The organism is Xaviernesmea rhizosphaerae (assembly GCF_001938945.1).
In the GTDB taxonomy this organism is placed as follows: Bacteria; Pseudomonadota; Alphaproteobacteria; order Rhizobiales; family Rhizobiaceae; genus Xaviernesmea; species Xaviernesmea rhizosphaerae.
The window spans coordinates 345,735-402,108 of record NZ_MKIO01000041.1; the positions used below are offsets into that span (position 1 = coordinate 345,735).

The 56,374-nt window shown below is 66.2% G+C and carries 51 protein-coding genes, 1 pseudogene and 1 riboswitch (2 of these 53 only partly in view); of the genes and pseudogenes, 40 read left to right on the forward strand and 12 right to left on the reverse strand.

What is annotated here, in order from left to right; genetic code table 11:
• From betA to cysN, 5 genes are all read left to right on the forward strand, one after another.
• Positions 1-691, forward strand: partial view of a choline dehydrogenase gene (betA, locus tag BJF92_RS22455; RefSeq protein ID WP_075637043.1) — the 3' portion only. Its footprint begins 959 nt before the window's first position; 691 of the gene's 1,650 nt are visible here — the last part of the coding sequence; its start codon lies off the left edge, out of view; its stop codon occupies positions 689-691.
• Positions 692-940: 249 nt separating this feature from the next.
• Entirely contained in the window at positions 941-1,174 is a 234-nt protein-coding gene (locus BJF92_RS22460; RefSeq protein ID WP_075636956.1) for a hypothetical protein, read from the forward strand.
• A gap of 406 nt (positions 1,175-1,580) precedes the next feature.
• Positions 1,581-2,345 (forward strand): phosphoadenylyl-sulfate reductase, encoded by a 765-nt coding sequence (locus BJF92_RS22465; protein ID WP_075636957.1) that lies wholly within the window; start codon positions 1,581-1,583, stop codon positions 2,343-2,345.
• Positions 2,346-2,503: 158 nt separating this feature from the next.
• Positions 2,504-3,454: a sulfate adenylyltransferase subunit CysD gene (gene cysD, locus BJF92_RS22470; RefSeq protein WP_075636958.1), complete on the forward strand. Its 951-nt coding sequence runs from the start codon at positions 2,504-2,506 to the stop codon at positions 3,452-3,454.
• The gene (cysN, locus tag BJF92_RS22475) at positions 3,454-4,965 is read left to right on the forward strand and encodes a sulfate adenylyltransferase subunit CysN (protein ID WP_075636959.1); all 1,512 of its coding nucleotides are present in this window, start codon (positions 3,454-3,456) and stop codon (positions 4,963-4,965) included. The genes cysD and cysN overlap by 1 nt, the downstream gene beginning before the upstream one ends.
• A 454-nt stretch (positions 4,966-5,419) precedes the next feature.
• On the opposite strand, the gene uxuA is transcribed toward cysN, so the two are convergent.
• On the reverse strand, positions 5,420-6,613 hold the full coding sequence (gene uxuA / locus BJF92_RS22480) for a mannonate dehydratase (protein ID WP_075636960.1): 1,194 nt from the start codon (positions 6,611-6,613) through the stop codon (positions 5,420-5,422).
• A gap of 124 nt (positions 6,614-6,737) precedes the next feature.
• Here uxuA and BJF92_RS22485 point away from each other — a divergent pair, with 124 nt between their 5' ends.
• From BJF92_RS22485 to BJF92_RS22495, 3 genes are all read left to right on the forward strand, one after another.
• Complete coding sequence (locus tag BJF92_RS22485) at positions 6,738-7,448, forward strand: FadR/GntR family transcriptional regulator (protein ID WP_075636961.1); 711 nt, start codon at positions 6,738-6,740, stop codon at positions 7,446-7,448.
• A 22-nt stretch (positions 7,449-7,470) separates the two neighbouring features.
• Complete coding sequence (locus BJF92_RS22490; protein ID WP_075636962.1) at positions 7,471-8,259, forward strand: SDR family NAD(P)-dependent oxidoreductase; 789 nt, start codon at positions 7,471-7,473, stop codon at positions 8,257-8,259.
• Positions 8,260-8,398: 139 nt separating this feature from the next.
• Entirely contained in the window at positions 8,399-9,097 is a 699-nt protein-coding gene (locus BJF92_RS22495; RefSeq protein ID WP_245294864.1) for a D-lyxose/D-mannose family sugar isomerase, read from the forward strand.
• A gap of 191 nt (positions 9,098-9,288) precedes the next feature.
• Here the strand turns inward: BJF92_RS22495 and BJF92_RS22500 are convergent, their stop codons facing one another.
• A complete protein-coding gene (locus tag BJF92_RS22500) occupies positions 9,289-10,002 on the reverse strand; it encodes a transcriptional regulator NanR (RefSeq protein ID WP_075636963.1) in 714 nt (237 codons plus the stop codon).
• Between the two features lie 404 nt (positions 10,003-10,406).
• Between BJF92_RS22500 and oiaX the strand changes: the two genes are divergently transcribed.
• The 12 genes from oiaX (at position 10,407) to BJF92_RS22560 (ending at position 27,133) form a co-directional block, all read left to right on the forward strand.
• Entirely contained in the window at positions 10,407-11,660 is a 1,254-nt protein-coding gene (gene oiaX / locus BJF92_RS22505) for a 3-oxo-isoapionate-4-phosphate decarboxylase OiaX (protein ID WP_075636964.1), read from the forward strand.
• A 5-nt stretch (positions 11,661-11,665) separates the two neighbouring features.
• The gene (locus BJF92_RS22510) at positions 11,666-12,994 is read left to right on the forward strand and encodes a four-carbon acid sugar kinase family protein (RefSeq protein WP_075636965.1); all 1,329 of its coding nucleotides are present in this window, start codon (positions 11,666-11,668) and stop codon (positions 12,992-12,994) included.
• 36 nt (positions 12,995-13,030) lie between these two features.
• The gene (locus tag BJF92_RS22515; protein WP_075636966.1) at positions 13,031-13,858 is read left to right on the forward strand and encodes a phosphogluconate dehydrogenase C-terminal domain-containing protein; all 828 of its coding nucleotides are present in this window, start codon (positions 13,031-13,033) and stop codon (positions 13,856-13,858) included.
• 383 nt (positions 13,859-14,241) lie between these two features.
• Positions 14,242-15,276, forward strand: coding sequence for a Gfo/Idh/MocA family protein (locus BJF92_RS22520; RefSeq protein ID WP_075636967.1), 1,035 nt, complete (start codon positions 14,242-14,244; stop codon positions 15,274-15,276).
• Complete coding sequence (apnL, locus tag BJF92_RS22525) at positions 15,273-17,141, forward strand: D-apionate lactonase (protein ID WP_075636968.1); 1,869 nt, start codon at positions 15,273-15,275, stop codon at positions 17,139-17,141. Before BJF92_RS22520 ends, apnL begins: the two co-directional genes overlap by 4 nt.
• A gap of 134 nt (positions 17,142-17,275) precedes the next feature.
• Complete coding sequence (gene gnd / locus BJF92_RS22530; RefSeq protein ID WP_075636969.1) at positions 17,276-18,271, forward strand: phosphogluconate dehydrogenase (NAD(+)-dependent, decarboxylating); 996 nt, start codon at positions 17,276-17,278, stop codon at positions 18,269-18,271.
• A 289-nt stretch (positions 18,272-18,560) separates the two neighbouring features.
• Positions 18,561-19,865: a CitMHS family transporter gene (locus tag BJF92_RS22535; RefSeq protein WP_075636970.1), complete on the forward strand. Its 1,305-nt coding sequence runs from the start codon at positions 18,561-18,563 to the stop codon at positions 19,863-19,865.
• Between the two features lie 95 nt (positions 19,866-19,960).
• A riboswitch (FMN riboswitch) is annotated at positions 19,961-20,205 on the forward strand.
• 138 nt (positions 20,206-20,343) lie between these two features.
• A complete protein-coding gene (gene ribB, locus BJF92_RS22540) occupies positions 20,344-20,979 on the forward strand; it encodes a 3,4-dihydroxy-2-butanone-4-phosphate synthase (RefSeq protein ID WP_075636971.1) in 636 nt (211 codons plus the stop codon).
• Positions 20,980-21,652: 673 nt separating this feature from the next.
• The gene (locus tag BJF92_RS22545; RefSeq protein ID WP_075636972.1) at positions 21,653-22,681 is read left to right on the forward strand and encodes an NAD(P)H-quinone oxidoreductase; all 1,029 of its coding nucleotides are present in this window, start codon (positions 21,653-21,655) and stop codon (positions 22,679-22,681) included.
• An 835-nt stretch (positions 22,682-23,516) separates the two neighbouring features.
• A complete protein-coding gene (locus BJF92_RS22550; RefSeq protein ID WP_075636973.1) occupies positions 23,517-24,509 on the forward strand; it encodes an iron ABC transporter substrate-binding protein in 993 nt (330 codons plus the stop codon).
• 7 nt (positions 24,510-24,516) lie between these two features.
• The gene (locus BJF92_RS22555; protein ID WP_075636974.1) at positions 24,517-26,106 is read left to right on the forward strand and encodes an ABC transporter permease; all 1,590 of its coding nucleotides are present in this window, start codon (positions 24,517-24,519) and stop codon (positions 26,104-26,106) included.
• Between the two features lie 10 nt (positions 26,107-26,116).
• Complete coding sequence (locus BJF92_RS22560) at positions 26,117-27,133, forward strand: ABC transporter ATP-binding protein (RefSeq protein WP_075636975.1); 1,017 nt, start codon at positions 26,117-26,119, stop codon at positions 27,131-27,133.
• A 302-nt stretch (positions 27,134-27,435) separates the two neighbouring features.
• Here BJF92_RS22560 and BJF92_RS22565 read toward each other — a convergent pair whose 3' ends face one another.
• Positions 27,436-29,046: an ABC-F family ATP-binding cassette domain-containing protein gene (locus BJF92_RS22565; protein ID WP_075636976.1), complete on the reverse strand. Its 1,611-nt coding sequence runs from the start codon at positions 29,044-29,046 to the stop codon at positions 27,436-27,438.
• A gap of 328 nt (positions 29,047-29,374) precedes the next feature.
• On the opposite strand from BJF92_RS22565, the gene BJF92_RS22570 reads away from it, so the two are divergent.
• Both BJF92_RS22570 and BJF92_RS22575 read left to right on the forward strand, forming a co-directional pair.
• On the forward strand, positions 29,375-29,692 hold the full coding sequence (locus BJF92_RS22570) for a Dabb family protein (protein ID WP_075636977.1): 318 nt from the start codon (positions 29,375-29,377) through the stop codon (positions 29,690-29,692).
• Positions 29,689-30,951 carry a glycerate kinase type-2 family protein gene (locus BJF92_RS22575; protein WP_075636978.1) on the forward strand — a complete coding sequence of 421 codons (1,263 nt, stop codon included), beginning with the start codon at positions 29,689-29,691 and terminating at the stop codon, positions 30,949-30,951. Before BJF92_RS22570 ends, BJF92_RS22575 begins: the two co-directional genes overlap by 4 nt.
• Positions 30,952-31,001: 50 nt before the next feature.
• Here BJF92_RS22575 and BJF92_RS22580 read toward each other — a convergent pair whose 3' ends face one another.
• The gene (locus tag BJF92_RS22580; RefSeq protein ID WP_075636979.1) at positions 31,002-31,250 is read right to left on the reverse strand and encodes a hypothetical protein; all 249 of its coding nucleotides are present in this window, start codon (positions 31,248-31,250) and stop codon (positions 31,002-31,004) included.
• A gap of 367 nt (positions 31,251-31,617) precedes the next feature.
• Here BJF92_RS22580 and BJF92_RS22585 point away from each other — a divergent pair, with 367 nt between their 5' ends.
• Complete coding sequence (locus tag BJF92_RS22585; protein WP_075636980.1) at positions 31,618-33,018, forward strand: chloride channel protein; 1,401 nt, start codon at positions 31,618-31,620, stop codon at positions 33,016-33,018.
• A 154-nt stretch (positions 33,019-33,172) separates the two neighbouring features.
• Here the strand turns inward: BJF92_RS22585 and BJF92_RS22590 are convergent, their stop codons facing one another.
• Positions 33,173-33,487 carry an RcnB family protein gene (locus tag BJF92_RS22590; protein WP_075636981.1) on the reverse strand — a complete coding sequence of 105 codons (315 nt, stop codon included), beginning with the start codon at positions 33,485-33,487 and terminating at the stop codon, positions 33,173-33,175.
• Between the two features lie 299 nt (positions 33,488-33,786).
• Between BJF92_RS22590 and BJF92_RS22595 the strand changes: the two genes are divergently transcribed.
• The 7 genes from BJF92_RS22595 (at position 33,787) to BJF92_RS22625 (ending at position 40,171) form a co-directional block, all read left to right on the forward strand.
• Positions 33,787-36,102 carry a bifunctional salicylyl-CoA 5-hydroxylase/oxidoreductase gene (locus BJF92_RS22595; protein ID WP_075636982.1) on the forward strand — a complete coding sequence of 772 codons (2,316 nt, stop codon included), beginning with the start codon at positions 33,787-33,789 and terminating at the stop codon, positions 36,100-36,102.
• Between the two features lie 7 nt (positions 36,103-36,109).
• On the forward strand, positions 36,110-36,898 hold the full coding sequence (locus tag BJF92_RS22600; protein WP_075636983.1) for an SDR family NAD(P)-dependent oxidoreductase: 789 nt from the start codon (positions 36,110-36,112) through the stop codon (positions 36,896-36,898).
• Between the two features lie 334 nt (positions 36,899-37,232).
• Positions 37,233-37,652, forward strand: coding sequence for an acyl-CoA thioesterase (locus tag BJF92_RS22605; RefSeq protein WP_075636984.1), 420 nt, complete (start codon positions 37,233-37,235; stop codon positions 37,650-37,652).
• Positions 37,645-38,040, forward strand: a complete 396-nt coding sequence (locus BJF92_RS22610) for a RidA family protein (RefSeq protein WP_075637045.1) — start codon at positions 37,645-37,647, stop codon at positions 38,038-38,040. Before BJF92_RS22605 ends, BJF92_RS22610 begins: the two co-directional genes overlap by 8 nt.
• A 24-nt stretch (positions 38,041-38,064) precedes the next feature.
• Positions 38,065-38,490 carry a cupin domain-containing protein gene (locus BJF92_RS22615; RefSeq protein ID WP_075636985.1) on the forward strand — a complete coding sequence of 142 codons (426 nt, stop codon included), beginning with the start codon at positions 38,065-38,067 and terminating at the stop codon, positions 38,488-38,490.
• A 2-nt stretch (positions 38,491-38,492) separates the two neighbouring features.
• Positions 38,493-39,341 (forward strand): fumarylacetoacetate hydrolase family protein, encoded by an 849-nt coding sequence (locus BJF92_RS22620; protein WP_075636986.1) that lies wholly within the window; start codon positions 38,493-38,495, stop codon positions 39,339-39,341.
• 2 nt (positions 39,342-39,343) lie between these two features.
• Positions 39,344-40,171: an SDR family NAD(P)-dependent oxidoreductase gene (locus tag BJF92_RS22625; protein ID WP_075636987.1), complete on the forward strand. Its 828-nt coding sequence runs from the start codon at positions 39,344-39,346 to the stop codon at positions 40,169-40,171.
• A gap of 127 nt (positions 40,172-40,298) precedes the next feature.
• Here the strand turns inward: BJF92_RS22625 and BJF92_RS22630 are convergent, their stop codons facing one another.
• Positions 40,299-41,342 carry a class 1 fructose-bisphosphatase gene (locus tag BJF92_RS22630; protein ID WP_075637046.1) on the reverse strand — a complete coding sequence of 348 codons (1,044 nt, stop codon included), beginning with the start codon at positions 41,340-41,342 and terminating at the stop codon, positions 40,299-40,301.
• A 291-nt stretch (positions 41,343-41,633) separates the two neighbouring features.
• Between BJF92_RS22630 and BJF92_RS22635 the strand changes: the two genes are divergently transcribed.
• On the forward strand, positions 41,634-41,882 hold the full coding sequence (locus BJF92_RS22635) for a DUF4160 domain-containing protein (RefSeq protein WP_075636988.1): 249 nt from the start codon (positions 41,634-41,636) through the stop codon (positions 41,880-41,882).
• A complete protein-coding gene (locus tag BJF92_RS22640; protein WP_075636989.1) occupies positions 41,869-42,282 on the forward strand; it encodes a DUF2442 domain-containing protein in 414 nt (137 codons plus the stop codon). Before BJF92_RS22635 ends, BJF92_RS22640 begins: the two co-directional genes overlap by 14 nt.
• Before the next feature lie 57 nt (positions 42,283-42,339).
• Here BJF92_RS22640 and BJF92_RS22645 read toward each other — a convergent pair whose 3' ends face one another.
• The 4 genes and pseudogenes from BJF92_RS22645 to BJF92_RS22660 form a co-directional block, all read right to left on the reverse strand.
• Positions 42,340-43,278: a sugar-binding transcriptional regulator gene (locus BJF92_RS22645; RefSeq protein WP_075636990.1), complete on the reverse strand. Its 939-nt coding sequence runs from the start codon at positions 43,276-43,278 to the stop codon at positions 42,340-42,342.
• Positions 43,279-43,326: 48 nt separating this feature from the next.
• Positions 43,327-43,521, reverse strand: a pseudogene (locus BJF92_RS26180) (type II toxin-antitoxin system RelE/ParE family toxin); the annotation flags it as partial.
• Positions 43,522-43,649: 128 nt separating this feature from the next.
• Positions 43,650-43,910, reverse strand: a complete 261-nt coding sequence (locus tag BJF92_RS22655; protein WP_075636991.1) for a CopG family ribbon-helix-helix protein — start codon at positions 43,908-43,910, stop codon at positions 43,650-43,652.
• A gap of 104 nt (positions 43,911-44,014) precedes the next feature.
• Entirely contained in the window at positions 44,015-44,947 is a 933-nt protein-coding gene (locus BJF92_RS22660; RefSeq protein WP_075636992.1) for a sugar phosphate isomerase/epimerase family protein, read from the reverse strand.
• Positions 44,948-45,129: 182 nt separating this feature from the next.
• Between BJF92_RS22660 and BJF92_RS22665 the strand changes: the two genes are divergently transcribed.
• On the forward strand, positions 45,130-45,411 hold the full coding sequence (locus tag BJF92_RS22665; protein WP_198931578.1) for a type II toxin-antitoxin system RelB/DinJ family antitoxin: 282 nt from the start codon (positions 45,130-45,132) through the stop codon (positions 45,409-45,411).
• Positions 45,412-45,428: 17 nt separating this feature from the next.
• Complete coding sequence (locus BJF92_RS22670) at positions 45,429-45,743, forward strand: type II toxin-antitoxin system YafQ family toxin (RefSeq protein WP_075636993.1); 315 nt, start codon at positions 45,429-45,431, stop codon at positions 45,741-45,743.
• Positions 45,744-45,859: 116 nt separating this feature from the next.
• On the opposite strand, the gene BJF92_RS22675 is transcribed toward BJF92_RS22670, so the two are convergent.
• On the reverse strand, positions 45,860-47,371 hold the full coding sequence (locus BJF92_RS22675; RefSeq protein ID WP_075637048.1) for a glycerol-3-phosphate dehydrogenase: 1,512 nt from the start codon (positions 47,369-47,371) through the stop codon (positions 45,860-45,862).
• An 82-nt stretch (positions 47,372-47,453) separates the two neighbouring features.
• Positions 47,454-49,040, reverse strand: coding sequence for an FGGY-family carbohydrate kinase (locus BJF92_RS22680; RefSeq protein ID WP_075636994.1), 1,587 nt, complete (start codon positions 49,038-49,040; stop codon positions 47,454-47,456).
• 925 nt (positions 49,041-49,965) lie between these two features.
• Here BJF92_RS22680 and BJF92_RS22685 point away from each other — a divergent pair.
• The 6 genes from BJF92_RS22685 to BJF92_RS22710 all read left to right on the forward strand — a co-directional run.
• On the forward strand, positions 49,966-50,622 hold the full coding sequence (locus BJF92_RS22685) for a DUF2291 family protein (protein WP_075636995.1): 657 nt from the start codon (positions 49,966-49,968) through the stop codon (positions 50,620-50,622).
• Entirely contained in the window at positions 50,619-52,151 is a 1,533-nt protein-coding gene (locus BJF92_RS22690) for a sugar ABC transporter ATP-binding protein (protein ID WP_075636996.1), read from the forward strand. The genes BJF92_RS22685 and BJF92_RS22690 overlap by 4 nt, the downstream gene beginning before the upstream one ends.
• A gap of 123 nt (positions 52,152-52,274) precedes the next feature.
• A complete protein-coding gene (locus tag BJF92_RS22695) occupies positions 52,275-53,327 on the forward strand; it encodes an ABC transporter permease (RefSeq protein WP_075636997.1) in 1,053 nt (350 codons plus the stop codon).
• Between the two features lie 182 nt (positions 53,328-53,509).
• A complete protein-coding gene (locus BJF92_RS22700; RefSeq protein WP_075636998.1) occupies positions 53,510-54,457 on the forward strand; it encodes a D-ribose ABC transporter substrate-binding protein in 948 nt (315 codons plus the stop codon).
• Positions 54,458-54,874: 417 nt separating this feature from the next.
• Positions 54,875-55,672, forward strand: coding sequence for a DeoR/GlpR family DNA-binding transcription regulator (locus tag BJF92_RS22705; RefSeq protein ID WP_075637049.1), 798 nt, complete (start codon positions 54,875-54,877; stop codon positions 55,670-55,672).
• Positions 55,673-55,966: 294 nt separating this feature from the next.
• Positions 55,967-56,374 carry the 5' end (the start) of an FGGY-family carbohydrate kinase gene (locus BJF92_RS22710; RefSeq protein ID WP_075636999.1) on the forward strand. The gene runs 1,167 nt beyond the window's last position, so the window shows 408 of its 1,575 coding nt (coding positions 1-408); the start codon lies at positions 55,967-55,969; its stop codon lies beyond the right edge, outside the window.

A 56,374-nucleotide genomic window follows, 5' to 3' on the forward strand; every position in this document is an offset into this window, starting at 1 on the left:
GCAATGGCTCCTGTCGAAGGGCGGCCTTGGCGCCTCCAACCAGTTCGAGGCCTGCGCTTTCCTGCGCTCCGCCCCCGGGCTGAAGCAGCCGGACATTCAATATCACTTCCTTCCCGTCGCCATCTCCTATGACGGCAAGGCTGCCGCCAAGAGCCATGGCTTCCAGGTCCATGTCGGCTACAACCTGTCGAAATCGCGCGGGAATGTCACGCTGCGCTCGCCCGACCCTTCTGCCGATCCGGTGATCCGCTTCAACTATATGAGCCATCCGGAAGACTGGGAGAAGTTCCGCCATTGCGTGCGGCTGACGCGCGAGATCTTCGGCCAGAAGGCCTTCGACGCCTTTCGCGGGCCGGAGATCCAGCCGGGCGAGGCCGTGCAGAGCGACGATCAGATCGACGCCTTCCTGCGCGAGCATCTGGAAAGCGCCTATCACCCCTGCGGCACCTGCCGCATGGGCCGGGCGGACGACCCCATGGCCGTGGTCGATCCCGAATGCCGGGTGATCGGGGTGGAGGGCCTGCGCGTGGCCGACAGCTCCATCTTCCCCCATGTCACCTATGGCAATCTCAACAGCCCGTCGATCATGACCGGCGAGAAGGCGGCCGACCATATTCTCGGCAAGGCGCCGCTCGCCCGCTCCAACCAGGAACCCTGGACCAATCCAAGGGCGGCCGTCAGCGACCGCTGACCAAGCCTTGCCGGCGGCGGCAAGAGACCGCCCGCCGGCACCGCAAAGCTTGGTTTTCTCCACAGCAAGGTCGTAAAACCACGGTCAGGCCGGATCGAGACTGGACAAACTGTTAAATTTCCACCGATCCCACAAAAAAAACCCTATTGCAGGCTTGATTTCCGAAAGGAAACCCCCGCACTCTCTCTGCATTGGACCGGAATTGGATAATTTCGGGACTCGCATTGGGCCTGGCGGAGGAAAAAGGTCATGGCTGAACTTCGGCTGCAGATACCCGATGAGGTGGTTGCGAAGCTTCAGGCGCGTCTTGGCAGCAAGACCAAGGTTACGGATATCGCCCGCGACGCGATCACACTGTTCAACTGGGCGGTGGACGAGCGCGCCAAGGGCCGCATGGTGATGTCCTCGGAAGAGAACGGCAGCGATCCGGCGCGGCTGATCATGCCATCGCTGGACATGGCCGCCGCCCGCGCCGGAAAATAGCCGGCGCATAGACGTGTCAGCGCACAGGCAGCCGGGCACGCAAGCCGCAGCCATTGCAGGGGAACGGCGGCGTTGCTGTGGTTGCACCCCTTTTGACGTGCCCGAGCGTGCGGACCAAGCTCCTCCCTATCTGTTGATCCGGGAGATGAGCCGGCGCGTGATGCCCCCAACAGTAGAGCCGGTTTCCTGACAAAGCTTCAAACAGCGGCGACTCGAAAGAAGGCAGAGAAGCGTGTTTGAAAGCGCTTGTCGGGCCGGAAATACTCTATATAACTACTAGATTTTTCAGGATTTCCCGGCAAGTTGGAGATATTTGCCCCGCAGGCGCAGCAATGGAAATCGCTTTTCCTGTCTTTGGCAGGCAAAGGCTGCGATAGTCCTTCCCATCATAAACGGGACCATCTCCATGTCTGTGCATGACCTTGCGGCCGAGGCCGCACTCCTCGACCGCCAGCTCGCGCCGCTTTCGCTGGCCGAACGGCTGGCGCTGGTCGGCAGCCTGGATGGCCGCGCCGTGTTCACCACTTCGCTCGGCATCGAGGACCAGGTGATCACCGCGGCGATCGGCGGGCACTGTCGCAGCATCGCGGTCGTCACGCTGGAGACGGGCCGCCTGTTTGCCGCAACCCTGGCGCTGATCGACGAGACCGAGGCCGCTTACGACCTCGAGATCGTCCGCTTTCATCCCGAAAAGGCCGATGTGGACGCCTATGCCGCGCAATACGGGCTGAACGGCTTTTACGACAGCGTCGAGGCCCGCCATGCCTGCTGCGGCGTGCGTAAGGTCAAGCCGCTGGCCCGCGCGCTGGAAGGCGCCCGCTTCTGGATCACCGGCTTGCGGCGCGGCCAGTCCGGCAACCGGGCGGATACGCCCTTCGCAGAGGCGGATTTCGATCGCGGCCTGATCAAGATCAACCCGCTGGCCGACTGGGACATCGAGACGGTCAAGGCGTACGTCGCCGAGCATGACGTGCCGGTCAACCCGCTGCATGCACGCGGCTATCCGTCGATCGGCTGCGAGCCCTGCACCCGGGCGATCAAGCCCGGCGAGCCCGAGCGCGCCGGCCGCTGGTGGTGGGAGAACGACATGAAGCGCGAATGCGGACTGCACGTGGCCGAGGCCACGCCGATCACGGCCCGGCCGGCCGAGAAGGTTCCGACCCCGGCCTGAGCGATCACATCAAGACTTCGCCGGCCTTCTCCGTCAGGAGAGACGCACAAAAGCCGGCTTCCGCCCTGCCCCCGCCATTCTCTTCATTGATGAGAGGCAGCGTCAGGGGATAACCCATACGAGACGCCTGACGGGCGCAAGAGAGAAGCAGACAGACGATGCAAGGCACAGCTCACGACACAAGACAGGCCGAACGGCCGTCCAAGGCCCCGCTCGATCCGCATCTGAAGGCGCTGGAAAACGAAGCGATCCATATCTTCCGCGAAGTCGCTGCGGAATTCGAGCGTCCCGTCATGCTCTATTCGGTCGGCAAGGATTCGTCGGTGCTGCTGCACCTGGCGCGCAAGGCCTTCTATCCCGGCCGCGTGCCCTTCCCGCTCCTGCATGTGAACACCGGCTGGAAATTCGCGGAGATGATCACGTTCCGCGACGAGATGGTCCGCCAGTACGATCTCGACCTCGTCGAGCACATCAATCCGCGCGGCGCGGCTGAGAACATCACGCCCTTCACCCACGGTTCGGCCTTTTACACCGACGTGATGAAGACCGAGACGCTGCGCAATGCGCTGGACGCCGGCAAGTATGACGCGGCCTTCGGCGGCGCCCGCCGCGACGAGGAGGCAAGCCGCGCCAAGGAGCGGATCTACTCCTTCCGCACGCCGGACCACCGCTGGGACCCGCGCAACCAGCGCCCGGAACTGTGGAATATTTACAACGGCATGATCAGAAAGGGCGAGAGCGTGCGCGCTTTCCCGCTCTCGAACTGGACCGAGGTCGATATCTGGCGCTACATTCAGGCCGAAGAGATTCCGATCGTGCCGCTGTACTTCGCCAAGAAGCGGCCCTTCGTCGAGCGTGACGGCATGATGATCCTGGCCGAGGACAAGCGGCTGGAGCTGAAGCCCGGCGAGGTCCTGCAGGAAGACATGATCCGCTTCCGCACGCTGGGCTGTTTCCCGCTGACGGGCGCCATTCACTCGCATGCCACCACGCTCGACGACATTATCGCCGAGCTGGAAACTGCCACCGTCTCCGAACGCCAGGGCCGCGCCATTGACCGCGACCAGTCCGGCTCGATGGAAAAGAAGAAGCGCGAAGGATATTTCTGATGAGCTCTACCGGTTTCGCCCACCAGACGATCGCCGCCGACCACGGCGCGACCGCCGAGGTCACCGCTTTCCCCGCGACCGAGGCCCATCGCCAGATCCGCGACACGCGCCCGCTCCGGCTCATCACCTGCGGCAGCGTGGATGACGGCAAGTCGACCCTGATTGGCCGCCTGCTCTGGGACACCAAGGCGGTGAAGGAAGACCAGGCCGCCACGCTGCGCCGCGACTCCGGCCAGCAGAACGATCTTGGCCTGCCCGATTTCGCCCTGCTGCTGGACGGGCTGCAGGCCGAGCGCGAACAGGGCATCACCATCGATGTCGCCTATCGCTATTTCTCGACTGACAAGCGCTCCTTCATCGTCGCTGACACGCCCGGCCATGAGCAATATACCCGCAACATGGCCACCGGCGCTTCCACCGCCGATCTCGCCGTGCTGCTGGTCGATGCCCGCGCCGGTCTTCTGGAACAGACCCGCCGCCACGCGACCATCGCCACGCTGATGGGCATCCGCCAGTTCGTTCTGGCCGTCAACAAGATCGACCTCGTCGGCTACGATCAGGCCCGCTTCGATGCGATTGCCCGCGAGTTCCGCGAGCTGGCTCTGTCGCTCGGCGTACGCCAGATCACCGCCATTCCGATGTCGGCGCTGAAGGGCGAGAACGTCGTGCTGGACGGCGGGGCCGCCATGCGCTGGTATGACGGCCCGACGCTGGTCGAGGTGCTGGAACAGGCAACCGTGCGCTCGGGTCAGACGGTGGGCTTCCGCCTGCCGGTGCAGCGCGTCTCGCGCCCTGGCGAAAGCTTCCGCGGCTATCAGGGAACGGTGGCCGGAGGCTCGGTCAAGCCGGGCGATTCCGTCGTCATCCTGCCGTCCGGCATGGTGGCCAATGTCGCCAAGATCGTCACCTTCGATCTGGTGCGCAATGCGGCCGTGGCCGGCGACGCCATCACGCTGGTGCTCGACCGCCAGGTCGACATTTCGCGCGGCGACATGATCGTCTCGCTGGAAGGCCAGCCGCAGATCGGGCTGCATTTCGACGCGCAGCTTGTGGCGCTGCAGGCCGAAGGCATCCAGCCGAACAAGCGCTACTGGCTGAAGAGCGGCGCGCGCCGCCAGCGCGTCACCGTTCAGCCGGTGCAGAAGCTGGACCTGCAGAGCGGCAAGTGGGTAGGCGCCGAGGCGCTGGCCATGAACGCCATCGGCAAGGTGCACCTCTCCTTCGACGAGCAGGCGATCTTCGACCCCTATGAGGCCAACCGCGCCACCGGCGCCTTCATCTTGATCGACCCCGACACCAACAATACGGTGGCCGGCGGCATGATCACGGCCAAGCGCTCCTCCATGGGCGGCCTGCATCAGGACGATGCCCGGGTGATCCTGTCGCTCCCGGCCGATCTGGCCGAAGAGATCTTGGCCAGCGCCCTCTTCGCCGCCCGCCGCGACGAGGTGGACATCCGCCGCGTGACCGCTGCCAAGGCCAGCGCGCTTCTGGATGAGATCGACGGCTAAGCGCATCGAGCCACGAAGGCGCGCATGAGGTTGGGCAGGACGTGATGCAAAGGTTTTGCCATGTCCGCCCCCCTCATCCGCCTGCCGGCACCTTCTCCCCGATGGGGAGAAGAGACCCAGCCGATAGCGCAGAGCCACAACATGGCGCTACGCGTACCATGCACCAGCAGTTTCTGCGGCAACTGAGAGGACGCGGGACCGCGCCGCAAGTCTCTTCTCCCCATCGGGGAGAAGGTGCCGGCAGGCGGATGAGGGGGCTACACGACGAAGCCGTTGTGTGATGTATTGTAGTCAAGTTTACCGCAGCCCATTGCTTTTTTGGCGGCCGCGTGTCGGTGCCGGCTATAACCGAACCGCTGCCTAATTCGGTTACCCTTAATCAGGATGCAACACCCATCACCGCCCGAGGTCCTCTTCGGGCGGCGATGTCGTTTTCGGCACGTGGAAGCCGCCCTCAGGCGGCCGCCTGCCCTGCCGCCAGCCGGTCAACGGCGGTGATGACGCCGCGCAATTCCGCCAGGCCCTTCAGCCGGCCGATGCAGGAATAGCCGGGATTGACCAGCTTGGTCTGGTCATCGATCAGGAGATGCCCGTGATCGGGGCGGAAGGGGATGCTGCTGTCGGCACGGCCGGCGGCGGCGCGGCGATGTTCCTCCCGGCGCAGTGCCTGCACCAGCGCCACCATATCGACATCGCCATCGAGATGATCCGATTCGGTGAAGGACCCATCGGCGTCCTTCAGAACATTGCGCAGATGGACGAAGTGAATGCGCTCGGCAAAGCGCGCGGCCATGGCCGGCAGGTCATTGTCCGGCCGCGAGCCGTAGGAGCCGGCGCAGAGCGTCAGGCCATTGGCCTCGTGGTCGACCGCGCCGAGGATCGTCTCGATGTCCTGCGTGGTCGAGACGACGCGCGGCAGGCCGAAGAGCGAGAACGGCGGGTCGTCGGGGTGGATGGCGAGCTTCACCCCATGCTCCACCGCCACCGGCACCACCTCGCGCAGGAAATCCACCAGATGGCTGCGCATGTCCTCAGGCGTCAGCCCGTCATAGGCGGCGATCTCGCGGCGGATGCCCTCGCGGCTGTGGCTGTCTTCCTTGCCCGGCAGGCCGGCGATGATGTTGGTTTCCAGCGCCGCGATCTCGTCCTCGGACAGGCCGGCAAGGCGCGCACGCGCCGCATCGATCAGCGCCGGCGCATAGCTCTCCTCCGCACCCCGGCGTTTGAGCACCAGCACGTCATAGGCGACGAAATCGACCATGTCGAACCGCAGCGCCAGGCCACCCGACGGCATGGGATAGCGCAGCTGCGTGCGGGTCCAGTCGACCACGGGCATGAAATTGTAGCAGACCACGGGAATGCCGGCGCGGCCGATGCTGGCGAGGCTGTCCTTCCAGCGGTCGACGGCGGCGCGCCAGTCGGCATTGCGAAGCTTGATGGCCGAGGGCACGGGAATGGACTCGCAGACCGACCAGACGAGACCGGCGGCCTCCACCTCGGCCTTGTGCGCCTGCACATCCTCCAGGCTCCAGGCGCGGCCGTCATAGATGTGATGCAGCGCCGTGACGATGCCCTTCGCACCCGCCTGGCGCGCATGCGACAGCGTCACCGGATCATTGCGCCCGAACCAGCGCCAGCTCTCCAACATGGGCTTCTCCTCCACTAATTGTCGGGCAATATGGCCATCGAAATCTGTCGGAGGCAAGTTTGAAATGGATTTGCCAAAATAAGCCCAACATATTACCAAGGGAGCGCATGAGGAGTTGGGCGGAATGACGGAGCAGGAGGTCAAGGCCTCGGCCGTGGACGAGATGGTCGGGCAGATCCGGGCGCTGATCCGCGCGCGGGGCCTGGGCGTCGGCGATGTGCTGCCGAGCGAGGCGGAGCTGGCCGACATGTTCTCCGCCAGCCGCAACACGGTGCGCGAGGCTTTTCGCACGCTGAAGGCCTATGGCATCGCCCAGTCGCGCCAGAAGCTGGGCGCGGTTTTGACCGACCAGCACCAGAGCGCCATGCGCGACCTTCTCGCCTTCGCGCTGGATATTTCCGCCGATGCCTTTCACGACATTCAGGGTTACCGCCGGCTGACGGAGATGAACCTGTTCGATCTGCTGATGGACCATCTGACCGACGCCGATCTCGCCGCCATGTCGAATACCAATGCCGCGCTTCTGGCGGCAGGCGATGCGGAAGATGCCTCCGCGCGGGACTTCGACTTTCATCTGCTTCTGGTAACAGCGGCCGGCAACCGCACGCTGACGCAGACCTATGGCATGCTGAAGCCGGTGATCCAGCGGCTGATGCTCTCAGGCAAATCCGAGCGCGAGACGCTTGCCACCGTCTTTGCCGAGCACGAGGCCATTCTGGAGGCGCTGCGCCGCCGCGACCGGATCGCCTTCACCTATCATATGGACCGGCACCTGCGCGCGGGGCTGGTCTTCATCGAGGCAAAGGCTGCAGGCGGCAAGCCGCCGCGCCCATAAGGAAAGACGCGAGGGAGGACGCATGGCGCAGGATTTCACCGACAAGACGGCGGTGGTCACCGGCACGACCGGGATCGGCCGCGCAGTGGCGCTGCATCTGGCCCGGGCCGGAGCGCGGGTGGCGGCACTCGGCATCGATGCCGAGGCCAATGCGGCGCTGCAGGCGCTGGCAGAGGGCGAGGGTCTGGCGCTGAGCGTGCGTCGCACCGACGTGGCGGATCCCGAGGCGGTGGCGCTGGCCTTTGCCGAGATCGGCGCCGGCGGCCCCGGGATCGACATCATCGTCAATGCGGCGGCCGTCCATCCTTACGGCACGGCGGAGACCTCCGATTTCGCCAGCTTCCTGCGCTGCATGACCGTCAATGTCGGCTCCATCCACCTGACGGCGCAGTTCGGCGTGCCGGAGATGCGCCGGCGCGGCGGCGGCGTCATCGTCAATCTCTCCAGCGTACAGGGCCATGCCTGCCAGTCCGGCGTTTCGGCTTATGTCGCCTCGAAAGGCGCGATCCATGCCATGACCCGGGCCATGGCGCTCGACTTCGCCGCCGATCGCATCCGCGTCGTCTCCATCAGCCCCGGCTCGGTGCGCACGCCGATCCTGGCGCTGGCGGCGCGCACCTTCGAGGGGCCGGATGCCGATATCGAGGCCGTGTTCCAGCGCTTCGGCGCGGCCCATCCGCTCGGGCGGATCGGCGAGCCGGAAGAGGTGGCGGCGCTGGTGGCCTTCCTCGCCTCCGACGATGCCGGCTTCATCACCGGCTCCGACCACCGCATCGATGGCGGGCTGACGGCGGGGATCGGCGTGCGCTGAAAACGGCGCGGCATTTGACGATGAGACGCGGCCGCGCCCGACGGCAAGAGGGGCGCGGTCGGCAGCATGGAAACAGTGGCCTGCCACCGCGCCACCGTCAGGAGAGGCGGAGCGGAGCGCAGGCAAGGGAGGAACCAGCATGACCCACAAGATCCGCCGCAGCGAGATCAACCGCATCATCCGCGAGGCCGAGGCGTTTTTCGACCGCTTCCACTTTGTCCTGCCGCCCTTCGGCCGGTGGGAGCCAAAGGATTTCCAGGCGCGCAAGTCCGAGATCGGCGCCATCGTCGAGGCCGGCCTCGGCTGGGACATCACCGATTTCGGGCTCGGCGATTTCGCCGGCACCGGCCTTTTGCTCTTTACCACCCGCAATGGCCGGCTGGAGGAGCTGAAGCGCGGCGGCGGCATGGTCTATGCGGAAAAGGCGATGATCGCCGCCAAGGATCAGGTGACACCGAACCATGCGCATGTGATCAAGACCGAGGACATCATCAATCGCGGCGGCGGCACGCTGGTGATCGAGCTGCATGGCGCGACCGATGGCGCCTGCGACCGCACCAAGGGCACCACGGTGATGTGCGACGGGATCGCCCGCGCGCTGCCGCCGGGCGGCCGGCTGCATCTGGCGCCGGGTGAGAGCGTCACCTTGAAGCCGGGCGACTGGCATTCCTTCTGGGCGGAAGGCGGCGATGTCTTCGTTGCCGAGGTCTCGACCGTGAATGACGACGCCACCGACAATCTGTTCGAGGATCCCGCGGTCACCCGCTTTTCCGGCATCGAGGAGGACGAGGCGCCCTATCGCCTGCTCGTTTCCGACTACGCGACCTGGCTGCGGTGAGGCGGCCCTGACCACCGGACGGGGACACAGGGGCTCTGCCACGCGCATCCCCTTGTCTCTCTCAGCCGGCGTGATGGAGGCGGCTGTAAAGCCCGTCCATGATGGCCATGCCGTGCATTCGTCCGGCACTCGACCCCATGCTCCGGCGCGCCAGGTCAAGCCTTGTACACAAGGCCGGCGCTTGCGCGCCTTCAGCCGCGCTCGTGGGTGTAGAGCGCTCGGGCCCGCTCCAGATGGTCGCGCATGGCGGCCTCGGCGCCATCGGCGTCGCCTGCGGCCAGCCGGGCGAGAATGCCCGCATGCTCATCGAGCGTCACCGCCTCATTGCCGGCCCAGATCAGCAGATGGGTATGGTAGGTGCGCAGCCAGGCGAGCATCGCCTCGCTGATGGCGGCGAAGATGGGGTTGCCGGAGATGCGCGCGATGCGGGCGTGAAAGGCCATGTCGGCCTCGATGAAGGCTTCCGGCTGGCCGGTCATGGCGCGCTGGTGGGCGATGATCGCCGCCAGCGCATCGAGATCATCCGCCGTTGCTTTCAGCGCCGCCTCGCGCGCCATGCCGCGCTCGAAGAAGATGCGGGCGCTCTTGAGGTTTTCCAGCCCGTCCTGCGATTGCGACAGCATGATCTTGGCCGTGAGGTCCACCTGCCGCAGGATCGACTGGGCCGTGACCGCCAGCACGCGCGCCCGCTCGCCATGGGAGATGGCCACCAGCCCCTTGCCGGCCAGCGCCTGCATGGCCTCGCGGATGGCCGGGCGGCCGACGCCGAAGCGCTCCATCAGCGTCCGCTCCGATGGCATTTCGTCGCCGGGGCGCATCTCGCCCGAGGTGATCATCCGTTCGAGCCGCTCGAACACTTCGTCCGACAGCTTGCGGCGGATAATGGGCTCGGCCGGGCCGTTCATGCTCTCTCGCTCCTTCATGCACCCTTCCTATCATCGCCATCCCCTGCCGTCATCGGCCGCTGAGCGCCGCCCGGAATTTACCGCTTGCATCATTGGCATACTCATTATACCAGTTGGCGCAACAGCTTGTCGAGCACCAGTCGCGGCAGCAGCGCCGGCCGGGCAAAGAGACCCCCGCCGCGGTGTCAAAGCGGTCGGGGCAGCAGGCTTTGGCGGAAAATGCCGGCCGATGGGGTCGGCCGGCGGATATGGCGGTTTCGCTTGCTTGCGCATCATCCCGGCGCGCAAGCCACCGGCGAACCCTGCAACGGGTTGAAGATTTCGCGTCCTGTTGCACCGTTCGGGCGCCGCGGGACGTAAGGGCCGATGAGGAAAGCCGGCGAGGAGGCCGCGTGTCCGTGAGCATGATCACCCTGACCTATCGCATCGAGACGACCGGCAGCGTCGAGGCGCTGGCGGAAAAGATCGCGAGCGACCAGTCGACCGGCACCTTCGTTCCCGTGCCCGGCGAGACCGAGGCGCTGAAGGCGCGCGTGGCCGCCCGCGTGCTCTCCGTGCGCCGGCTGCCGGATGCCGCGCACGCCAGCTGGCCGGAAGCGGCCGAGGGTCTCCCCATTCATCGTGGCGAGGCGGAGATCGCCTTTCCGCTCGATGCCGTCGGCACCGATCTCGCCGCGCTGATGACCATTGCCATCGGTGGTGCCTTCTCGATCAAGGGGCTGACCGGCCTGAGGGTGGTGGACATGGCGCTTCCCGCCGCCTTTGCCGGCGCCCATCCCGGCCCGCAATTCGGCATCGACGGCAGCCGGCGGCTGACGGGCGTATATGACCGACCGATCATCGGCACCATCGTCAAGCCGGCGCTTGGCCTCAGGCCTGACGAGACGGCGGCGCTGGTGGGCGAGCTGATCGCCTCGGGCGTCGACTTCATCAAGGATGACGAGAAGCTGATGAGCCCGGCCTATTCGCCGCTCGCCGCCCGCGTGGCCGCCATCATGCCCAAAGTCAGGGACCACGAACAGAAGACCGGCAAGAAGGTGATGATCGCCTTCGGCATTACCCATGCCGACCCGGACGAGATGATGCGCAATCATGACCTCGTGCTTGAGGCCGGCGGCAATTGCGCGGTGGTCAACATCAATTCCATCGGCTTCGGCGGCATGAGCTTCCTGCGCAAGCGCTCCGGCCTGGTGCTGCATGCCCATCGCAACGGCTGGGACATGCTGACACGCCATCCCGGCATCGGCCTGGATTTCCGCGTCTACCAGCAGTTCTGGCGCCTGCTCGGCGTCGACCAGTTCCAGATCAACGGCATTGGCGTGAAATATTGGGAGCCGGACGACAGCTTCGTGCGCTCCTTCGAGGCGCTCTCGCAGCCGCTTTTCTCTGAAGCCGACCGGCCCCTGCCGGTGGCGGGCTCTGGCCAATGGGGCGGGCAGGCGCCCGAGACCTACCGGCGCACCGGCCGCACCACCGATCTTCTCTATCTCTGCGGCGGCGGCATCGTCAGCCACCCCCAGGGGCCGGCAGCCGGCGTGCGCGCCGTGCGCCAGGCCTGGGAAGCGGCAGTGGCCGATATCCCGCTGGAAGGCTACGCGCTCGACCATCCCGAGCTTGCGGCCTCGATCGCCAAGTTCGGCGGCGGAAAGGGAGACTGAGCGTCATGGCCGATCTGCTGCTCAGCTATTATGGCGATGATTTCACCGGCTCCACCGATGTGATGGAGGCGCTGGCCGCCCATGGCGTGCCCACCGTCTGCTTTCTCGGCATTCCCACTCCTGAACTGCGCGCCCGCTTTTCCGATTGCCGCGCCATCGGCATTGCCGGCACCAGCCGCAGCCAGACGCCGGACTGGATGGCGGCGGAGCTGCCGCCCGTCTTTTCCTGGCTGAAGGATCAGGGCGCAGCCCTCACCCATTACAAGCTCTGCTCCACCTTCGATTCCGCGCCCGCCACGGGCAATATCGGCCGGGCGATCGAGATCGGCCGGCAGGTCTTCGCCCAGGCGCTGGTGCCCGTGGTCGTCGGCGCGCCGGAGCTGAAGCGCTACACCGCCTTCGGCCATCTCTTCGCCGCCTATCAGGGCCGCACGTACCGCATCGACCGCCACCCGGTCATGGCGCGCCACCCCGTCACCCCGATGGACGAGTCGGACCTCACCCTTCATCTCGCCCGCCAGACCGCGCTGCCCATCGGCCTCGTGGATCTGCCCATGCTGGCGGGCGATGGGGCGGGCGCGATCGCGCAGGCGCGCGACGAGGGCAAGGCCATTCTCTTTCTCGATGTGGATGGTGCGGAAAGCCAGGCGGCGGCCGGCCGGGCGCTCTGGCAGGGGCGCGATGCCGCCCCTTTCCTCGCCGGGTCCTCGGGCGTGGAATATGCGCTGCTGCGCGCCTGGCGGGCGGAGGGCCTTGCCGGCGAGCGCATCGCCTTCGATCCGCCGGGCGCGGTGGAGCGGCTCGCCGTCGTCTCCGGCAGCGTCTCGCCCACCACCGAACGGCAGATCCGCGCGGCCCTCGACGATGGCTTCGAGGGCATCGCGATCGATCCCCTGGCGCTGACGGAGGGCGACGGGGCGTCCGCCATCGAGACGGCGGTGACGCAGGGCCTAGCCGGGCTGAAGGCCGGGCGCAGCGTCATTCTCTATACCGCGCTCGGCCCCTCGGCCGACCGCGGCGGCGAGATCGACCGCGTAGCGGACGCCCGCCACCGGCTGGGCGCGCGGCTCGGCACCATCCTGCGCCGGCTGGTGGAGGCGGAGGGGCTGACCCGCGCCGTCATCGCCGGCGGCGATACTTCGAGCCATGCGCTGAAGGAGCTGCGGATCGACGCTTTGACCACGCGCCTGCCGCTGCCGCAGACGCCCGGCTCGCCGCTCTGCACCGGCCACGGCGCGCACGCCCCGACCAACGGGCTGGAGATCGCGCTCAAGGGCGGGCAGGTCGGCGCCGATGATTATTTTTCCCAGATCCGCGCCGGACGCGCGGGCTGACATCCGTTTCGCAATTTTGATCCTGAGGAGGACACAATGACCAGCATCGCCCTGTTCGGCGCCGGCGGCAAGATGGGCTATCGCCTTGCCAAGAACCTGAAAGGCGCGCGCTTCGATGTGCGCCATGTCGAGGTCAGCGAGGCCGGCAAGACCCGGCTGAAGACCGATCTCGGTCTCGACTGCCTGGACCAGGCGCAGGCGCTCGACGGCGCCGAGGTGGTGATCCTCGCCGTGCCGGATACGGCGATCGGCAAGGTGGCCGCCGGCATCGTCGATCAGCTGAAGCCCGGCACTATGGTCATCGCGCTCGATGCCGCCGCCCCCTTTGCCGGCCACCTGCCCGCGCGCGCCGACCTCACCTATTTCGTCACCCATCCCTGCCACCCGCCGATCTTCAACGACGAAACGGAGATGCAGGCCAAGAAGGATCATTTCGGCGGCCTCTTCGCCAAGCAGCACATAGTCTCCGCGCTGATGCAGGGCCCGGAAGAAGCCTATGCGTTGGGCGAGGAGATCGCCCGCACGATCTGGGCGCCGGTCATGCGCTCGCACCGCGTGACGGTGGAGCAGATGGCGCTCCTGGAGCCCGGCCTGTCGGAAACCGTCTGCGCCTCGCTGCTCGTCGTCATGCGCCAGGCCATGGACGAATGCGTGGCCCGCGGCGTGCCGGCCGAGGCCGCGCGCGACTTCCTGCTCGGCCATATGAACGTGCTCGGCGCGGTCATCTTCAAGGAGGTGGACGGTGTCTTCTCCGATGCCTGCAACAAGGCCATCGAATTCGGCATTCCCGCGCTGATGCGCGACGACTGGAAAAAGGTGTTCGAGCCGCAGGAAATCGCCGAGAGCATCCGCCGGATTACGTGACGGATGGGGGGCTGAGGGTACGCCCGGACGTGACGGCCATGAAGGCTGCTGCAGGTAGGACCGGAGGTGGATGCTCGGGTCAAGCCCGAGCATGACGGGAGAGCGGGGCGGACGGGGGTGCCACAAGCGAGGTCGCCGGCTTCCGCAGTGCCTCGATGACGGATGTTGCGACGCGATAGCAGGTCTCCTGCCTCGCTCGCCATCTCCGCAACGGCACCCCCACCTGCGACGTCATGTCAGGGCTTGACCCGAGGATCCACAGGGGGTGCAGCGGTGGCGGGAGCGATCTCATCCCCCGCGAGCCAACCGGCACGCGCCACAAGCGCGTCCGCCCGACAAGAAACACGGCGGGCCCTTGCGCCCGAGGGAAGGAGGAGCCCATCATGACGACACTCAGAGGCGCGCTGATCGGCTGCGGTTTTTTCGCGGTCAACCAGATGCATGGCTGGGCCGGGATCGATGGGGTGGAGATCGTCGCGCTGTGCGACCGGGATCCGGGGCGGCTGGCCGAAATGGGAGAGCGCTTCGGCGTCGCCCGCCGTCATGCGGATGCGGAAAGCCTGTTTGCCGAAGGCGGTTTCGATTTCGTCGACATCGCCACCACCGTGGCCAGCCATCGGGCGCTGGTGGAGATGGCCGCCGCCCATGGCATCGCCGCCATCTGCCAGAAGCCCTTCGCCCGCACCCTCGCCGATGGCAAGGCCATGGTGGCGGCGATGGAGACGGCCGGCGTGCCCCTGATGGTGCATGAGAACTTCCGCTGGCAGACGCCGATCCGCGCGGTGAAGGCGGCGCTCGATGCCGGCGCCATCGGAACGCCCTTCTGGGGCCGCTTCTCGTTCCGCTCCGCCTTCGACGTGTTTTCCGGCCAGCCCTATCTGGCCGAGGGCGAGCGCTTCATTCTGGAGGATCTGGGCATCCATACGCTGGACATCGCCCGTTTCGTTCTGGGCGACGTCGAGAGCCTGACGGCGCGCACCAAGCGGGTCAACCCGGCGATCCGGGGAGAGGATGTCGCCACCGTGCTTCTGGATCACAAGAGCGGTGCGACCTCGGTGGTGGATGTCAGCTATGCCAGCCGACTCTCGCAGGAGCTCTTCCCGCAGACGCTGGTGGAGCTCGACGGGTCGGAAGGCACGCTGCGTCTCAAAGCCGATTACCGCATGGAGGTGACCGGCCGCGATGGCACCACGACGACCGAGGTCGCGCCCGCCCTCCTGCCCTGGGCCTCCCGCCCCTGGCACAATATTCAGGAAAGCGTGGCCGCGCTGCAGACCCACTGGCGCGACGTGCTGCGCAAAGGCCTGACGCCGGAAACCTCGGGGGCAGACAATATGAAAACGCTGGCGCTGGTGGAAGCGAGCTATCAGAGCGCCTTGAACCGCCAGACCCTGCGCCCGGACGCGCTCATCGCATGACCGGCGATCCCTTCCCGCTCTTCGGCACGCGTGAGACCGAGACCCCGCCGCTGCGCCTTGCCGCCGGACGGCTGACGGCGGACCTGTCCGACGGCAATCTTCGCGCCATCCGCTATGATGGCGTCGAGGTGCTGCGCGCCCTCGCCTATCTGGTGCGCGACCGCGACTGGGGCACCATTGCGCCGCACATCTCCGACCTCTCCATCGACCAGCAGGCCGACCGGTTTGCCGTAACCTACACCGCGCACTGCGACGGGCACGAGGGCGAGCGGCTGGCAGTGACGGTGTCGATCGAGGGGCGCGAGGACGAGCTGGTCTTCGCCGCCACGGCGCTCTCCCCCACAGGCTTCACCACCAATCGCTGCGGCTTCTGCGTGCTGCATCCGATCCTCGGGCTGGCCGGCGCGCCGGCGCGGGTCGAGCATGTCGACGGGCGGCTGGTAGAGACCCGCTTTCCCGAGCTGATCGACCCCTGGCAACCCTTCAAGGACATGCGCGCCATCGCCCATTGGCCCATGGCTGACGTGGAGGCCCTATGCCGCATGGAAGGCGACACGTTCGAGATGGAGGACCAGCGCAACTGGTCGGATGCCTCCTACAAGACCTATGTGCGTCCGCTCGCTTTGCCCTGGCCCTATCGCATCCCCGCCGATGAACCGCAGGCGCAGCGCGTGTCGCTTCGCATCACCGACCGGCGCGCGGCAAGGCCGGCGCTCAAGGGCGAAGCCGTCGCCGCCGATCCGGTCGCATTGTCCTTCGGCGATGAAAGCGGCCGGCTGCCCGCCATCGGCCTGTGGATCTCCGCCGAGGAGGCGAAGGCGAGCCTTTCCGAGGCCCGGCGGCTGGCGGCGCTCGCACCCCAAGAGCTGATCTTCTCCCTCGATCCCGGCGCCGGGCACGGACAGGATGCGCTTGCCGATTTCGCAGCGCTCGCCGCCCGGCACAAGGGCCGCAGCACGCTGGAGCTGGCCCTGCCCTGCCGGCGGCCGCCGGCAGAAGAGCTGACCGACATCGCCGGCTGGATGAAGGCGGCAGGCTTCGCGCCGCAAGCCATTTTGGTCTCGCCCGCCGTCGACCGGCAGTCCACCCCGCCCGGCAGCGCCTGGCCGGACTGCCCACCGCTGGAGACGGTCTATGCCGCGGCGCGCGCGGCCTTTCCGGGCATCCGGCTCGGCGGCGGCATGCTCTCTTATTTCACCGAGCTGAACCGCAAGCGCGTGCCGGCAGACGATCTCGACTTTATCAGCCATTGCACCTGCCCGATCGTCCACGCCGCCGACGATCTCAGCGTGATGCAGACGCTGGAGGCGCTGCCCTTCATCACCCGGTCCGTGCGGGCGATCTATGGCGAGAAGCCCTATCGCATCGGCCCCTCCATGCTCGCCATGCGGCAGAACCCCTATGGCAGCCGCACCATGCCCAATCCGCATTTCACGCGCCTGCCGATGGCCGCGCGCGATCCTCGGCATCATGGAGGCTTCGCCGCCGCCTTCGCGCTGGGCTATGCCGAAAGCGTGCTGCCGGCCGGGCTGGAATGCCTGACGCTGTCGGCCCTGACCGGTCCCTTCGGCCTGATCGCCGGCCCCGGCGAGCCGGTGCGCGAGGGCGATTTGCGGCCGCTGGCCGCACCGATTGCGCAGCTCGCCCGCCTTGCCGGCCGGCCTTGGCGTGCCTGCCACAGCGCGGACCCGGCAAGGCTGCGGGCCTTTACGGTGACGGGCGATGGCGGGGAGGCAGACCATCTGCTGCTCGCCAATCTCACAGCCCTGCCGCTCACCGTTTCGCTCGGCCAGCTTGGCATGCCGGCAGGCAAGGACACACACAGCCTATCGCCTTTCGAGGCGGCGGTCGTCACGCTGCGTTAATTTGCATCGTTCATGAAAGGTCGAGGTTAGAAAAGGTAGGCGGGCCAGAAAAGGCCGGTCCCATTTTTGCGGTGCACGCCCTAAATAGAGGCGTGAACCGTCGGGCCTCCGACGTCGTCAGAAGGAAAAATCTCATGCAGCTTGCTATGATGGGTCTCGGTCGGATGGGCGCGAACATGGTGCGCCGCCTCCTGCGGGCCGGCCATGAATGCGTTGTCTACGACATCAACCCCCAGGCCGTGGCGGCGCTGGTGGCGGAAGGCGCCGTGGGCGCGAGCTCGATCGAGGATCTCGTCGGCAAGCTCCAGAAACCGGCCTGCGTCTGGCTGATGCTGCCGGCCGCGCTGACCGATGAGAATGTCGACCACGTCGCCCGGCTGATGGCGCCGGGCGATATCATCATCGACGGCGGCAATTCGCACTACCACGAGGACGTGGACCGCGCCGCGCGGCTGAAGGACAGCGGCATCGCCTATGTCGACGCCGGCACCAGCGGCGGCGTCTGGGGCCTGGAGCGCGGCTACTGCCTGATGATCGGCGGGCCGGACGAGGCGGTGCGCCATCTCGACCCGATCTTCGCCTCGCTGGCGCCCGGCGCCGGCATGCCGGCCGAACTGCCCACCGCCCAGCGCGGCTATCTGCATTGCGGCCCCTCCGGCGCCGGCCATCTGGTCAAGATGGTGCATAACGGCATCGAATACGGCATGATGGCCGCCTATGCCGAGGGGATGAACATCCTCAAGGCCGCCAATTCCGGCCATGCCGCGCGCACGGCCGATGCCGAGACCAGCCCGCTGCCGACGCCGCAATATTACCAGTTCGACATCAATCTGGACGAAGTCGCCGAGGTCTGGCGTCATGGCAGCGTCATCAGCTCCTGGCTGCTCGACCTCACCGCCCAGGCGCTCGCCGCCGATCCCGATCTCTCGGGCTATGGCGGACGCGTGTCGGACTCGGGCGAAGGCCGGTGGACGGTCAAGGCCGCCATCGATACCGGCGTGCCGGCGCCCGTACTGACCTCCGCGCTCTATCAGCGCTTCACCTCCCAGGGCGAATCGCTGTTCGCCGACAAGCTGCTCTCGGCCATGCGCTTCGCCTTCGGCGGGCACCACGAGAAGCCCAAGGCCTGAGGGGCTGCGACGGCGGGCCTTGCCGAAGGCTTTCATCGGCAAGGCCGCAATGGCGCTGGAGCCTCTGCAGTCGGCGTGACCTGTTGCCGTTTGGCAAGCCTTGCTCATAAGTATGATGAAATAGGCAAGTAACCCTTGCCCGCATAGGATGCGCCTTCTAGAGGTCGTGCGCGCACAAGGTCCTGGCCGGGCTGACCCCTGGTCTGAACGTCCCGGTCTTGCGGCGCTTGGAGAAGACGCATCGCGGATCGGACCCATGGTCGTTCTGTCGATCATGGGGGGATAAATTTTGATTACAGCTCTCGCTTACGCGATGATCGTCGTCTTCATGACGGCGATCATGACAAACCGTCTGTCCGCGCTCCTGGCGCTGATCCTGGTGCCGATCGTCTTCGCCGTTCTCGGCGGCTTCGGCGCGGAGATCCCGACCATGGTGGTGGACGGGTTGAAGAAGATCGGCCCGACGGCCGCGCTCCTGCTCTTCGCCATTCTCTATTTCGGCCTGATGATCGATGTCGGCCTGTTCGATCCGCTGGTGCGCCTCGTCGTGCGCGTCTGTCATGGCGACCCCTTGCGGGTGATCGTCGGCTCGACGCTGCTGGCCATGGTCGTCTCGCTGGATGGCGACGGCAGCACCACCTATCTGATCTGCGTCACCGCGATGATGCCGCTGCACCGCCATCTCGGCATCAATCCGCTGATCCTGCCGGCCGTCACCGTCTTCCCCAACAGCATCATCAACGTGGCGCCCTGGGGCGGGCCGACGGCGCGGGTGATGGCGGCGCTGCACCTGGAGCCCTCGCAGGTCTTCGTGCCGCTTCTGCCGTCCATCCTGCTCGCCTGTCTCGGCGCCGTGGGCATCGCCGCTTATCTCGGCCTGTCGGAGCGCCGCCGTCTGGCAGCACTCGGCACCGGCATGCTCGCGCAGAGCGGCGCATCCCCGGCCGAGGCGGTCAACCGTGCGGTCGTGGCGCGCGGGCCGTTCCTGCAGGGCTTCAACCTGGTGCTGACGGCCGCCGTCATGGTGCTGCTGGTGGCCGACCTGCTGCCGCTGGCCGTTGTCTTCATGATCGGCTTCGCCATTGCCATGGCGGTCAACTTCCCGCATGTGCGCGACCAGCGCCCGCGAATCGAGGCCCATGCCGGCAGCGCGCTGTCGGTCGTCGCCGTCATCTTCGCCGCCGGCATCTTCACCGGCATTCTCTCCGGCACAGGCATGACCGATGCGCTGGCGAAGAGCGTGATCTATCTGATCCCGGCCTCTGCCGGCAATATGATCCCGCTGATCACGGCCGTGCTGAGCGGGCCCTTCACCTTCCTGCTGTCCAACGACGCCTTCTATTTCGGCGTTGTCCCGGTGCTGGCGGAAGCCGCCAAGGCCTATGGCATCGCGCCCGAAGTGATCGCCCGCGCCTCGCTGATCGGCCAGCCCATGCATATGCTGAGCCCGCTGGTCCCGGCGCTCTATGTGCTGACCAATCTCTCCGAGGTGGAGACCGGCGCGCTGCAGCGCTTCGCGCTGAAGTGGTCGGTTCTGCTGGCCTTTCTGATGCTGGTCGGCGCGGCTCTGAGCGGTGCGGTTCCGCTCTACTGAAGAGCCCATCAGAGCCAAGACGCGACCCAAAGAGCCGCCTGACACAAGCACATCCAGCGGCTCTTGCCTTTCCTGTCATCCTCGCGTTACAGTGACGCCGTTCTCAGGGCGGGGTGCAATTCCCCACCGGCGGTATCGGGCCTGCTTCACCCGTGTGGCGACTTCGGTCGGCGCGGATGCGGCAGAGCAGTCTGCGGCTCTCTCCACAAGCGGGATGCCAAGGATGCCCGGAGCCCGCGAGCGCTTCCCGTCTCCCGGTTCAACAGCCGGCGGCAGGAAGGTCAGCAGATCCGGTGCGAGGCCGGAGCCGACGGTATAGTCCGGATGGAAGAGAGCAATGCGGAAGACGCTCATGCCGGCTCCGAACGACCGGCCGAGTTCTATGCTTGTTCGCCCAAGGGAGACTCTTGCGCGCGCGAAGGATCGCGTGGCGCCGGACATGCCGCGAAAGCGGCCAACCCTTGAAAGGCCAGAAGACATGACCATTGCCAAAATCGAAGATGCCATCGCCGCGCTCGCCCGTGGCGAGATGATCGTCGTCGTCGACGATCAGGACCGGGAAAACGAGGGTGACATCGTCGCCGCCGCCGACAGCATAACCCCCCAGCAGATTGCCTTCATGATGAACAAGGCGCGCGGCCTCATCTGCGTGTCGATGGAGCGTCAGCGGCTGGAAGCGCTGGATCTGCCGCTGATGGTGCCCGTCAACACCGAATATCTGCAGACCGCCTTCACCGTTTCGGTCGACTATATTCCCGGCACCAGCACCGGCATTTCCGCGGCCGACCGGGCGCTGACCATCCGTGCGCTGGTGGATGAGACGACAAAGCCCGCCGACTTCGCCCGTCCGGGCCATGTCTTCCCGCTGCGCGCCCATCCGGAAGGCGTGCTCGGCCGCCGTGGCCATACGGAAGCCGCCGTCGATCTCTGCCGGCTGGCCGGCCGCGCGCCTTCCGGCGTCATCTGCGAAGTGGCCAAGGACGACGGCACCATGGCCCGCCTGCCCGACCTCGAAATCTTCGCACGGGAGAACGGTCTGGTGCTGGTGACGATCGAGGATCTGGTCGCCTATCGCCAGGGCGATGCCGCCCCCGCGCTGCGCTCGGTCGCCTGACCGCAGCGCCATAACCACCCAAACGCAATGACCAGAGGAACGACGGGCCGGCTCTCGGTCCGTCATTTCCGGATCTCTGTTCCTGTCCGGTGAAAATCGGCTTCCGCCTGAAGCATTGCAGCGAAGACGGCGTCCCTTTTCGGACCCTGTCTCAAGCCCTGCGGCCACCCGCTTGCGCACAAGCGGGCCGGAACGCGCCAAGCGCGCCCGACCCGCTGTCGCATGCGGCCGCAAACAGTCTCCGTGCGGGCGGAGAGACGTTTGCAGGAAGGCTTGCTGATGCTCCCGCCGCGCTGCCGGGGTCGTGTCGGCGGCGTCCGGCCGCGAGACGGGAACGAGGAAAGCCTAAGCCCGCCTGCGCTGCACTGCAAATGAAACATCGGTAATCTTCCAGATACCCTTGCGCCGCCAGCCCTGTCCGTCCCCGGCCGTGGCAAACCGACCTTGCCCGAACAGGCGCCGGTCTTCCGATTCCGTCCCCGTGCCTTATCTTGTCTTGCGAAGCCCGCGGCTGACCTGTGTGTTCCACGCGACGGGACAAGGCCGCGCGGCGGGAGCGCCGGACCGTCAAGCATAAGCGGGCCGATACTCCCCGTCTTTGTTGTCAGAATGGCGGTTTCCGAAACCGGCTCGCGCCTTTCGGTCCGATATGATCAAGCAGGAAGGAATACCCATGCCGACACCGCATGATTCCCCATCGAGCACGGCTCTGCCGCCCACCATGCGCCATGTCGGCCTGACCGCACCGGGCGGGCCGGAAAATCTGGTGATCGCCGAGGGGCCGCTGCCGGTTCCGGGGCCCGAGGATCTGCTGATCCGGGTCGAGGCCGCCGGCGTCAACCGGCCGGATGTGATGCAGCGCAAGGGCCTTTATCCGCCGCCGCCGGGCGCCAGCCCGATCCTCGGCCTGGAGGTGGCCGGCGAGATCGTGGCGATGGGCGCGGCGGTGGAAGGCTTCGCGCTTGGCGAGCGGGTGGCGGCCCTCGCCAATGGTGGCGGCTATGCGCAATATTGTGCCGTTCCGGCCGGCCAGGCACTGCCCATCCCCGCCGGCATGGATGCGGCCACCGCCGCCGCCCTGCCGGAAACTTTCTTCACCGTCTGGGCCAATGTGTTTCAGATGGCCGATCTGGTGGAGGGCGAGACCTTCCTGGTGCATGGCGGAACGAGCGGCATCGGCACCACCGCGATCCAGCTGGCCAATGCCTTCGGCGCCCAGGTCTATGCCACGGCCGGCTCCGCCGCCAAATGCGAGGCCTGCCTCGGGCTCGGCGCCAAGCGCGCCATCAACTATCGCGAGGAGGATTTCCAGGCGGTGATCGCTGCGGAAACGCAGGGGCGCGGGGTCGACGTGATCCTCGACATGATCGGCGCCAGCTATTTCGAGCGCAACATCGCCTCGCTCGCCAAGGACGGGCGGCTGGCGATCATCGCGCTGATGGGCGGGGCGACGGCGGAGAAGGTGTCGCTCGCCCCGATCATGATGAACCGTCTGCGCGTGATGGGCTCCACCCTGCGCCCGCGCACCGCCACGGAAAAGCAGGCGATCCGCGACGACCTCATCGACAATGTCTGGCCGCTCGTGGAGGCCGGCGAGGTCGCGCCCGTGCTCCACGCCGTCCTGCCCTTCGAGGAGGTGGCGCAAGCGCACCGGCTGATGGAGGCCGGCGATCACATCGGCAAGATCGTGCTGACGCTGTGAGCGCTCTCCGCGCCTGGCTTGCCGGAAGCTGGCAGGCACGCTCGGAAAAAAACGGCGACCGCACGAAATCTCTTGTAATTCGCCGGCAAAGAGCTACCTTTATCTTGTCGTCAACGTAGAGAAAGGAAGGTGATCCTGATGTCGAGTGAGATTTCGGTCTTTGGTTCGGGCATGGGGAGTGTGGTGAAGGAAGCGAGGCAGCCCTCGTTTTAAGCCCGCCTTCTGCAAGTTCCTCAGCGCCTTTGCGCGTTGAACTTGACCCGAAGCGAACCAAAACTCATGGAAGGGGTCGCCACGCGGCCCCTTTTCCATTTTTACTGTTTCTTTACTTATAATCGTTGCGAGCTTGCAGCGTCCGGGCTTGTGCATCATCAGATGCGGTTGAACCGAAATCCCGTCGACGGCTTCCCAATGTCTGGCGCTTCCTGGCAGATGCGCAGAGTCCCCGTCTCGTCATGCTCAGGCTTGTCCCGAGCATCTGCAAACGCATGATATCTCGGCGACTCATTGACCATGGCAGATCCTTGGGACGGGCCCGAGGACGACGTCACGCGTGACGATCATCTCTGCCCGCAATCTCAAAACTCGGATGTGCTCCTCAGTGTTTCGTACGACACGAAGCGCAATAAGGTCATGCTTCAAATAAAAAGGCTTGAGACGCGCAAAGCCGGAAAGCAGGCCGCCCGCTTTCCGGCCGATCACGAAATTTCACCAAAACGTGTATAAGCTTCTGCTTTTCGTGTGCATCTCATTATTGACTCAAAAACTCATGTTTCTGATAAGCGGGACATCGGATGCCGATCCGTAAGCAACGAACCCGAGACGGAGACACCCCATGACCTCTTCCCTTCGCCTGTCGCTTCTGGCGCTTGCCGGCCTGATTGCCGCCGCTCCGGCGCATGCCGACGATCTGACCGTCTATTCTGGCCGTGGCGAGGCCTTCATGGCGCCGATCCTGAAGGTGTTCGAGGAGCAGACCGGCATCAAGACCAAGGCGCGCTATGGCACGACGGCGGAGCTGGCAGCGCTTCTGCGCGAGGAAGGCGCCAAGAGCCCGGCCGATGTCTTCATCGCCCAGGATGCCGGCGCGCTCGGCGCCACGGCCGATCTGATGGAGCCGCTGCCGGCGGGGCTGTTCGAGGGCCAGATGGCCGCCTATCGCGGCGGCAATGACAGCTGGATCGGCACCTCGGGCCGCGCCCGCACGCTGGTCTATTCCAGCGAGCGCGTGGCCGCCGACAAGCTGCCGCAGTCGGTCTACGATCTGGTCAAGCCGGAGTGGAAGGGCAAGGTCGGCTTCGCGCCGAAGAACGCCTCCTTCCAGGCCTTCGTTACCGCCATGCGCGTCAAGGACGGCGAGGACAAGGCCCGCGCTTTCGTCAAGGGTCTGGTGGACAACGGCGCCCGCACCTATGCCAACAATGTCTCCCAGGTGCAGGCCGTTGCCGATGGCGAGGTCGATGTGGCCCTGGTCAACAGCTACTATCTGACCCGTTTCAAGCTGCGCGATGCCAAGTTCCCGGTGTCGCAGACCTTCTTCGCCAAGGGCGACATCGGCAATCTGCTCTTCGTCTCTGGCGCCGGCGTGCTGAAGGCAAGCGACGACAAGAGCGACGCCACCAAGCTGGTCGAGTTCATGCTGTCCCCGGTCGCGCAGCAATATTTCTCCGCCTCGGTTGGCGAATATCCCGTCATCAAGGGCGTGATCGCCAATGACACGCTCGGCCCCGTGGCCAAGCCCGAGGACTTCGCCCCCGATGTCAAGCTCGAAGCGCTGAACGACACCGAGGGCACCAAGAAGCTCCTGACCGAGCTGAACCTGCTCTAAGCCGCCGATGTCCTCGACACGGTCGATCGCGGCGGCGCGCCCGCCGCTTCTTCTGGCGCTTCCGGCCCTTGCGGCCGGGGGCGCCATGCTCGTTCCGCTGGTCTATCTGGTCGTGCGCGCGGCCGAGACGCAGGCCACCGAGCTTGCCTTCCTCGTCTTCCGGCCGGCCACGGCGCAGCTTCTGGCCAATACGCTGTCGCTCGTCGTCTGCGTGCTCGCGCTGTCGACCGCCATCGCCCTGCCGCTGGCGGTGCTGGTCACGCGCTGCCGGCTGCCCTTCCCGTGGCTCTGGCCCGTTCTCTTCACCCTGCCGCTGGCCGTGCCGGGCTATGTCATGGCCTATGCGCTGATCGGCCTATCAGGCTATTACGGACCGCTGAACCAGGTCTTCGGCATGCGCCTGCCGCGGCTGGAAGGGCTTTCCGGCGCCACGCTGGCGCTGTCGCTCTATGTCTATCCCTATCTGTTTCTCAACCTGCGCACGGTGCTGACGACGCTCGATCCGGCGCTGGAGGAAAGCGCGCGCAGCCTCGGGCATTCGGCCGTTTCCACCTTTCTGCGCGTAGTGCTGCCGCAGCTTAAAGCCGCCTTCCTCTCCGGCTGGCTGGTCATCGCCCTCTATACGCTGGGCGATTACGGCGCGATCGCCCTGATGCGCTACGACGTCTTCTCCTCGGCGATCTACAGCCAGTATGCCGGGGCCTTCGAGGTCTATTACGCCGCCTGGCTGGCGCTGATGCTGATCGCGCTGGCGGGCCTGTTCCTGGCGGCGGAAGCACGCGCGGCGCGGCGCCTGCATCTGGCGCGCACCGGCACCGGCACCGCGCGGGTCCTGCCGCGCGCGCCCCTCGGCCGCATGGCCCTGCCGGCGGCGCTGTTCATCGCGCTGGTGGTCTCAGCCTCCCTCGGCCTCCCCGTTTCCGTCATCCTGTTCTGGCTCAGCCGCGCGCCGGAAGCGATCGACTGGCCGGCGGTGGCGGCGACCGCGCTGCAGACGGTGACGATCGCCGGGCCAGTGGCGCTGCTGGCCATGGCGGCCGCCCTGCCGGTGGCGCTGGTCACCACCCGCTTTCCCGGCCGCGCCGCCTTTCTGGCCGAGCGCATGGTCTATCTCGGCTATGCCGTGCCGGCGCTGCCCTTCGCGCTGGCCATGGTGTTCTTCTCGCTCGCCGTCATCCCCTTCTTTTACCAGAGCATGACGCTGCTGATCGCCACGCTGACCTTGCATTTCCTGGCGCTGGCGCTCGGGCCGGTGCGCAGCCGGCTGTTGCAGCTCGGCCCCCGGACGGAGGAGGCGGCGCGTTCGCTCGGCCATGGCGCCTTCGCCGCCTTTCGCCGCGTCACCCTGCCGCAGCTCATGCGCGCGCTCGTAGCCGGCGGGCTCCTGGTCTTCATGGTGGTGGCCAAGGAGCTCCCGATCACGCTCCTGCTCTCGCCCACCGGAACGCAGACGCTGGCCATGACCGTCTTTGCCCGCAGCAGCGAGGGCGCGCTGGTGGATGCCGCGCCCTATGCCGGGCTGATGATCCTGTTTTCAAGCCTGTTCGTCGGCCTCGTCCTGACCCGGTCCGGCCGTGCGGCCGGCAAAACCTCGTGAGGAAACCGCCATGACGCTGCTGTCGATCGAGACCCTGACCAAACGCTTCGGCGGCGTGGTGGCGCTCGACCGCCTAAGCCTGACGATCACGGCCGGCGAAATCCATGCGCTGATCGGCCCTTCGGGCTGCGGCAAATCCACGGCGCTGCGCCTGATCGCCGGCTTCGAGCAGGCGGAGTCGGGCGCCATCACCATGAACGGCCGGCGCATCGACGGGCTGAAGCCGGAGGCGCGCGATATCGGCATGGTCTTTCAGGACTACGCCCTGTTTCCGCATCTGACGGTAGCGGACAACATCGCCTTCGGCCTGCGCCGGCTGGACAAGTCGGCGCGGGAAGCGGCCGTGCGCGACCATCTGGCGCTGATGCGGCTTCAGGGGCTGGAGGGGCGCCGGCCCGACCAGCTTTCCGGCGGCCAGCAGCAGCGCGTGGCGCTCGCCCGTTCGCTCGCCGCCCGGCCGCGCCTCCTGCTGCTGGACGAGCCCTTTTCCAATCTCGACGCTTCCTTGCGCGAAACCGCGCGGCGCGAGATGCGCGACGTGCTCAGAGCCAGCGGCATGACCGCTTTGTTCGTCACCCATGACCGCGAGGAGGCGCTGTCGCTGTCGGATCGCGTCACCGTGCTGAAAGCCGGGCGGGTGGAGCAGACGGATCGGCCGGATAGGGTCTATCAGCGCCCCGCCAGCGCCTTCGTCGCCGGCTTTCTCGGCCGCACCAATCTGCTTCAGGGCATGGCCGAGGGCGGGCGCGCCCGCACGGTGCTCGGCCCCCTGCCGATCGAACCGGAAGCCCACGGCCCCGTCACCCTCTCGCTGCGTCCGCAGGGGCTGGCGCTGGTGGCGGAGGGCGGGGCGGAGGCGACCGTGACCGACCGGATCTATCGCGGCCAGGAGGTCACCTATCTCCTGCGCGCGGCCGACGGCACGGCGCTGCAGCTCGACACGACTGACGCGCCCGCCACGCCGGCCGTCGCGCCCGGCGCGCGCGTGCAGCTGGAAGCTGTGGCACCGGGCGTGGTGGTGGGATAGGCATCGGAGCGAAAGTGGAGTGTGGTGAAGAAAGCGAGGCAGCCCTCGTTTAAGCCCGCCTTCTGCAAGTTTTTCAGCGTCCCTGCGCGTTGCACCTGACCCGAAGCGAACCAAAACTCATGGAAGGGGTCGCCACGCGGCCACTTTTCCATTTTCACTGGTTTTTTACGTACGATCTTTGCGGGTTGATGGTGCACGTCCCGTTCCGGCTGTGCTTGGTGTTGCGCAAGACCTTGCCCGCCTGCCTGTCTGCAGACCGATGCCATCGTTGTCGTTCCACAGCCTTGAGATCGCCGGCCATCCTATAAGGTACTGTCATCGACATTTGCATGACGTTCCAAGGAGATGAAGCGCGTCGGCGCCAGCGACCGAAGAAAGGCCGTGTCGTGGCTCACGGCGAGAACAGCGCCATCATAGGCGGCCATTGCGGCTTCCAGCGCGGCGATGCCGTCGAGATCGAGGTGGTTGGTCGGCTCGTCCAGGATCAGGAGCTGCGGCTGCGGCACCGCCTGAAGGACACAGGCGAGGCCCGCCCGCAGGCGCTCGCCGCCACTTAGACGCCCGGCAAGCCGCAGGGCGTCGGCCGCGCGGAAGCCGAATCGGGCAAGCGCCGCATGGGCGTCGTGCAGGCCGGCCAGCGGACTGAGCCGCAAGAAATTGTCGCGCAGCGTAAGGTCAGGGTCAAGCAGGCCAGCATGCTGGTCCAACAGGGCGAAGGTCACCGCCACGTCCACCCGGCCGCTTTGCACCTCGCACCGACCAGTGATCAGCCGGAGAAGCGTCGTCTTTCCGCTGCCGTTCGGCCCCGTGAGAACCACGCGTTCCGGGCCGGTCATGGTCAGCGACAGATCACGGATGATCGGCTGGTCGCCAGTATAGCCGCCCGTCAGCCCTTCCAGCCGTAGCACGGTTTTGCCGGGCGCAAGGCCTATTGGCGCGATATCCATGCGCAGCGGCTGCAGCACCTCGACCTTCTCGCGTGCAGCGGCAAGCGTCTCTTCAGCTCCTGCGCGCCGCGCCTCGCGCAACCGCTTGCCCGCCCCGCCCGACGCCTCCGCCCTGTTGCGGGCGGTGTTCATCGCGATTCTAGGCTGGTCGCCGCGGGCGCGCGCCTTGTGCCCGGCGCTGTCCTTGCGCGCCTTGCGCTCGCTCGCCTGCCGCGCCCGCCGATCAGCCTCGCGGCGGGCCTCTTCCGCCTCGGCGAGATCGCGCGCCGCGGCCTCGCGTTCCACATCCTTTCGCTCGCGGAATGCGCTGTAGTTCCCACCGTAGCGGGTCACGCCCAAGGATGTGAGCTCGACGATGGCGTCCATCTCCTCCAGAAGTTCGCGGTCATGGCTGGCGACGATTGCCCCGCCGCGCCAGCCCCTTAGAAGATCAATCACGGCCTTTCTTCCGGCACGGTCGAGATTGTTGGTCGGCTCGTCCAGAAGCAGGATGTCGGGTTCGGCAAAGATCGCTGCGGCCAACGCCGCCCGGCTGCGCTGCCCGCCGGACAGTGCAGCGAGCGGCGTTTCCGGCGGCAGCGAAAGGCCGCACCGTAAGAGCGCGGTCTCGATGCGTGCCGGCAAGGTCCAGTCGGCGACCATTAATTCGTCTGTCCGGGCAAGCCCGGCCCCAGCGCGACCCAGCAGGTCGAGCGCTGGCCGCACGCCGAAGAGATCGGCAAGCGCCTCGCCGGCCTGCGCCATCGCGTCCTGGCGCATTGCAGCAAGCACGCCCGTCACGCGCACTTGGCCGGAAACAGGGGAAACTTCGCCAGAAATCAGCCGCAGCAGCGTGCTTTTGCCGCTTCCGTTGCGACCGACAATGCCGGTGCGCTCAGGGCCGAAAGCCAGCGTCAGATCGGTGAAAAGCGGGGTGTCATCAGGGGTGGACCAGCAAAGGCCGGTCAGGGAAATCGAAGCAGGCATGAAACAGGACATCTCGCAGCGGAAACACGGGAGTGATGGCTGAGATGGTCTGGTTCATAGTGGTCGCACCTTTTTTCAGGGGAACAGCTCCAATATAGGCGTGCGGCACGCGCATCTCAAGTGTGCAGCCGGTTCGGAATTCACGCTGCGCGCGACTTGGCTGAAAAAGCACGGGTACAGGCCTGCCTGTGTCGCCGGCGCGGCTTGCCGGGGCCGCGGCGGGCGGTCATGGTAAGGCGGTTGATGCGCAAGGTAGAGGAGCCCTGCGCTTCGACAGGGCTGCGGTTCCGGCCGCCCTTCGCCATGCTCACGAGAGGACTTCAATCCCATGATCCGCCATTGCGTTTTCATCCGCTATTCCGCCTCCGTCGCTGCGGAGGAAAAGGCCGCGATCCTGGCGGGGATCGAGGGGCTTAAAGCACATGTGGACGGCATGCTGACCGTGCAAAGCGGGCCGAATGTCAGCCCAGAGACCGGGATGGACAAGGGCTATTCCGAAGGCTTCATCATCGATTTTGCCGATGCGGCGGCGCGTGACCGCTATCTGGTCCATCCGCTGCATCAGGCGCTTGGCGCGCGCATCGTCGCGGCGGCGACGGGCGGGGTCGAGGGCGTGTTCGTCTATGATCTCGAGATCGCGGGATGATCGAGGCCCCGCGCGCGCTGCTCACCACGCTGTTTCAGGCGGCCGTTGCGGCGGCCGATCCTTACGATGCGATCCGCCGGCATCTGCCCGCGCGGCCGAAGGGGCGAACGGTGCTGGTGGCAGCCGGCAAGGCCGCGAGCCAGATGGCGGCCGCCTTCGAGCGCGCCTGGGACGGGCCGCTGTCGGGCCTGGCGGTCGCCCGCCATGGTCCCGTGGCCGCCTGCCGCCAGACCCGCATTCTCCAGGCCGCTCATCCCGTGCCCGATCGCTCCGGCCTTCTGGCGGCCGCCGCGCTGATGAACCACGTGCAGGGGCTGACGGAGGACGATCTGGTGGTGGCACTGATTTCGGGCGGCGGCTCCGCCCTGCTGCCCGCCCCGCCGATCGGCTTCACCCTTGCCGACGAGATCGCGCTGAACAAGGCGCTTCTGGCATCCGGCGCGCCGATCTCGGCGATGAACCGGGTGCGAAAGCATTTCTCGCGCATCAAGGGCGGGCGGCTTGCCGCGCTTGCCGCGCCCGCGCGCGTCGTCACCCTGGTGGTTTCCGACGTGCCGGGCGACAATCCCGCCTTCGTCGCCTCCGGCCCCACCGTGCCGGACGAGACCACGGCGCGCGATGCGCTGGATGTGATCGAGGCCTATCGCCTGCCGCTCTCGGCCGCCGTCATCGAGGCGATCCGCATGGCAGAGGCGCCGAAACCCGACGATGCCGCCTTTGCCCGCAACAGGGTGGAGGTGATCGCGTCGGCCCGCGTGTCGCTCTCGGCAGCGGCGCATGCCGCGCGCCGGGCCGGGGTGACGCCGCTGATCCTTTCCGACGCGATCGAGGGCGAGGCGCGCGAAGTCGGCCGGGTGCATGCCGCGCTCGCCCGCGAATTCGCCGAGCAGGGCACCGGCCCGGCCCAGCCGGCCGTTCTTCTCTCCGGCGGAGAGACCACCGTCACCCTCGGCAGCGATGGCGAGGGCCGGGGCGGACGCAACGCCGAATTCCTGCTGGCGGCGGCCATCGATCTCGACCGGGTCGAGCGCATCGTCGCGCTGGCGGCCGACACCGATGGCATCGACGGCTCGGAAACCAATGCCGGCGCCTTCTGCGATGGCGGCACGGCGGGCCGCATCCGTGCAGCCGGTGGCGATCCCTCGGCGCTGCTCTCGCGCCACGATGCATGGTCGGCCTTCTCTCTGTCGCAAGACCTGTTCGTCTCCGGCCCGACCGGCACCAATGTCAATGATTTCAGGGCCTTCCTGATCGGTTGAGCCGGTGTCGGTGGTGGCCGCGGCTTTCCTCCTGTGATCGCCCGGCGGGCTCATCCCAGCAGCGGATCGCGGCTCTTCCAGGCGCGGTAGGGCGCCAGAAGCTGGCCGGGATAGCGCCGCTCCACCTCCTCCTCCACCAGGGCGATGCGCGCCAGCGTTTCGGCCTGTGGGGACCCGTCACCCTCCACGCCGCTGCCCTTTTCGCTCTCGCGCTCCAGCCGGGAAAGGGCGGTGAAAAGCTCATCCTCGGTCATGGGGGAGAGGGCGGCGGCGAAAGCGTCGATCGGCTGGTCGGTCATGCACGCGTGTCCTTGCAAAGGCTGTCTGAAGCGGGGTGCCCGATTCAACCCTCAGGCAGGGCAAAAGGTTCGCTGCGTGATCGTCTCGCCTCAAGGCACATCGGCTGAAAGATACGCTGGGGACGCAAGCTTTGACGGTCGCCGCCATTTTCTGCACGCCGGAACGCCTTTCTCCTTGCCCTCGACGCGCCAATCTTGAAAAAGAACCGCGCGCGGCTGCCGCTCAAGCACGGCCGCGCCCATCCGCCACCCGATGTCCGAACAGCGCTTTCGCCGCCTTCCGCTCTGAGAATTTTGATTTAGCTCATCATTCCCGTTTAAGACCGGGCAGGTCTCACATCCCGATCACGATCCAGGGCAGGATGCCATGCCGCCGCTCCACCGCAAGTCGAAAATCCTGCGCCGGTCGCGCATTCTCTGGGCCTCGCCGGCGCTCTGGCGGCCGCGGCTGGTGTTCTGGTGCGGGGCGCTGGCGATCGGCCTGGTCAGCGTCGCCTTTGCCAAGCTCGCCGATCTCGCCCAGCATCTCTTCGGCCGGATCACCGCCGCGGGGCCGCATGGTGACCTCGTGCCGCTCCTTCTCACGCCGGCAGGCTTCGCGCTCTCGGCCTATCTCGCTTTGCGCTTCTTTCCCAATTCGCAGGGCAGCGGCATTCCCCAGGCCATTGCCGCCCGGCATCTGCACGAGGATCGCGACCGGCAGCGACTCCTGTCGCTGAAGGTCGCCTTCGGCAAGGTGATGCTGACGCTGCTCGGCCTGTTCAGCGGCGCCTCGATCGGGCGCGAGGGGCCGACGGTGCAGGTCGGCGCGTCGATCATGCTGGCGGTCGCCCGCTTTGGTGGCATGGCCCAGGCGCGCGGGCTGATCCTGGCCGGCTCCGCCGCCGGCATCGCCGCCGCCTTCAACACGCCGCTCGCCGGCATCGTCTTCGCCATCGAGGAGATGGGCCGCGCCTACGAGGCGCGCTCAAACGGGCTGGTGCTCACCGCCGTCATTCTCTCCGGCCTCGCCGCGCTGGGGCTTTCGGGCACCTATACCTATTTCGGTCTGGCCTCGATCGGCCCCGCTTCGGCGCGTGAATGGCTGCTGGTGGTGGTCTGCGGCGTCGCCGGCGGCGCGCTCGGCGCAGGCTTCAGCGGTTTCGCCCTGTCGCTCGGCCGGCGCATCCGCCGCTGGATGCAGCCGCTGCCATTGCGGCGCAGCGTGCTGCTGGCGGCCGGCTGCGGCCTGGCCGTGGCGCTGATCGGCCTGGCGTCCGGCGGCGCCACCTTCGGCACCGGCTATGAACAGGCCCGTGGCGCCATCGAGGGCCAAGCGCTTCCGCCCTTCTTCTTCCTGGAAAAGCTGCTGGCGAGCTTCCTGTCGATGATATCGGGCATTCCCGGCGGCATCTTCGCGCCCTCGCTGGCCGTCGGCGCCGGTCTCGGCTCCAGCCTCGGCCTGGCGCTGGGCACCAGCATCACGCTGGCCGCAACGCTCGGCATGGCCGGCTATTTCGCCGGCGTGGTTCAGGCGCCGATGACGGCCTTCGTCATCATCCTGGAAATGACCGGCAATCATGACGGCGTCATCGCCATCATGGGCGCGTCCATGCTCGGCTATCTGACCTCGCGCCTCCTGCAGAGCGAGCCGCTCTATCACGGCCTCTCCCGCAGCTTCCTCGCCGCAGCCATGCGCCAGAGCCGCGCCGAGGAGCAGGAAGCACGGCCGGACACGGCGGAAACGGGCGCGGAAGATCCGCGCCCGGTGAAGAAGAGCGACGCTTGAGACGCGCTACCCGATCCGCTTGAAACAGATCGACGCGTCTCAAGCCTTTTGTTTGCAGCATGCTCCCATCGATCTTCGTTTTCACTCGGATCAGATGATGCGTTAGCGCATCGGATTTGTCCGAAAACCGGTTCCTACTTTTCGGTCCGATGCTTTAGCGCACCGTGACCACCTGACGGATCGTGCCATTACCGAGCGAGATCAGCAGGAAGCTGCGGTCGGCGCGCACCCAGCGCGTGCCGCGCGGCGGGGCCGAAAGGCGGTAACGGCGATAGTCGCGCACATCGGCCAGATGGCGGCGCTCGGCTGGCGACAGGCGATGGCCGCGCTTCCACCCGTGCTTGACGACGACCACCTTCTTTTCAACGCGGTCGAACCGGCGGTGATCCTGCGCGGCGGCCTGGGTCGCGGGCACAAGCGTGCCGGCCAGAAGGACCGACGACAGGGCGGCGATAACGAGCTTTTTCATGGAAACCTCCGTTGTTGACGCCTTACCGATATCGCCCGAAAGATGAATGGAAACTGAAACAAATGTTACAATTTCCTCATGAAATCAGCGTGTTAGAATATTCTATTTCAGTTCCGCTGCAGCTTCCACCGGCAGTTTTCCGGGCGCGCGGCCCCAGCCAGCAGCAGGGAAAGACACGATTTTCAGCTTGACGAACGTCGCCGGACCAATATATTTTAAACTTAAACTATCTGGCCGGAGCGGCGGGCCGCCAGGGATGAGGGCCCCGCTTCACGATCGATCACAAGGAAGGGAAGCATATGCGTATCGTCTGCATCGGCGGGGGGCCTGCCGGCCTGTATTTCGCGCTCCTGATGAAGAAGCTTCATCCTGACCATCATGTCACCGTGGTCGAGCGCAACCGCCCCTATGACACCTTCGGCTGGGGCGTGGTCTTCTCCGACCAGACCATGGCCTCGATGCAGGTCTGGGACCAGGAGAGCGCGGCCGAGATCAAGCAAGCCTTCAACCATTGGGACGATATCGAGGTGCTGTTCAAGGGCACGCGCCAGCGCACCTCGGGCCATGGCTTCGTCGGCATCGGCCGCAAGAAGCTCCTGAACATCCTGCAGGCGCGCTGCGAGGCTCTTGGCGTCGAGCTCACCTTCGAGACCGATGTCGACAGCGACCTCGATTTCCCCGATGCCGACCTCATCATCGCGTCCGACGGTCTGAACTCGAAGATCCGCCGGAAATATGCCGAGATCTTCGAGCCGGATCTGGTGGTGCGGCCGAACCGTTACATCTGGCTCGGCACGAACAAGCTGTTCGATGCCTTCACCTTCGACTTCCGCAAGACGGATCACGGCTGGTTCCAGGCACATATCTACAAGTTCGACGAGAACACCTCGACCTTCATCGTCGAGACCACCGAAACGGCCTATGAGGCCCATGGGCTGGGCCGGATGAGCCAGCAGGAATCGATCGATTTCTGCCAGTCTCTCTTTGCCGAAACGCTCGAAGGCGCCGAGTTGATGACCAATGCGCGCCATCTGGTCGGCTCGGCCTGGCTTAACTTCTCCCGGCTGATCTGCGGCAAATGGAGCCATTTCAATGGCAGGTCGCATGTGGTGCTGATGGGCGATTCTGCCCACACCGCCCATTTCGCCATCGGCTCGGGCACCAAGCTTGCCATTGACGATGCGATCGAGCTGGCCAACCAGTTCAACAAGGCCGGCCATGACAAGGCCAGGATCGCCGAGGTGCTGAAGACCTATGAGGAGATCCGCCGCGTCGATGTCGCCCGCATCCAGAATGCGGCGCGCAACGCCATGGAATGGTTCGAGGTGGTGGGCGACCGCTATGCCGACACGCTGCCGCCCGAACAGTTCATGTATTCCATGCTGACGCGCTCGCAGCGCATCAGCCATGAGAACCTGCGCCTGCGCGACAAGGGCTGGCTCGAGGGCTACGAGCACTGGTTCGCCCGTCAGTCGGGCCTGAAGGTCAGCGAGAACGAACGCTGCCTGCCGCCGATGTTCACGCCCTATACGCTGCGCGGCACGACGCTTGCCAACCGCATCGTCGTCTCGCCCATGGCGATGTATTCGGCCAAGGACGGCCTGTTCGACGATTTCCACATGGTGCATCTTGGCGCACGCGCGCTTGGCGGCGCCGGCCTCGTCTTCGCCGAGATGACCTGCGTTTCGCCGGATGCCCGCATCACGCCCGGCTGCCTAGGGCTGTGGAACGACGCGCAGATGGCGGGTTGGAAGCGCTTCGTCGATTTCGTCCATACCAACAGCGCCGCCAAGGTGGGCATTCAGATCGGCCATGCCGGCCGCAAGGGCTCGACCCGGCGCGCCTGGGAAGGCATCGACCAGCCGCTGGACGAAGGCGGCTGGCCGCTGATCTCCGCCTCCGCCCTGCCCTATCTCAAGCACAGCCCCGTGCCCAAGGCGATGGACCGGGCGGACATGGACCGCGTCAAGGCCGATTTCGTTGCCGCCACGAAGCGGGCGGCAGCGGTGGGAGCCGACTGGCTGGAATTCCACGCCGCCCACGGCTATCTGATCTCCTCCTTCCTCTCGCCCCTCACAAACCGGCGCGAGGACGACTATGGCGGCAGCCACGAGAACCGCGCCCGCTATCCGCTGGAAGTCTTCGCCGCCGTGCGGGCCGCCTGGCCTGATGACAGGCCGATCTCGGTGCGTCTCTCCTGTCATGACTGGGCGGAAGGCGGCAACACGCCGGAGGATGCGGCGATCTTCGCGCAGATGTTCAAGGATGCCGGCGCCGATCTGATCGATTGCTCGTCAGGTCAGGTGTGGAAGGAAGAGAAGCCCGTCTATGGCCGGCTGTTCCAGACGCCCTTCTCCGACAAGATCCGCAACGAGATCGGCATTCCCACCATCGCCGTCGGCGCGATCTCGGAGGCCGACCACGCCAATTCGATCATCGCCGCTGGCCGCGCGGATCTCTGCGCCGTTGCCCGCCCGCATCTGGCCGACCCTGCCTGGGCGCTGCACGAGGCGGCAAGGATCGGGCTGAAGAGCGTGGCCTGGCCGAAGCAGTACATGTCCGGCAAGGGCCAGTACGAGGCCAATCTCGAACGCGCCGGCGCGGCGGCGAAGTGAGGCGCGGATGCTGACGGCCTCCCCTCTTGATGGCAGGCACGCGCTCGTCACCGGCGCCGGCAGCGGCATCGGCGCGGCGATCGCCCGCACGCTGGCCTCCGCCGGCGCCAGGGTGACGCTGGCCGGCCGGCAGCGCGAGCCGCTCGACGCGCTGGCCGAAGAGATCGGCGAAGCGAGCTTCGTGGCCGACGGGTTCGACGTGACCGACGCGGCAGCGATCGCCCGCGGTCTGGATGCGGCCCGCGCCGCCTTCGGCCCGGTATCGATCCTCGTCAACAATGCGGGGCAGGCGCCGAGCGCGCCCTTCGAGAAAACGAGCGCCGAGATGTGGAACCATGTGATCGGCGTGGACCTCACGGGCGTCTTCCAGGTCACCCAGGCCGCGCTTCCGGCGTTGAAGGCCCATGGCGAGGGCGCGCGCATCATCAACATCGCCTCCACCGCCGGGTTGACGGGCTATGCCTATGTCTCCGCCTATTGCGCCGCCAAGCATGGCGTCATCGGCCTGACACGAGCGCTGGCCCTTGAACTGGCGAAGAAGGGGGTGACGGTCAATGCCGTCTGTCCGGGCTTCACCGACACCCCGATCATCCGGCGCTCCATCGCCACCATCGTGGAGAAGACAGGCCGCAGCGCCGAGGAGGCGCTGGCCGAATTTACCAGATCCAACCCGCAGGGCCGCCTGGTGCAGCCGCAGGAAGTGGCCGACACGGTGCTCTGGCTCGCCTCACCGGGGGCGGGCTCCGTCACCGGACAGGCGATCGCGGTCGCCGGCGGCGAGATCATGGCGGGCTGAGGCGGGGATGATGGAAACAGTCTCGAAACTCACGGGCGGCGGCCGACCTCATCTGCCTGCCGGCATTTTTTCCCAAAGGGAAGAAGTGATGGTGTGGCTGGCGTCCTGCGGCGCTTCTTCGTCATCCCCGGGCCTGACCCGAGGATCCGCGCGGCACACGCAGAGTCTGCGGCTGCGGATACTCGGGTCAAGCCCGAGCATGACGGGTGCGGGGTTGGGCCTCCTCTCCCCCACGGGGAGAGGGCAGGTTGAGCGGGCTTTCGCGCGGCCCACGGCACGTCTGACGCCCACCGAATTCAATCAGAGAACAGAAGAAGACATGGGAGCCTAGACGATGCCCTTCACCATTTCCAAGCCAATGCGCTTCGGCGATTGCGACATGACCGGGATCGCCTATCACCCGGCCTATCTCTCCATGCTGGTGGACGTCAACGAGGCGATGTTCGCCTCCTTCGGCGTCACCTGGAAGGAGATCATGTTCGAGCGCAAGCTCGGCCTGCCGACCGTGACGCTGAACCTCGAATTCAAGAAGCCGGCCGTCTATGGCGACGTGCTCGACTTCGCCGTGCATGTGCGCGCCATCGGCCGCGCCTCGCTGGATCTCGAAACCATCGTCACCGTCGCTGGCGACGTCATCTGGACCGTGCGCCAGCGCATCGTCATGACCTCGCTTGCCGATCACAAATCCCATCCCTGGCCTGACGACGTGCGCGCAGGTCTGACCCGCTATCTGGAGCCTTCCCATGATGCATGAAATCATCCAGCCCGACGGCTGGGCCAAGCCCATCGGCTATTCCAACGGTATCAGCGCGCGCGGCCGCATCGTGCAGGTCGGCGGGCAGATCGGCTGGGACGCGCATTGCCAGTTCCACTCCGACGATTTCGTCGACCAGGTGCGCCAGACGCTCATCAACATCGTCAGCGTGCTCGAGGCGGCGGAGGCCAGGCCCGAACATCTGATCCAGATGACCTGGTACTTCACCGACCGCGTTGCCTACAAATCGCGGATGAAGGAGATCGGCGCTGTCTATCGCGAGATCATAGGCCGGCATTTCCCGCCCATGGCCGCCGTGCAGGTGGTGGCGCTGATGGAAGACCGCGCAAAGATCGAGATCCAGGCGCTGGCCGTCGTTCCCGATTAAAAATAAAGTCGAGGAGGAAACATCATGAACATGAAGGTCATGCCCGTCATCACCCGCAAGGGCCAGGAAGACAGAGGCACCGGCCAGTCCGGTGGCTGCGTGCGTGTCTCGGGCGTCGGCCCGCAGCATACGCCGGCCACCAAGATCTGGTTCGGCAAGGTCTCCAACGATCCGGGCTATCGTTCCTATCCCCACCATCACGGTGAGGCCGAGACCGGCGGCTATGTGCTGAAGGGCAAGGCGCGGATCTATTTCGGCGAGAACTGGCAGGAATTTCTCGACATGGAGGAAGGCGACTTCATCTTCGTGCCGCCGAACTGGCCGCATATCGAGGTGAACATGTCCACCACCGAAGAGCTGGTCTGGCTGACCACGCGCACGCCCGACAACATCGTCGTCAACCTGCCCGATGTCGATGACAGCGTGCTCCAGGGCTTCCGGCGCGCCTGACCATGAAGCTCCTTCGCCATGGCCCGGCGGGCGCCGAAAAGCCCGCCCTTCTCGATGCCGACGGCAAGATCCGCGACCTCTCCGGCATCATCCCCGACCTTGCCGGCGATGTCCTGTCCGATGCCGGGCTCGACCGCCTGCGCGCGCTCGACGTCCGGAGCCTGCCGGTGATCACGCCGGAGCGGATCGGCGCCTGCGTGGCCGGCACGTCGAAATTCATCTGCGTGGGCCTCAACTATGCCGACCATGCAAAAGAAACCGGCAAGGCCCCGCCGGAGGAGCCGATCCTGTTCATGAAGGCCACCACCGCTATCATCGGCCCGAACGACCCCGTGGAAATTCCGCGCGGCTCGAAGAAGGCGGATTGGGAAGTGGAACTCGGCGTCGTCATCGGCACCCGCGCCAAATATGTCAGCGAGGCGGATGCGCTGTCCCACGTCGCCGGCTATTGCGTCATCAACGACGTGTCCGAGCGCGCCTTCCAGTCGGAGCGCGGCGGGCAATGGACCAAGGGCAAGAGCCATGACACGTTCGGCCCCACGGGCCCCTGGCTGGTGACGCGCGACGCGGTGGCCGACCCGCAGAAGCTGGCGCTGTGGCTCGATGTGGACGGCCAGCGCCGCCAGACCGGCAACACCGACACGATGATCTTCGGCGTCGCCTATCTGGTCAGCTATATCAGCCGGTTCATGACGCTGCTGCCCGGCGACATCATCGCCACAGGCACGCCGCCCGGCGTCGGCATGGGCATCAAGCCCGAGCCGGTCTTCCTGCGCGAGGGACAGGTGATGACGCTCGGCATCGAGGGCCTGGGCGAGCAGCGCCAGACCACCATCGCCGCGAGGGACTGAGCATGGCCGAGATCACCCAAGGCTCCGGCACACAAGCCTCCCTCCCCAAAGGCTCGCTCCATGGCCGTCTCGCGCTCGTCACCGGCGGCGCGCGCGGCCAGGGCGAGGCCGAAAGCCGTCTCTTCGCAGCTCAGGGCGCGGCGGTGCTGATCGCCGACGTTCTGGCCGAGGAAGGCCGGGCGCTGGCGGCGGAGATGACCGCCGCCGGCCACGAGGCCCGCTTCCTCACTCTCGACGTGACCGATCCCGAAAGCTGGGCGGGCGCGGTGGCTGAGGCGAAGGCATGGAAGGGACGGCTCGACATTCTCGTCAACAATGCCGGGATCATCAACCGCACGCTGATCGGCGACACGGCGCTCGACGCCTGGGAGAAGGTGCTCCGGGTCAACCTCACGGGCGCCTTCCTCGGCATCCAGTCGGTGAGCGCGCTGATGGCGGAAGGCGGCGGCGGATCGATCGTCAACATCTCCTCCAACAGCGCCTTCTCGGGCCATTACGATCCGGCCTATACCGCCAGCAAATGGGGCCTGCGCGGGCTGACCCGCAGCGCCGCCATGGAGCTTGCGGGTAAGAACATCCGCGTCAACGCGGTCTGCCCCGGCCTGGTCGTCACCGGGCTCAATGCCGCGAGCCCGCATCTGAAACCCATGATCGACATGACGCCGATGAAGCGCTCCGGCAAGCCGGAGGAGATCGCCGAGCTCGTGCTCTTCCTCGCCTCGGATGCTTCGAGCTTCATCACCGGCGAGGACTTCGTCATCGATGGCGGCTTCACCGCCGGCGCCGCCTACCGCCGCGTCGCCAGCGAAACGGGCATCATCAGGGACTGAACGGGACCACTGAACGGGACCTGAAAGAGCGCCGCGCGCTTCGCCACCCGCCTCTGCGCCGATGGAGGCGGGCGCAAAACCATCCGGCACAGGCGGGCCGCTGTCGCGCGGCCCGCGCGGACGCGCTTTACTCGGCGGCCTGGGCGGTGCCGGCCTGGAGATAGTCGGCCACGGCATCGACTTCGGCAGCGGCGCCGAAGACCAGCGGCACGCGGGCGTGATGGCCCGTGGGCACCAGATCGAGCAGCGGGGTCACGCCATCGGTCGCCTTGCCGCCGGCCTGTTCGACCAGGAAGGCGATCGGGTTGCATTCATAGACATGGCGCAGGCGGCCCTGGGCATAGCCGGGGCGAGCATCGCCGACATAGAAGAACAGGCCTTTGCGCTTGAGAATGCGGTGGAGATCGCCGACCAGCGCGCCGAGCCAGCGCATATTGTAGCTCTTGCCACGCGGGCCGGCCTTGCCGGTCCAGCAATCCTCGACGAAGCGGCGCATGGCCGGCGCCAGATGCGGGGTGACCGAAGCGTTGAAGGCCAGTTCCTTGGCATCGCCGGCGAGCGAGGTGGCGCTGCCGGTGATGAGGAAGGTCTGCTGCGAGGGGCTGAAGGTGGCGAGCACCACGCCATGGCCGACGGAGAAGCCGAGATCCACCGTATGGCCATAGGAGACATAGCCGGCGGCGATCTGCCGGCGGCCGGGCACGAGGAACGGGTCGTCGCCCTCGGCCGGCAGAATCGAGAAGATCGTGCCGAGCGGCGCACCGGTGCCGACATTCGACGAACCATCCAGCGGATCGACCGCGACGGCCAGACGGCCGCCGGCCTTGCCGATCACAGGCGCTTCGGCCTCCTCCGACAGGATGATGGCGACGCCGGCCTCGGTCAGAAGCTCCACGAACAGGTCATGCGAGGCGACGTCGATGCGCTTCTGCGTGTCGCCATCGGTGTTGGAGCCAGCCGGCAGGCCGGGATCGCCCGGCAGAGCGCCTTCGGCGATGCGGGCCGCCAGGCGGCGTGACGCTTCCAGGAGCGCCCGGATCACGCCGGCAACCTCGACCTTCGCGCCATCCTGCCCTGCCCAGTCGGCAAGGTAGCTATCCACCATCGCCGCCTTCGGCGGCATCACGTCACCTTCCAGCCTCAGCCCGTCATCCACCGCCTGCAGCGCCATCGAAACCTCCTGATCGTCGAACCGATTGAAGACGGGCATTCCCGCCAAAACGCCCTGCCTGCCTGGCGGGCGGCAGGGACACTGATCCCGTTTTACAGATGTTGTGCGACAGCGAAAGCAGGCGAAAGAGGCCTTGCAGCGCAAAAATCGGTTTAAATTTTTCCAAATCGATTGAAAGTTTTTCGTGTCGGCAAGGCAGTCTATCCACGGGCTGCAATAGGCGATCTGATGCACAGCGCCCTGTGAAGACACCTTTCCCAAGCGCTTGGGTTTTGATAGGATCAAGCGAGAATGCCGACAGTGCTGACATTGGCAGGCTTGCGCGTCGTGATCTATCCGAACGACCACCGGCCCGCGCATGTACATCTGATCGGCAGCGATGCCCACGCCGTCTTCATCATGAACTGTCCTGACGGGCCGGCGCAGCTGCGAGAAAGTTTTGGCTTCGCCAAACCCGCGCTGACGCGCCTTGCCAGAACGCTTGATGAGCACAGAGCTGAGCTTTGCGCAGCATGGAGGCGTATTCATGGAGATTTCTGATCGTGATTTCGCGGCGGCCGTACAGCGCGGTCAAAAGGCGCGCAGCGATTTCGTTGCGGCATCCGCACGCTACGACGCCGGGGCTCATGCCCTTGTCGTCGTTCTGAGCAACGGCGTCTTCGTCGGATTTCCCGTGGAAAGGCTCGAAGGTCTGCAAGGCGCAGATGCCGCACAATTGGCGCATGTGCGTGTGGAAGCCGGTGGTCTCGGCCTTCATTGGCCAGATCTCGACGCTGATCTTTATGTTCCGGCGCTGATGGAAGGCATTTTCGGCTCACGCACGTGGATGGCGGCGCAGCTCGGCGCCTCGGGTGGTCAAGCCAGATCGGAGGCGAAAGCGAGCGCCGCAAAACGCAACGGCGCCAGGGGCGGTCGTCCCCGAAGGGCATCGGAAGGGTGATCTGATCACGAGCTTCGCGCGTCGATACGATGCGGAGGCAGCGAGCCCCGATAACTCTTACCGCCCCAGAAGCCGGCGGGCGGTGCCTTCGTCGGTGATGAGCCCGTACAGGCTGTGGCTGTGGAGCACGGCGCGGATCGCCTCGGTCTTGGCCTGGCCGCCGGCGATGGCGACGATGCTGTCGTCCCGTCCGGGGGAGAAGCGGGCGGCGAGCGTGCGGTGGGAGACGGAGGTGTCCAGCATGCGGCCATGCCGGTCGAAGAAGTGGCCGAGCATCTCGCCCACCCCTCCCCGTTTCGCGACATCGTCGATCTCGTCCTTTTCCAGCATGCCCGACTGAAACAGCCGCGCGGCATAATCCACCGTGCCGATGCCGACCAGTTTCAGATCGGCATTTTCAGCCAGACGGAACACCTCGCGCACGCCCTTCTGGGCGAGCAGAACCTGCCGGTCCTCCTCGGTGTTGGCGAAGAAGGGCACGGGCATGACATAGGCCTGCGCCCCGGTCTTCTCGGCGATGCGATGCATCACATCATAGGGATTGGCGGCATAGTTGCGCGTGAGGCCGCCCAGCAGCGAAACGAATTTCGTGCTGCCGGCCGACAGGCGCGGCAGAAGATGTACGGCGGCCGACAGCGTGCTGCCATGGCCGAGCCCGATCACCCGGCGCTCGCCGCGCTCGATCTCGCGGCGCAGGAAGCTCGCGCCCATCTGCCCCAGCGCGGCCAGAACCTGGGCGTCGTCCTCGAGATCCGGCGCCACCTCGCAGAAGGCCAGCCCATATTGCGCGGCCATCTCGGCCTCCAGCGCCACGCATTCGGCAATCTCGCCGTCGATCGTTACCTTGACCACGCCATCGGCAACGGCCCGCGCGATCAGCCGATGCGCCTTGACCGAGGGCACGCCGAGCTTCTTGGCCACCGCCGACTGCGTGAGGCCGCCGACATAATGCAGCCAGGCGGCGCGAACGGCGAGCGATTGTTCGTCATCGGTCATGTCGGCGGCGGTCCTTTCACGCCTCGCGGCAGCCAGTCGGGGCCGCCGTCAGTCGGGGCCCTTCATCTCGAAATCAAAATCATCGTCCACCGAGACGCCCTGCGGACGCTCCCGACCATGGCGGATAGCGAGGATAACGATCTCTCCGGGCCTCACTTCATAGTCAACGAGATAAGGCCCCATAACGAACCGCAGGACGCCAGGCACCGGCATCTCGTCCGTCTGCTTTCCGATCGCGGGAAAGCGCTTAAGATTCCGCCGCTACTGCTTCAGGTCATCGAGAAAGCGCTGCGCAGCCTTCGGGCTGTTCGCACCGAGATAAGCAACTTCTCGCCTGATTGTGCGGGCAGCGCTTGGCGCAAGCGTCAGCTTCAAGCGGCTGCACCCTTTCCGGCGCCTTCCATTTCCCGGATCACGGCATCCAGATCCTTACCCCTGCCCTCATCGACGTCGCGCCGGTCCTGTGCAAGCTCGCGTATCTCGCGCCCTTCCGCCGCCAGATAAGCCTTCAGCGCCCGCACGAACACCCAGCTGCGGCTTCGCTCACAGATGGCAGCGATCTCTTCCACCTCGGCCAGGACGTCCAGCGGCAGGCGCATCGTGATCGGATCGGACAGCTCCCGTTGCGGCATGGCTTTTTCCTCCTTTTGTAATACAATGAGGATAGGTCATGATCGGGGGCCCGTCAAATCCGCCGGATCAGGCGGCACCGGCGAAAAGCGTTTCCCTCGCGTCTTTACAGCGTCAGATCGGCCGCCCCGGTGTCGATATGCGGGGCCCAGAAGGCCACGCTTTCGGCGATCTGGTCCACCACCTGCCGGTCATTGGGCTCGCGCTCCTTGAAGGAAAGTTCCAGGCAGATCTCGTTGTCGACGGCCCCGCCTTCTTCCAGCGCAGCGAGCAGGGGCGCGGGCTGGATGCGGCCGCGGGCGTTGAACTCGGCGGTGAAGGGCCGATGGCCGCCCTTGTCCATCAGGCTCTGCTTGATGTGGATGATAGGCGAGACCTTCGGCACCGCCCGCGCCCAGGCATAGGGGTCGTAATCATCGGGGTTTGCGGAGGTCACGTCGCCATGGTCGATATCGGCCATCATCCACATGGGCACGGCCATGTTGGCCGCCGTCAGCCGTTCCTGCAGCGAGAGGCAGGCTTCGATCGTCTCGCCGAATTCGCGGCTGATGCTCATCGGCTCCCAGAAAATGTAGGAGAGCCCGGCCGCCTTGGCCTGCTCGGCCACCTCGGCCCAGCAGTCGATGGCGATCTTGATCAGCTCCTCGCGCCGGGCGGGATCGTCATAGTCGCGATAGGTGAAGATGGCGAATTGCGTGCCGACCGACTGGCCGCCGAGATCGCCGATGATGTCGGCGAAGGTGCGAAACCAGTCGACATAATAGCGGCGCACGTCGCGGTCGGGATGACCGAAATGGTTGAGCCGGCCATAGGGCCCGGTCATGCCGGAGGTGACACGCACGCCCGTGCGCTGGAGCGCCGCTCCCATCTGCCGCGTCAGCCGGCGGATCACAGGGGCCGGCCAGCTCGGATTGATGAATTCATGCGTCAGCTGCAGGTCGCGCAGCTTGAGATCGCGCGCCACCATCTCGATGAGATCATCAGGATCGGCATAGCGATTGACCAGCGGATTGGTGTTGAGCGAGAGGGTGAGCGCCATGTCGGTCTCCGGGATGATGCAAAGAGGATGGGGCGGCTTACGCCGCGATCAGCGTGGAGCCGCGTGCGGCGAAGGCAGCGGCCACCGGCCTTGACCGTCTCTCATCTGAGAGACATATTTCTCGACGTTCGTGATGCCGCGGCAGACGTGGCAGCGAGAGGGCGACAAGGAGGGATCCGGCCATGACCTCATCGAAAATGCTGCACATCCGCGTGGATGATGATCTGCGAGAGGACGCGACCGCCGTTTTCGCCTCGCTGGGCCTGTCCATGTCGGAGGCTGTCCGACTTTTTCTGCACCGCGCCGTTGCAAGCCAGGGCCTCCCGCTCGAACTGAAGGTTCCCAATGCCGCGACGCAGGCGGCCCTCTTGGAGGCGAGACAGAGGCGCGAAGCGCGGACAACGCGCTTCGAGACAGCCGAGGCCCTGCTTGCCGATCTCGCCCAGGACCGTGACGAAGACTGAAAGATCGGGGACGGCGCATGAAAAAGACGAGTGCGGATCGCCGTGCGCCGCTGCCCCGCCGCTCCGACTATACGCGCGCCTTCAGGAAGGACTGGGCGCACTACAGCAAGGCCGGCAAGGCGGATCTGAACCGCGCCATTGAATTGATGGCGCTGATCATTCTGAAGAAGCCGCTCGGCGCGGAATGGTCTGACCATGAACTTTCCGGCAAGGAATGGGATGGGGCACGGGAGGCGCATATCGGCGGCGACTTTCTCCTCATCTATCTCTGCGACGACGACAGCGTCGATTTCGTCAGGCTCGGATCGCATTCGGAACTGTTCGGACGCTAGGGAGCATCGGACTGGAGATCGTACGCGGTCCGATGCTCTGGAATGTCGCTTCTTGCATCGGATTTTTCCGAAAACCGGTTCCCACTTTTCGGTCCGATGCCCTAAGGCCCCGCCCCTCACGCCGCCTGCGCCAGCTCCGCCTCGAACCAGTCGGCAAAGGCCGTCTGCTCGGCGGGGCTCATGCGCAGGCGCTCCTTGGTGCGGCGCCAGGTGATGTCCTCCGGCGCGCGGGCCCATTCCTGCGCAACGAGATAGCGGGCCTCGGCCTCGTAGAGATGGCCGCCGAAATGGCGCCCAAGGCCCTCAAGGCTGGTGGCGGCGCCGACGAGTTCGCGGGTGCGGGTGCCATAGAGCCGGCCGTAATGATGGACGAGTTCGCGCGGCATCCAGGGATAGGCGGCGCGCAGCGTTTCAAAGAAGGCGACGAAATCGGCATCGGGCAGATCGCCGCCCGGAAGCGCACTGCCGGCTGTCCAGTCCGGTCCCATGCCGGGGAAGGTCTTGGCCAAGCGCTGCAGCGCATGTTCGGAGAGCTTGCGGAAGGTGGTGATCTTGCCGCCGAAGACGTTGAGCAGCGGCGCTCCGCCGGTCTCATCAAGGTCGAAGACATAGTCTCGGGTGACCGCCGAGGGGTTGCCCTTGCCGTCGTCAAACAGCGGGCGCACCCCGGAGAAGGTCTCCAGGACGTCGGAACGGCGCAGCTTCTCCTTGAAGTAGCGGTTGACCGCCGCCAGCAGGTATTCCACCTCGCGCTCGTCGGCGCTTACCTGTTCCGGCGCGCCCTCATAGGGGATGTCGGTGGTGCCGATCAGCGCCTTGTCGCCCTCATAGGGGTTGATGAAGATCACCCGCTTGTCGTGGTTCTGCACGAGATAGGCATGCTCTCCGCGCCAGAACTTCGGCACGATGATGTGGCTGCCCTTGACCAGGCGCACCGAGCGCGAACTGTTGGCGCCGGCCACGCGGCCGATCACGTCATTGACCCAGGGGCCGGCGGCATTGGCCACCGCGCGGGCCGTGACCTTGGTCACGGCGCCGGTGCGGGTGTCGCGCAGTTCCGCCCGCCAGATCCCGTTGTCGCGGCGGATGGAGGTGCAGGCGGTGCGGGTGAGGATGCGCGCGCCGCGCTTGGCCGCATCCAGCGCGTTGAGCACCACCAGGCGGGCGTCGTCCACCCAGCAGTCGGAATATTCAAAGGCCTTGACGTATTTATCGTCGATGACGGCGCCTTCGGGCGCGCGCCGCAGATCGATGGACCGCGTGCCGGGCAGGCGCTTGCGGCCGCCCAGATGATCGTAGAGGAACAGGCCGAGACGCACGAGCCAGGCCGGGCGGTCGCTCGGGCTATGCGGCAGCACGAAGCGCATCGGCCAGATGATGTGGCTGGCGGTGTTGAGCAGCACCTCGCGCTCGATCAGCGCCTCGCGCACCAGACGGAACTCGTAATATTCGAGATAGCGCAGACCCCCATGCACCAGCTTGCCGGAGCGCGAGGAGGTGCCCTCGGCCAGATCGCCCTTCTCGCACATCAGCACTTTCAGCCCGCGTCCGGCCGCATCGCGGGCAATGCCGGCGCCGTTGATGCCGCCGCCGATCACCAGGAGGTCGAGTGTTTCGCTGTCCATGATCCGTCTCTCCTCGCAAGATCCTCGCGGCGACCCCTGAAGGGGCGCGGGCATCCTGCCTGTTCAATCCCGTTGTGCCGGTCGCTCACGCCACCGAGCGTTCGTCTTCTGTGGTCGTCGCCGGACGCGCCGAGAGCGTCTCCCAGCTCGGCGCGATGCCCTGGCGGATCTGGCGATAGGCGGTGTAGAGCCGGTCCATGCGGGCGGCCTCTTCGGCGGCCGGCGGCTCGGCCTGGCCAAGGCCGGGGTCCACCCAGTCGGCAATGCAGGCATCCATGGTCGGATAGGCGCCTATCGCCACAGCCGCCATCATCGAGGCGCCGGCAGCACCCGCTTCCTCGCGATGGCTGACGCGCACCGGCGCGCCCACGGCGGCCGAAAGCGTGCCGCGCAGCGCGGCCGAGCGCGCGGCGCCACCGCTCAAGCGCAATTCGGGCGGCAGCGCGCCCATGGCGGCGTAGCAATCCCGCGTCGCCAGCCCCAGCCCCTCCACCACCGCCCGGACCAGATCGGGAAAGCGATGGCGAACCGAAAGCCCGCTGAAATTTGCCCGGGCACGCGCATCAACGAAGGGGCCGCGCTCGCCCGCCTCGGAAATATAGGGGTGATAGACCAGATTGCCGGGGCGCGAGGCCGCCACCCAGGGGTCGATCCGGGCGATCATGTCGCTGAGCGACACGGTCTGCCCGAATTCGGCCAGGAGGTCGGCGCCCATCTGCAAGAGCCAGTCGAGATTGATCGTCGCGCCCATATTGGTCTGCACCTGGGTGACGATGCCGGGGATCGGCAGGCAGATGACATAGCCCGTGCCCTCAGCGTTCAGCACCACATCCTCGACCGCCTTGGCACGCATATGCACGCCGGTGGAGCCGATCGCCGAGCAGGCGGCGTTCTGCCCGCCGCTGCGCACGCCGGCGCCAAGCGCGGTCATGACCATGTCGACATAGCCGAGGCACACGGGGGTTCCGGCCAGGAGCCCGCAGGCGGCGGCGGCTTCAGGCGAGAGCGGATGCAGCACCTCGGTGCCCTCGACCACCTGCGGCAGCAGCGCGCGGCGATGGGAGAGACCGAGTGCGGACAGAACCGTGTCGTCATAACGCCGCGTGCGGAAATTGCCGAAGGTGAAGCTCACCTCGGACGGATCGGTTGCGCGCACGCCGGTCAGGTTCAGATAGAGCCAGTCCTTGCAATGCAGCGCCACTTCCGCCCGGTCGAGCAGATCGCGGGCGAAGCGGTCCATATGCGCCATCTGCGCGCCCTGCTGGCAGGTGTTGAGGCCCGTTCCGGTTGCCTCGAAACGGGCGCGATCAGCGCCTTCGCCGGCCAGCCTGTCCACCGTCGGCGCCGCGCGAGCATCGAGCCAGAGCCAGGCATCGCCCACGGGGCGGTTGCCCGCGCCCACCAGCCAGGTGCCGTCGCCCTGCCCCGTGACGGCGATGGCCGCCACGCGCTGCGCGAGATTGTCGATGCGCGCGCCAAGCCCTTTGAGCGCTGCCACGCAATCGACCCACGTCTGATCGAGCGACTGCGTCGCCGAACCATCCTCGCCGGTGACATAGGCATTGCGGGCCGACGCGCTGGCGACCTGCCGACCCTGCAGCGTGAAGGCAACCGCCTTCATCACGGAGGTTCCGGCATCGATGCCGATGATGAGATCCCTGGTATCAGCCACGCGCGCAGGCTCCAGCCAGCCGGCCGGCTCCGCTTTTCGCCCGCATCAGACGGGACAGACCTATCGCTGCCATGTCATGCCTCCCGATTGTCCTTCTGCCCGCCTGTCCTGGCCTGCGCGCCCATCGAAAGGGTAGCTGAGGCCTGTCGCCTGACCCCTCCTCCGGGGCCGATGGCGTCTGACTTTTGCTGCGGGATCTTTGCCTTGGTTTATATCACAGTTATCCCATTTGTATCGGAAAATTTTTCTCGCTCTGCATTTTTTTTCAGATATGATTCAAGGCATAGGCGGATGGCGGGAGGCGGAAGCGCTGCGGTTGTGCCTCTTGAAGCAAGTTCCCGCTGCGGCTGCTTCAGCGGTAAAGCCGTGCGGTGCACAGCGCAAATACTCCTGCAAAAACAAATGCTAGGGCGAAATTTGCCTGACCGTCACCCGCCTTCGGCAATGCAGAACAGCAGCTGCGGGAGATGTTTGCAGCGCCACAGAAACCGGCAGAACATCTCTCTGCAGCGACGCTTCCAGACAGAGACTGCCGCAAAATCGGCAAGAGGCCCCGTTGACATCAGGTGATATCTTATCATAGCTTTGGCGTCAGATATCACACAGAGCCGTTCGATGGGCTGTGCGAGTCGGGCAGCGGGAGGAGAGCCGCCGCCCTTGAGGAGGAGATCCAGCACCATGACATATTGCGCAAGCTTCGCCCCGTTCCGGCCCGCTCAGTAAGACAAGACTGACGAAATGCGGCTGCGATCGGCGGCCGGCATTTCCTGCGTCCTGTCTTGCCCCTCGCGCTCCATGGCGGCGTCCCCTTTTCGCAAGGGCGCGGCCGGGGCGCATGGCCGCCCGCCTTTGCCGGCGTGGCATCCCCCTTTTCCCGCCGCTCTCTTGATGCGTGCCGCACGTCCCAGTTCAAGGTCACCTGCTCATGACTGACAGCATCAAAACTGCCTCTTCGCCGCCGGCCCCCGGCCGCCTGCGCCTTGTCGGCGCCGTGGCGCTCCTGGCCCTCGTCGCTGCCATGGCCTATGACACGCGCGTCGTCACCATCGGCTCCGAGCATGATGTGCGCGAGCAGGGCTTCTCGGCAGAAGCCTTTGGCGCCAAGACCTTCCCCGAGGTGAAGGCCGATATCGAGAAGCGTGCGGTCGATGCCGTGGAGCTGGCAAAGGCGCTGGCTGCCGACAAGCAGGCGGCTGCCGCGAAATATGGCGTGGCCGGCGGCACCGGCCCGGTCATCCCCGTCACCTTCACCGGCGTGGTGGGCGAGCGCAAATCGAACTTCAACGTGGTCGCGGTCGAAGGCCTGCCGCCGGAGCTGACCGTGCGCGTGCAGACCGGCCCGGCACTGAACGGCACCGAGCTGCGCGATGCCACCGGCACGATCTCCTTCGGCCAGTTCACCAACCAGATCGAATATCAGGACGCCGGCTCGGCGCTGAACAACGAGGTGAAGAAGCAGGTGCTCGCCGGCATCGACCCCAACGCGCTGACCGGCAAGACGGTAACGGTCACGGGCGTGTTCCGCCTGGTGAACCCGAAGAGCTGGATCGTCACACCCGTGCGCTTCGAGGTGAAGGGATGACCTCAGCGCCGAAAACGGGCGAGGTCGTCCTCGCCGCCCGCGACATCGCCAAGTCTTACGGCTTCATCCAGGCACTGAAGGGCGTGAACTTCAACGTGCACAGGGGCCAGGTGACCACGCTGTTCGGCGAGAACGGCGCCGGCAAGTCAACACTCATGAAAATCCTTTCGGGCGTGGTGAAACCCACCTCCGGCGAGATCCTGCTCGACGGCGCGCCCGTCGTGTTCGCGTCATCCTCCCAAGCGCGCGAACACGGCATTTCCATCATCCACCAGGAGCTGAGCCTCGCGCCCAATATGAATGTGCGCGACAACATCTTCATGGGCCGCGAAATCCGCGGGCCCGCCGGTGTGAATTTCGCCGAGGAAGAGCGGTTGACCCGGCTTCTCCTGGAAGAGCTGGAAGAAGACATCGATCCGCTGACGCCGGTGGAAGAGCTGCGGCTCGGCCAGCAGCAGATCGTCGAGATCGCCCGGGCCCTGTCGGTCAATTCGCGCATCCTGATCATGGACGAGCCGACCTCGGCGCTGAGCGCATCGGAAGTGGAGGTTCTCTTCAAGGTCATCCGCGATCTGAAGGCGCGCGGCGTCTCGATCGTCTACATCTCCCACCATCTGGAAGAAGCGCTGCAGATCACCGACCATGCGGTGGTGCTGCGCGACGGCGCGATGACGGCCTATGCGCCGCGCGCCGAGATCGATCTGGAATGGATCGTCCGCAATATGGTGGGCGAGAATTTCGACCTGGGTTCGCCGCCTTCGGGCTATTCCATGGGCCCCGTCGCGCTGTCGATCGAGGCCCTGACGCTGCGCGACCGCAAGGCCGATTACAACGTCGTCGACCAACTTTCACTCGATGTGCGCGAGGGCGAGATCGTCTGCATCTACGGGCTGATGGGCGCCGGACGCACCGAGCTTCTGGAAAGTGTGGCCGGCCGGCTGGCGCCCACCTCGGGCCGCGTCCTGCTCAAGGGCCGCGACGTCACCGGCCATTCTATCGCGCAATGCATCGCCGAAGGGCTGGTGCTGGTGCCGGAAGACCGCCAGCGTGACGGGTTGGTGCAGACCATGTCGGTCGGGCGCAACCTGTCGCTCGCCAGCATCGGCACCTTCACGCGCGGGCTCTTTACCTCCTTTTCGCGCGAGGCGGAGCTCGTCGACGGGTCGATCCGCAATGTCCACATCAAGACCGATGGCGGCGCGGCGCCGATCGGCTCGCTCTCCGGCGGCAATCAGCAGAAGGTGGTGATCGGCAAGATGCTCGCCACCCAGCCGGAGGTGATCCTGCTCGACGAGCCCTCGCGCGGCATCGACATCGGCGCCAAGGCCGAGGTGTTCAAGCTTCTGGCCGAGCGCGCCCGCAAGGGGCTGGCCGTGGTCTACACCACGTCGGAAGTCGGCGAGTGCCTGAGCATCGCCCACCGCATCCTGGTGATGCGGCGCGGCCGCATCGCCGCCGAATTCGGCCCCGACGCCACCAAGGAAGAGATCATGGCCGCCTCGGGCGAGGCCGTAGTCGCCCATGCCTGAAACGGTGCCGGATGCGCCCTGAGCCGGGGCGCCGCCGGCCTTTGAGAGAACAACAGCCTGAGGCGCCGGCGGTCCCTTCGCGATCGCTCCCGCCTTCACGACGCGCCTGAACGAGGAACGATCATGTCCGCACCCACCAACATCGCCTCCGCCGGCAGCACGCCGGCGAAACCGGCACCGGTCCGGCGCAAGAAGAGCCTGGTGGAGCTGCTCTTCGAAGGGCGCGCCTTCTTCGCGCTGATCGCCATCATCCTGGTGTTCTCCTCGATGTCGCCGAACTATTTCACTGTCGGCAACTTCCTGATCATGGCCTCGCATGTCGCCATTTTCGGCCTGCTTGCCATCGGCATGCTGCTGGTCATCCTCAATGGCGGCATCGATCTGTCCGTCGGCTCGACTCTGGGTCTGTCAGGCGTCATCGCCGGCTTTCTGATGCAGGGCGTGCAGCTGCAGCAGCTCGGCGTCATCCTCTATCCGCCGGTCTGGGTCGTCGTGGTGCTCACCTGCCTGCTCGGCGCCGTTGTAGGCGCTGTCAATGGCGTGCTGATCGCTTATTTGCGGGTTCCTGCCTTCGTCGCCACGCTCGGCGTGCTCTATGTGGCGCGCGGTATCGCGCTCCTGATGACCAATGGCCTCACCTACAACAATCTCGGCGGCCGTGCCGATCTCGGCAATACCGGCTTCGACTGGCTAGGCTTCAACCGGCTCGGCGGCGTGCCGATCGGCGTGCTGGTGCTCGCTCTTTTTGCCGTCATCTGCCACATCCTGCTGACGCGCACCGCCTTTGGCCGCTGGCTCTATTCCTCCGGCGGCAATGAGCGCGCGGCCGAGCTTTCGGGCGTTCCGGTCAAGCGGGTGAAGATCATGGTCTATGTGCTCTCGGGTGTCTGCGCCGCCGTGGCCGGCCTGGTGCTGTCCTCGCAGCTGACCTCGGCCGGTCCCACCGCCGGCACCACCTACGAGCTGACGGCGATCGCCGCCGTCGTCATCGGCGGCGCGGCGCTCACCGGCGGGCGCGGCACCGTGATCGGCACGATGCTCGGCGCCTTCGTCATCGGCTTCCTGTCGGATGGCCTCGTCATCATCGGCGTCTCCGCCTATTGGCAGACGGTCTTCACCGGCGCCGTCATCGTCATGGCCGTCCTGCTCAACAGCATCCGCTACGGCCGCCGCTAGGCCGGCCTGGCGACCCCTGCGGGCAGGCTCAGCCCCCCGCCCCCGATTTCCCCAAGGCCGGCGCGAAAGCCGGCCGAGGAAAGCCTGCCGGCCCCGGCGGGAGAAGGCGCTTCCTGACAGAAGCCGCCGTTTGAGGACCGGGCCCCGGTTTCATCGTCAAGCTCATCAAAGGGAGAGAGAGCATGTTCAAGAAAGGTATGCGCGTCGTTCTGGCCGCCATCACCGTGGCCCCGCTTCTGGCGAGCGTCGCCTGGGCCGAAGGCCTGGTGACGATCATCGTCAACGACCCGTCCAACCCCTATTGGTACACCGAGGGCGAAGTCGCCAAGAAGACGGCCGAAAAGCTCGGCTACAAGGCTTCGGTGTCCGCGCATAAGGGCGACACCAACACCGAGAGCAACCTGGTCGACACGGCGATCACCAACAAGTCCGTCGCCATCATCCTCGACCCCGCCAATGCCGATGGCTCGGTGGGCGCGGTGAAGAAGGCGGTTGCCGCCAATATCCCGGTCATCCTCGTCAATGCCGAGATCAACCAGGAAGGCCTCGCCAAGGCGCAGCTCGTCTCCAACAATGCCCAGGGCGCGGCACTCGGCGCACAGGCCTGGGTCGAGGCCGTCGGCGAAAAGGGCAAATATGCCGAGCTGTTCGGCAACCCGGCCGACAACAATGCCGCCACCCGCTCCAACGGCTATGAAACGGTCCTGACGCAGTATCCGGATCTGGAAAAGGTCGCCCGCGAAGTCGCCAACTGGAACCGCACCCAGGGCCACGACAAGATGCAGTCCATGCTGCAGGCGCATCCCGACATCAACGGCGTGATCAGCGGCAATGACGAAATGGCGCTCGGCGCGATCGCCGCGCTGAAGGAAGCCGGCAAGCTCGCCAACATCAAGGTCGGCGGCTTCGACGGCTCTCCGGATGCCGTTGCCGCCATCAAGGCCGGCGAACTGCAGTACACCGTTCTGCAGCCCGTCGCCATCTTCTCGGAAGAAGCCGTGAAGCAGGCCGACAATGTGATCAAGACCGGCAAGACGGGCGCAGCGAGCGAAAAGCAGCTGTTCGATTGCCTGCTGATCACCAAGGACAATGTCGCCAAGTACTCGGCGCCCTTCGTTCTCGACAAGTAACAGTCTGTCCAATCATCGCCGTTGGCCGCCTGCAAATGCCAATTTCTGCGCTTCCGGTGCTCACGTACCTTAAGTACGCTGCGCTCCGGTTCTCGAAATCACCATTTTCGTCAGGCCAACAGCAATTCTTGAACAAACTGTAAGGCGGACCCGATGGACCGGGCGGCGCAAGTCGCCCGGTCCTCCCTGCCGGCCCCGCCGCAGTGCTTTAAAGTCAAGATTGCCCTTGGCCTCGATGCCGACGGCGCGCTACCACCCTCCTGATCGTTGGATTTCATGGCGACCTCTCTCCCCTCAACGCCCAGCGCTTCGCGGCCCGTGTCGCCGCTGGCGGCCGATGCCGGGCGGGATGGCGCGGCGAAGCGGGGTGTTGATGTGAACGACAAGGTCGATGTGGCCGAATTTCTCGCGGAGAAGATGCCGAGCGACAGCCGCCATGCGCGCCAGATCGCCCGGCGCCAGCTGATCGCCCAGGCCGTGATCGCCGAGGGGTCGCTCAGGATCGAGGATCTGACGGAACGTTTCGGCATCAGCCTGATGACGGCGCATCGCGATGTCGACGAGCTGGTCAGCCGCGGCCTGTTCCGCAAGACCCGTGGCGTCGTCTCGGCCGCGCCCACAAGCCTGATCGAATCGAGCGACGTCTACCGCGCCACCCGCCAGGCGCGCGAAAAGAAGGCGATCGCCGAGGCCGCCATGCGCTTCGTCGAGCCGGGCCAGGCGATCTTCCTGGATGATTCCACCACGGTGCAGCAGATGGCCGCGCTGCTGCCGGCCAAGGTGCCGCTGACCGCCATCACCAATTCGCTCGTGCTGATCAACGAGCTGAAGGAGATCCGCGATCTCACGCTGATCGGCCTCGGCGGCCAGCTCTATAATTGGTGCAATGCCTTCATGGGGCACATCACCACCAGCGAGATCCGGCGCCTGCGCGCCGATACCGCCTTCATCTCCATGGCGGCCATCACCGATGACATCGTCTTCCACCAGTCGCCGGAGATGGTGGAGACCAAGCGGGCCATGTTCGACTGCGCGGCACGGCGCATTCTTCTGGCCGACAACACCAAATTCGAGCGCCGGGCGCTGCACCGCTTCGCCGAGCTGACCGAGTTCGACGTGGTGATCGTCGATGAGGCCACGCCGATCGCGCATCTGTCGCGCATGCGCTCCAAGGGCGTGAACGTGATCGTGGCGGAAGGCAGCCCGCAGGCCTGACGGCGCTGATGACCAGGCCGCCGGATCGGCGGCCTGAAGACGAAATCCGTTCCGGCGGCCCGCCGCCGGATGGAGCGCGAGCGGCGGACGGAACGGAAGCCCGGCCGCCGCTCGACTGATCTTCGGCCGGAGCGTGGCAGCAGGCGAGAGGCCTGCGGCGGCCCGGCGGGGCGGCGACAGATTTGGACAATGACACCGGCGGGCGCGCAAAGCGCGCGGCGAACGGACCCTTCTGCGCGCCCTTGTCCACAACGATTGGCGAGGCGCGGCAGCGGGGAGCAGGAGGAATAACCCATGCCCAGTCTTAACGGGCCCATCCTCATCGGGATCGACAGCGGCCTGACGGTGACCAAGGCCGTCGTCTTCGACGCGGCGACCGGCGCGGCGCTGGCGATCGCGCGGCGGCGCGTGCCGCAATCCATTCCGGCGCCCGGCCATATCGAGCGCGACATGGATGGGCTCTGGGCCGCGAGCGCGGCGGCCATTCGCGAAGCGCTGTCCGCCTGCGGGCGCCCCGCAGGCGATGTGCTGGCCGTGGCGGCCACGGCGCATGGCGACGGCATCTATCTCCTGGACGCAGCCGCCCGCCCGCTCGGACCGGCCATCGTCTCGCTCGACACGCGCGCGGCCGCGCTTGCCGACCACTGGAACGACGGCGCGGTCGCAGACGCGGCGCTGTCGCTCACCGGCCAGCGCCCGCAT

Excerpts from the sequence above, each read along its gene's own strand:
- BJF92_RS22460 (WP_075636956.1), top strand. The coding sequence starts at position 941 with ATGGCTGAACTTCGGCTGCAGATACCCGATGAGGTGGTTGCGAAGCTT.
- BJF92_RS22465 (WP_075636957.1), top strand. The coding sequence starts at position 1,581 with ATGTCTGTGCATGACCTTGCGGCCGAGGCCGCACTCCTCGACCGCCAG.
- cysD (WP_075636958.1), top strand. The coding sequence starts at position 2,504 with ATGCAAGGCACAGCTCACGACACAAGACAGGCCGAACGGCCGTCCAAG.
- cysN (WP_075636959.1), top strand. The coding sequence starts at position 3,454 with ATGAGCTCTACCGGTTTCGCCCACCAGACGATCGCCGCCGACCACGGC.
- uxuA (WP_075636960.1), bottom strand. The coding sequence starts at position 6,613 with ATGTTGGAGAGCTGGCGCTGGTTCGGGCGCAATGATCCGGTGACGCTG.
- BJF92_RS22485 (WP_075636961.1), top strand. The coding sequence starts at position 6,738 with ATGACGGAGCAGGAGGTCAAGGCCTCGGCCGTGGACGAGATGGTCGGG.
- BJF92_RS22490 (WP_075636962.1), top strand. The coding sequence starts at position 7,471 with ATGGCGCAGGATTTCACCGACAAGACGGCGGTGGTCACCGGCACGACC.
- BJF92_RS22495 (WP_245294864.1), top strand. The coding sequence starts at position 8,399 with ATGACCCACAAGATCCGCCGCAGCGAGATCAACCGCATCATCCGCGAG.
- BJF92_RS22500 (WP_075636963.1), bottom strand. The coding sequence starts at position 10,002 with ATGAACGGCCCGGCCGAGCCCATTATCCGCCGCAAGCTGTCGGACGAA.
- oiaX (WP_075636964.1), top strand. The coding sequence starts at position 10,407 with ATGATCACCCTGACCTATCGCATCGAGACGACCGGCAGCGTCGAGGCG.
- BJF92_RS22510 (WP_075636965.1), top strand. The coding sequence starts at position 11,666 with ATGGCCGATCTGCTGCTCAGCTATTATGGCGATGATTTCACCGGCTCC.
- BJF92_RS22515 (WP_075636966.1), top strand. The coding sequence starts at position 13,031 with ATGACCAGCATCGCCCTGTTCGGCGCCGGCGGCAAGATGGGCTATCGC.
- BJF92_RS22520 (WP_075636967.1), top strand. The coding sequence starts at position 14,242 with ATGACGACACTCAGAGGCGCGCTGATCGGCTGCGGTTTTTTCGCGGTC.
- apnL (WP_075636968.1), top strand. The coding sequence starts at position 15,273 with ATGACCGGCGATCCCTTCCCGCTCTTCGGCACGCGTGAGACCGAGACC.
- gnd (WP_075636969.1), top strand. The coding sequence starts at position 17,276 with ATGCAGCTTGCTATGATGGGTCTCGGTCGGATGGGCGCGAACATGGTG.
- ribB (WP_075636971.1), top strand. The coding sequence starts at position 20,344 with ATGACCATTGCCAAAATCGAAGATGCCATCGCCGCGCTCGCCCGTGGC.
- BJF92_RS22545 (WP_075636972.1), top strand. The coding sequence starts at position 21,653 with ATGCCGACACCGCATGATTCCCCATCGAGCACGGCTCTGCCGCCCACC.
- BJF92_RS22550 (WP_075636973.1), top strand. The coding sequence starts at position 23,517 with ATGACCTCTTCCCTTCGCCTGTCGCTTCTGGCGCTTGCCGGCCTGATT.
- BJF92_RS22555 (WP_075636974.1), top strand. The coding sequence starts at position 24,517 with ATGTCCTCGACACGGTCGATCGCGGCGGCGCGCCCGCCGCTTCTTCTG.
- BJF92_RS22560 (WP_075636975.1), top strand. The coding sequence starts at position 26,117 with ATGACGCTGCTGTCGATCGAGACCCTGACCAAACGCTTCGGCGGCGTG.
- BJF92_RS22565 (WP_075636976.1), bottom strand. The coding sequence starts at position 29,046 with ATGCCTGCTTCGATTTCCCTGACCGGCCTTTGCTGGTCCACCCCTGAT.
- BJF92_RS22570 (WP_075636977.1), top strand. The coding sequence starts at position 29,375 with ATGATCCGCCATTGCGTTTTCATCCGCTATTCCGCCTCCGTCGCTGCG.
- BJF92_RS22575 (WP_075636978.1), top strand. The coding sequence starts at position 29,689 with ATGATCGAGGCCCCGCGCGCGCTGCTCACCACGCTGTTTCAGGCGGCC.
- BJF92_RS22580 (WP_075636979.1), bottom strand. The coding sequence starts at position 31,250 with ATGACCGACCAGCCGATCGACGCTTTCGCCGCCGCCCTCTCCCCCATG.
- BJF92_RS22585 (WP_075636980.1), top strand. The coding sequence starts at position 31,618 with ATGCCGCCGCTCCACCGCAAGTCGAAAATCCTGCGCCGGTCGCGCATT.
- BJF92_RS22590 (WP_075636981.1), bottom strand. The coding sequence starts at position 33,487 with ATGAAAAAGCTCGTTATCGCCGCCCTGTCGTCGGTCCTTCTGGCCGGC.
- BJF92_RS22595 (WP_075636982.1), top strand. The coding sequence starts at position 33,787 with ATGCGTATCGTCTGCATCGGCGGGGGGCCTGCCGGCCTGTATTTCGCG.
- BJF92_RS22600 (WP_075636983.1), top strand. The coding sequence starts at position 36,110 with ATGCTGACGGCCTCCCCTCTTGATGGCAGGCACGCGCTCGTCACCGGC.
- BJF92_RS22605 (WP_075636984.1), top strand. The coding sequence starts at position 37,233 with ATGCCCTTCACCATTTCCAAGCCAATGCGCTTCGGCGATTGCGACATG.
- BJF92_RS22610 (WP_075637045.1), top strand. The coding sequence starts at position 37,645 with ATGCATGAAATCATCCAGCCCGACGGCTGGGCCAAGCCCATCGGCTAT.
- BJF92_RS22615 (WP_075636985.1), top strand. The coding sequence starts at position 38,065 with ATGAACATGAAGGTCATGCCCGTCATCACCCGCAAGGGCCAGGAAGAC.
- BJF92_RS22620 (WP_075636986.1), top strand. The coding sequence starts at position 38,493 with ATGAAGCTCCTTCGCCATGGCCCGGCGGGCGCCGAAAAGCCCGCCCTT.
- BJF92_RS22625 (WP_075636987.1), top strand. The coding sequence starts at position 39,344 with ATGGCCGAGATCACCCAAGGCTCCGGCACACAAGCCTCCCTCCCCAAA.
- BJF92_RS22630 (WP_075637046.1), bottom strand. The coding sequence starts at position 41,342 with ATGGCGCTGCAGGCGGTGGATGACGGGCTGAGGCTGGAAGGTGACGTG.
- BJF92_RS22635 (WP_075636988.1), top strand. The coding sequence starts at position 41,634 with ATGCCGACAGTGCTGACATTGGCAGGCTTGCGCGTCGTGATCTATCCG.
- BJF92_RS22640 (WP_075636989.1), top strand. The coding sequence starts at position 41,869 with ATGGAGATTTCTGATCGTGATTTCGCGGCGGCCGTACAGCGCGGTCAA.
- BJF92_RS22645 (WP_075636990.1), bottom strand. The coding sequence starts at position 43,278 with ATGACCGATGACGAACAATCGCTCGCCGTTCGCGCCGCCTGGCTGCAT.
- BJF92_RS22655 (WP_075636991.1), bottom strand. The coding sequence starts at position 43,910 with ATGCCGCAACGGGAGCTGTCCGATCCGATCACGATGCGCCTGCCGCTG.
- BJF92_RS22660 (WP_075636992.1), bottom strand. The coding sequence starts at position 44,947 with ATGGCGCTCACCCTCTCGCTCAACACCAATCCGCTGGTCAATCGCTAT.
- BJF92_RS22665 (WP_198931578.1), top strand. The coding sequence starts at position 45,130 with ATGACCTCATCGAAAATGCTGCACATCCGCGTGGATGATGATCTGCGA.
- BJF92_RS22670 (WP_075636993.1), top strand. The coding sequence starts at position 45,429 with ATGAAAAAGACGAGTGCGGATCGCCGTGCGCCGCTGCCCCGCCGCTCC.
- BJF92_RS22685 (WP_075636995.1), top strand. The coding sequence starts at position 49,966 with ATGACTGACAGCATCAAAACTGCCTCTTCGCCGCCGGCCCCCGGCCGC.
- BJF92_RS22690 (WP_075636996.1), top strand. The coding sequence starts at position 50,619 with ATGACCTCAGCGCCGAAAACGGGCGAGGTCGTCCTCGCCGCCCGCGAC.
- BJF92_RS22695 (WP_075636997.1), top strand. The coding sequence starts at position 52,275 with ATGTCCGCACCCACCAACATCGCCTCCGCCGGCAGCACGCCGGCGAAA.
- BJF92_RS22700 (WP_075636998.1), top strand. The coding sequence starts at position 53,510 with ATGTTCAAGAAAGGTATGCGCGTCGTTCTGGCCGCCATCACCGTGGCC.
- BJF92_RS22705 (WP_075637049.1), top strand. The coding sequence starts at position 54,875 with ATGCCGAGCGACAGCCGCCATGCGCGCCAGATCGCCCGGCGCCAGCTG.